At 71.2% G+C, this 57,671-nt stretch carries 46 protein-coding genes, 1 pseudogene and 1 riboswitch (2 of these 48 cut by a window edge); of the genes and pseudogenes, 19 read left to right on the top strand and 28 right to left on the bottom strand.

Features of this window, described 5'->3' with window-relative positions; all coding sequences use genetic code 11:
• From ACWDR4_RS22490 to ACWDR4_RS22475, 4 genes are all read right to left on the bottom strand, one after another.
• A protein-coding gene (locus ACWDR4_RS22490) for an XRE family transcriptional regulator (RefSeq protein ID WP_450410907.1) crosses the window boundary here: on the bottom strand, positions 1 to 507 show its beginning. 795 nt of this gene lie to the left of the window's left edge; 507 of the gene's 1,302 nt are visible here — the first part of the coding sequence; the start codon lies at positions 505 to 507; the stop codon falls past the left edge of the window.
• 415 nt (positions 508 to 922) lie between these two features.
• Complete coding sequence (locus ACWDR4_RS22485) at positions 923 to 1,426, bottom strand: helix-turn-helix domain-containing protein (RefSeq protein ID WP_450410906.1); 504 nt, start codon at positions 1,424 to 1,426, stop codon at positions 923 to 925.
• Between the two features lie 222 nt (positions 1,427 to 1,648).
• Positions 1,649 to 2,134, bottom strand: a complete 486-nt coding sequence (locus ACWDR4_RS22480; RefSeq protein ID WP_450410959.1) for a DUF3017 domain-containing protein — start codon at positions 2,132 to 2,134, stop codon at positions 1,649 to 1,651.
• A gap of 109 nt (positions 2,135 to 2,243) precedes the next feature.
• Complete coding sequence (locus ACWDR4_RS22475; protein WP_450410904.1) at positions 2,244 to 3,098, bottom strand: bifunctional methylenetetrahydrofolate dehydrogenase/methenyltetrahydrofolate cyclohydrolase; 855 nt, start codon at positions 3,096 to 3,098, stop codon at positions 2,244 to 2,246.
• A gap of 258 nt (positions 3,099 to 3,356) precedes the next feature.
• Between ACWDR4_RS22475 and ACWDR4_RS22470 the strand changes: the two genes are divergently transcribed.
• The gene (locus tag ACWDR4_RS22470; protein ID WP_450410903.1) at positions 3,357 to 3,980 is read left to right on the top strand and encodes a hypothetical protein; all 624 of its coding nucleotides are present in this window, start codon (positions 3,357 to 3,359) and stop codon (positions 3,978 to 3,980) included.
• Between the two features lie 166 nt (positions 3,981 to 4,146).
• Positions 4,147 to 4,737: pseudogene (locus ACWDR4_RS22465) on the top strand (FHA domain-containing protein); the annotation flags it as partial.
• A gap of 125 nt (positions 4,738 to 4,862) precedes the next feature.
• Here the strand turns inward: ACWDR4_RS22465 and ACWDR4_RS22460 are convergent.
• Entirely contained in the window at positions 4,863 to 5,336 is a 474-nt protein-coding gene (locus ACWDR4_RS22460) for an RNA-guided endonuclease TnpB family protein (RefSeq protein WP_450410901.1), read from the bottom strand.
• Positions 5,264 to 6,025: a hypothetical protein gene (locus tag ACWDR4_RS22455; RefSeq protein WP_450410899.1), complete on the bottom strand. Its 762-nt coding sequence runs from the start codon at positions 6,023 to 6,025 to the stop codon at positions 5,264 to 5,266. The genes ACWDR4_RS22460 and ACWDR4_RS22455 overlap by 73 nt, the downstream gene beginning before the upstream one ends.
• A gap of 161 nt (positions 6,026 to 6,186) precedes the next feature.
• Between ACWDR4_RS22455 and ACWDR4_RS22450 the strand changes: the two genes are divergently transcribed.
• Positions 6,187 to 6,444: a peptidase inhibitor family I36 protein gene (locus ACWDR4_RS22450; RefSeq protein ID WP_450410898.1), complete on the top strand. Its 258-nt coding sequence runs from the start codon at positions 6,187 to 6,189 to the stop codon at positions 6,442 to 6,444.
• Positions 6,445 to 6,512: 68 nt separating this feature from the next.
• Here the strand turns inward: ACWDR4_RS22450 and ACWDR4_RS22445 are convergent, their stop codons facing one another.
• Both ACWDR4_RS22445 and ACWDR4_RS22440 read right to left on the bottom strand, forming a co-directional pair.
• Positions 6,513 to 8,654, bottom strand: coding sequence for an FG-GAP-like repeat-containing protein (locus ACWDR4_RS22445; RefSeq protein WP_450410897.1), 2,142 nt, complete (start codon positions 8,652 to 8,654; stop codon positions 6,513 to 6,515).
• Between the two features lie 101 nt (positions 8,655 to 8,755).
• Positions 8,756 to 9,229, bottom strand: coding sequence for a hypothetical protein (locus tag ACWDR4_RS22440; RefSeq protein ID WP_450410895.1), 474 nt, complete (start codon positions 9,227 to 9,229; stop codon positions 8,756 to 8,758).
• A 239-nt stretch (positions 9,230 to 9,468) separates the two neighbouring features.
• Here ACWDR4_RS22440 and ACWDR4_RS22435 point away from each other — a divergent pair, with 239 nt between their 5' ends.
• A complete protein-coding gene (locus ACWDR4_RS22435; protein WP_450410894.1) occupies positions 9,469 to 10,209 on the top strand; it encodes an FHA domain-containing protein in 741 nt (246 codons plus the stop codon).
• Positions 10,206 to 11,651: a protein kinase domain-containing protein gene (locus tag ACWDR4_RS22430; RefSeq protein ID WP_450410892.1), complete on the top strand. Its 1,446-nt coding sequence runs from the start codon at positions 10,206 to 10,208 to the stop codon at positions 11,649 to 11,651. The genes ACWDR4_RS22435 and ACWDR4_RS22430 overlap by 4 nt, the downstream gene beginning before the upstream one ends.
• A 2-nt stretch (positions 11,652 to 11,653) precedes the next feature.
• Here ACWDR4_RS22430 and ACWDR4_RS22425 read toward each other — a convergent pair whose 3' ends face one another.
• From ACWDR4_RS22425 to purN, 3 genes are all read right to left on the bottom strand, one after another.
• Positions 11,654 to 15,181, bottom strand: a complete 3,528-nt coding sequence (locus tag ACWDR4_RS22425) for an ALF repeat-containing protein (RefSeq protein ID WP_450410890.1) — start codon at positions 15,179 to 15,181, stop codon at positions 11,654 to 11,656.
• 205 nt (positions 15,182 to 15,386) lie between these two features.
• Positions 15,387 to 16,958 (bottom strand): bifunctional phosphoribosylaminoimidazolecarboxamide formyltransferase/IMP cyclohydrolase, encoded by a 1,572-nt coding sequence (purH, locus tag ACWDR4_RS22420; RefSeq protein ID WP_450410957.1) that lies wholly within the window; start codon positions 16,956 to 16,958, stop codon positions 15,387 to 15,389.
• A gap of 17 nt (positions 16,959 to 16,975) precedes the next feature.
• Positions 16,976 to 17,605, bottom strand: coding sequence for a phosphoribosylglycinamide formyltransferase (gene purN / locus ACWDR4_RS22415; RefSeq protein ID WP_450410889.1), 630 nt, complete (start codon positions 17,603 to 17,605; stop codon positions 16,976 to 16,978).
• 315 nt (positions 17,606 to 17,920) lie between these two features.
• On the opposite strand from purN, the gene ACWDR4_RS22410 reads away from it, so the two are divergent.
• Positions 17,921 to 18,724, top strand: coding sequence for a hypothetical protein (locus ACWDR4_RS22410; protein WP_450410887.1), 804 nt, complete (start codon positions 17,921 to 17,923; stop codon positions 18,722 to 18,724).
• Between the two features lie 36 nt (positions 18,725 to 18,760).
• Here the strand turns inward: ACWDR4_RS22410 and ACWDR4_RS22405 are convergent, their stop codons facing one another.
• Positions 18,761 to 20,494: a cell division protein PerM gene (locus tag ACWDR4_RS22405; protein ID WP_450410886.1), complete on the bottom strand. Its 1,734-nt coding sequence runs from the start codon at positions 20,492 to 20,494 to the stop codon at positions 18,761 to 18,763.
• Between the two features lie 97 nt (positions 20,495 to 20,591).
• Here ACWDR4_RS22405 and ACWDR4_RS22400 point away from each other — a divergent pair, with 97 nt between their 5' ends.
• Positions 20,592 to 21,614: a helix-turn-helix domain-containing protein gene (locus ACWDR4_RS22400; RefSeq protein ID WP_450410885.1), complete on the top strand. Its 1,023-nt coding sequence runs from the start codon at positions 20,592 to 20,594 to the stop codon at positions 21,612 to 21,614.
• A gap of 557 nt (positions 21,615 to 22,171) precedes the next feature.
• Here the strand turns inward: ACWDR4_RS22400 and sucD are convergent.
• The 6 genes from sucD to ACWDR4_RS22370 form a co-directional block, all read right to left on the bottom strand.
• Entirely contained in the window at positions 22,172 to 23,056 is an 885-nt protein-coding gene (gene sucD, locus ACWDR4_RS22395) for a succinate--CoA ligase subunit alpha (protein WP_450410883.1), read from the bottom strand.
• Between the two features lie 21 nt (positions 23,057 to 23,077).
• A complete protein-coding gene (gene sucC / locus ACWDR4_RS22390; RefSeq protein ID WP_450410882.1) occupies positions 23,078 to 24,256 on the bottom strand; it encodes an ADP-forming succinate--CoA ligase subunit beta in 1,179 nt (392 codons plus the stop codon).
• A 720-nt stretch (positions 24,257 to 24,976) separates the two neighbouring features.
• Positions 24,977 to 25,831, bottom strand: coding sequence for a hypothetical protein (locus tag ACWDR4_RS22385; protein ID WP_450410880.1), 855 nt, complete (start codon positions 25,829 to 25,831; stop codon positions 24,977 to 24,979).
• A 131-nt stretch (positions 25,832 to 25,962) separates the two neighbouring features.
• Positions 25,963 to 27,138, bottom strand: coding sequence for a VWA domain-containing protein (locus ACWDR4_RS22380; protein WP_450410879.1), 1,176 nt, complete (start codon positions 27,136 to 27,138; stop codon positions 25,963 to 25,965).
• Entirely contained in the window at positions 27,135 to 29,906 is a 2,772-nt protein-coding gene (locus ACWDR4_RS22375; RefSeq protein WP_450410877.1) for a DUF5682 family protein, read from the bottom strand. Before ACWDR4_RS22375 ends, ACWDR4_RS22380 begins: the two co-directional genes overlap by 4 nt.
• A gap of 148 nt (positions 29,907 to 30,054) precedes the next feature.
• A complete protein-coding gene (locus ACWDR4_RS22370; RefSeq protein ID WP_450410876.1) occupies positions 30,055 to 31,224 on the bottom strand; it encodes an ATP-binding protein in 1,170 nt (389 codons plus the stop codon).
• 167 nt (positions 31,225 to 31,391) lie between these two features.
• Here ACWDR4_RS22370 and ACWDR4_RS22365 point away from each other — a divergent pair, with 167 nt between their 5' ends.
• Positions 31,392 to 32,744 carry an SWIM zinc finger family protein gene (locus ACWDR4_RS22365; RefSeq protein WP_450410874.1) on the top strand — a complete coding sequence of 451 codons (1,353 nt, stop codon included), beginning with the start codon at positions 31,392 to 31,394 and terminating at the stop codon, positions 32,742 to 32,744.
• A gap of 405 nt (positions 32,745 to 33,149) precedes the next feature.
• Entirely contained in the window at positions 33,150 to 34,853 is a 1,704-nt protein-coding gene (locus ACWDR4_RS22360) for a DUF5691 domain-containing protein (protein ID WP_450410872.1), read from the top strand.
• A gap of 86 nt (positions 34,854 to 34,939) precedes the next feature.
• Here the strand turns inward: ACWDR4_RS22360 and ACWDR4_RS22355 are convergent, their stop codons facing one another.
• Positions 34,940 to 35,344 carry a cobalamin B12-binding domain-containing protein gene (locus tag ACWDR4_RS22355; RefSeq protein WP_450410955.1) on the bottom strand — a complete coding sequence of 135 codons (405 nt, stop codon included), beginning with the start codon at positions 35,342 to 35,344 and terminating at the stop codon, positions 34,940 to 34,942.
• A gap of 412 nt (positions 35,345 to 35,756) precedes the next feature.
• Between ACWDR4_RS22355 and ACWDR4_RS22350 the strand changes: the two genes are divergently transcribed.
• On the top strand, positions 35,757 to 36,641 hold the full coding sequence (locus ACWDR4_RS22350) for an esterase/lipase family protein (RefSeq protein ID WP_450410870.1): 885 nt from the start codon (positions 35,757 to 35,759) through the stop codon (positions 36,639 to 36,641).
• Positions 36,642 to 36,857: 216 nt separating this feature from the next.
• Positions 36,858 to 38,414, top strand: coding sequence for a peptidoglycan DD-metalloendopeptidase family protein (locus ACWDR4_RS22345; RefSeq protein WP_450410869.1), 1,557 nt, complete (start codon positions 36,858 to 36,860; stop codon positions 38,412 to 38,414).
• Positions 38,415 to 38,529: 115 nt separating this feature from the next.
• On the opposite strand, the gene pcrA is transcribed toward ACWDR4_RS22345, so the two are convergent.
• Positions 38,530 to 41,085 carry a DNA helicase PcrA gene (gene pcrA / locus ACWDR4_RS22340; RefSeq protein WP_450410867.1) on the bottom strand — a complete coding sequence of 852 codons (2,556 nt, stop codon included), beginning with the start codon at positions 41,083 to 41,085 and terminating at the stop codon, positions 38,530 to 38,532.
• Between the two features lie 275 nt (positions 41,086 to 41,360).
• Positions 41,361 to 41,535, top strand: a riboswitch (cyclic di-AMP (ydaO/yuaA leader).
• Positions 41,536 to 41,543: 8 nt separating this feature from the next.
• Here pcrA and ACWDR4_RS22335 point away from each other — a divergent pair.
• Complete coding sequence (locus ACWDR4_RS22335; protein WP_450410865.1) at positions 41,544 to 42,749, top strand: NlpC/P60 family protein; 1,206 nt, start codon at positions 41,544 to 41,546, stop codon at positions 42,747 to 42,749.
• 22 nt (positions 42,750 to 42,771) lie between these two features.
• On the opposite strand, the gene ACWDR4_RS22330 is transcribed toward ACWDR4_RS22335, so the two are convergent.
• Positions 42,772 to 43,125 (bottom strand): hypothetical protein, encoded by a 354-nt coding sequence (locus ACWDR4_RS22330; protein ID WP_235475414.1) that lies wholly within the window; start codon positions 43,123 to 43,125, stop codon positions 42,772 to 42,774.
• Positions 43,126 to 43,609: 484 nt separating this feature from the next.
• Between ACWDR4_RS22330 and ACWDR4_RS22325 the strand changes: the two genes are divergently transcribed.
• Complete coding sequence (locus ACWDR4_RS22325) at positions 43,610 to 44,728, top strand: NlpC/P60 family protein (protein ID WP_450410863.1); 1,119 nt, start codon at positions 43,610 to 43,612, stop codon at positions 44,726 to 44,728.
• Here ACWDR4_RS22325 and ACWDR4_RS22320 read toward each other — a convergent pair whose 3' ends face one another.
• Positions 44,729 to 45,547, bottom strand: a complete 819-nt coding sequence (locus ACWDR4_RS22320) for a LuxR C-terminal-related transcriptional regulator (protein ID WP_450410861.1) — start codon at positions 45,545 to 45,547, stop codon at positions 44,729 to 44,731.
• A complete protein-coding gene (locus tag ACWDR4_RS22315; RefSeq protein ID WP_450410859.1) occupies positions 45,544 to 46,836 on the bottom strand; it encodes an ATP-binding protein in 1,293 nt (430 codons plus the stop codon). The genes ACWDR4_RS22320 and ACWDR4_RS22315 overlap by 4 nt, the downstream gene beginning before the upstream one ends.
• A gap of 179 nt (positions 46,837 to 47,015) precedes the next feature.
• On the opposite strand from ACWDR4_RS22315, the gene ACWDR4_RS22310 reads away from it, so the two are divergent.
• Together ACWDR4_RS22310 and ACWDR4_RS22305 are read left to right on the top strand one after the other, a co-directional pair.
• Positions 47,016 to 48,464 carry a PspC domain-containing protein gene (locus tag ACWDR4_RS22310; protein ID WP_450410857.1) on the top strand — a complete coding sequence of 483 codons (1,449 nt, stop codon included), beginning with the start codon at positions 47,016 to 47,018 and terminating at the stop codon, positions 48,462 to 48,464.
• Complete coding sequence (locus tag ACWDR4_RS22305) at positions 48,451 to 48,723, top strand: hypothetical protein (protein WP_450410856.1); 273 nt, start codon at positions 48,451 to 48,453, stop codon at positions 48,721 to 48,723. Before ACWDR4_RS22310 ends, ACWDR4_RS22305 begins: the two co-directional genes overlap by 14 nt.
• A 43-nt stretch (positions 48,724 to 48,766) precedes the next feature.
• On the opposite strand, the gene ACWDR4_RS22300 is transcribed toward ACWDR4_RS22305, so the two are convergent.
• Entirely contained in the window at positions 48,767 to 49,297 is a 531-nt protein-coding gene (locus ACWDR4_RS22300; protein WP_450410855.1) for a DoxX family protein, read from the bottom strand.
• Between the two features lie 180 nt (positions 49,298 to 49,477).
• Positions 49,478 to 50,755, bottom strand: coding sequence for a hypothetical protein (locus tag ACWDR4_RS22295; protein WP_450410854.1), 1,278 nt, complete (start codon positions 50,753 to 50,755; stop codon positions 49,478 to 49,480).
• A gap of 224 nt (positions 50,756 to 50,979) precedes the next feature.
• On the opposite strand from ACWDR4_RS22295, the gene ACWDR4_RS22290 reads away from it, so the two are divergent.
• Positions 50,980 to 51,861, top strand: coding sequence for a DUF4429 domain-containing protein (locus tag ACWDR4_RS22290; protein WP_450410853.1), 882 nt, complete (start codon positions 50,980 to 50,982; stop codon positions 51,859 to 51,861).
• 77 nt (positions 51,862 to 51,938) lie between these two features.
• Here ACWDR4_RS22290 and ACWDR4_RS22285 read toward each other — a convergent pair whose 3' ends face one another.
• Entirely contained in the window at positions 51,939 to 52,733 is a 795-nt protein-coding gene (locus ACWDR4_RS22285) for a class II aldolase/adducin family protein (protein ID WP_369030636.1), read from the bottom strand.
• 254 nt (positions 52,734 to 52,987) lie between these two features.
• On the opposite strand from ACWDR4_RS22285, the gene ACWDR4_RS22280 reads away from it, so the two are divergent.
• Positions 52,988 to 53,455, top strand: coding sequence for a pyridoxamine 5'-phosphate oxidase family protein (locus ACWDR4_RS22280; protein WP_450410851.1), 468 nt, complete (start codon positions 52,988 to 52,990; stop codon positions 53,453 to 53,455).
• A 28-nt stretch (positions 53,456 to 53,483) separates the two neighbouring features.
• Here ACWDR4_RS22280 and guaA read toward each other — a convergent pair whose 3' ends face one another.
• Positions 53,484 to 55,055: a glutamine-hydrolyzing GMP synthase gene (guaA, locus tag ACWDR4_RS22275; RefSeq protein WP_450410849.1), complete on the bottom strand. Its 1,572-nt coding sequence runs from the start codon at positions 55,053 to 55,055 to the stop codon at positions 53,484 to 53,486.
• Between the two features lie 342 nt (positions 55,056 to 55,397).
• On the opposite strand from guaA, the gene ACWDR4_RS22270 reads away from it, so the two are divergent.
• Together ACWDR4_RS22270 and ACWDR4_RS22265 are read left to right on the top strand one after the other, a co-directional pair.
• Positions 55,398 to 55,742: a chorismate mutase gene (locus ACWDR4_RS22270; protein WP_450410953.1), complete on the top strand. Its 345-nt coding sequence runs from the start codon at positions 55,398 to 55,400 to the stop codon at positions 55,740 to 55,742.
• A gap of 741 nt (positions 55,743 to 56,483) precedes the next feature.
• A complete protein-coding gene (locus tag ACWDR4_RS22265; RefSeq protein WP_450410848.1) occupies positions 56,484 to 57,527 on the top strand; it encodes an LAETG motif-containing sortase-dependent surface protein in 1,044 nt (347 codons plus the stop codon).
• 121 nt (positions 57,528 to 57,648) lie between these two features.
• Here ACWDR4_RS22265 and ACWDR4_RS22260 read toward each other — a convergent pair whose 3' ends face one another.
• Positions 57,649 to 57,671, bottom strand: the final stretch of a protein-coding gene (locus ACWDR4_RS22260; protein ID WP_450410847.1) for a GMC oxidoreductase. It continues 1,825 nt past the right edge of the window; 23 of the gene's 1,848 nt are visible here — the last part of the coding sequence; its start codon lies off the right edge, out of view; it ends in the stop codon at positions 57,649 to 57,651.

The raw sequence follows: 57,671 nt of genomic DNA, 5'->3' as shown, positions 1-57,671 counted from the left end.
GGAGACACCGCCCCGCGCCGCGCCCGCCCGTACGTCGCCCACCGAGTCCCGGGTCTCCGGGGTCGGCTGCGGCGGCACGGTCGGGGAGACGCCGGCGGGTCCGGCGATTCCCGGAGTCACCGTGGCGCTCCGGGCGGCCCGCCCGTTCTTGCCGCTCCCGTTCTTCGTGTCGGCGGCAGGCGCCCCGAACTCCCCCAGCGCGGCGCGCGCCTGGGAGATCCGGATCGCCTCCATGGTCATGTCGTGGCGCATCTCCGAGCGGCTCCACGCGCGCTCGGCCAATTCCCACATCGTGGTCAGATGAACGGGATTGGTGTTGGTGACCTCGGCCAGGGCGACGATCGCGCCCTTGGGCGCGAGAAGCCGGCCGCTGAGATAACGCTCCCAGGACGTCTTGCTGTAGCCCGTGCGGTCGGCCACCGCCGCGATGTTCAGGCCGCTCCGGTCCACAAGCCTGCGCAGCTGGCTCGCGAACTCCTTGACCTGCGGATCGAGATCATCCGGCAAGGCCCTCCAACGAGGCATGGTTCCCCCCTCATTCCCCCCGGTCGTGCTGGCTGTTCTCCCGTGCGTAGTGCCGTGGATCCCTCGCCGAGTCCGTACTTGACTGTCTTGGCTACCCAAACGGATGCACCCATTCAGGATCTCGGTTCCCGGGGTGGGGGCGCACGGGAGCATTGTCGGGCCTGGAGGTGCACCGTTGCACGCCCCTGGCTTGCGGTCCAGTGTTCCACCGGTAGCCCTCCCGGCCGGCCGAACCCCTGGATGGTGCACGGGACGCCCCGGACCGTCCCGATTGCCCACATTAGCCGTGTCGCGTTGCGCGCCGGTTGCAATTCCTCGAACTTATCGACACATCGCCACACAGAAAGCACAAGAACGGTCACAGTGGACGCACGGCTGTCACATTCCCTCAGCGGCATCACCCAAAAGCGACAGCGCCGACCACCGCGAGCAACCCGAGCGCCAGTACGAGGAGTACGGCGACGAGCAGCACCCTCCGGGAGGAGTCCCCGGAAGCCCCCGTCGATGCCTCCGCATCCCCGGCGGACTCGGGCTCCACCCACCACGGAAGCGTGGGCACCTCCTCCTCGTACACCCCGTCGTACGCACCGCCCCCACCCTGGTCCTGCTGCTGCGGAGCCGGTGGCCGGGGCCAGGCCTGGACCGCCAACTCCCAGCGGACGCCGAAGCGTTCGGCGTCCGTCGGGGTGAGGCCCGCGACCCGGCACAGCGCGGCTATCGCCTGCCGAGGCGGCGGCTGGGTCGCGTTGAGGTACCGCTGCCAGGAGGACTTGCTGTACGCGGTGCGCGCGCCGAGCGCGGCCAGACTGAGCCCGGTGCGGTCCTTGAGAACCCGCACCTGCTCCACGAAGTGCCGTACCTCCGGCGGCAGATCGTCCGGCAGCGGCTGCCAGGCGCTCATCACTCACCTCCACGATGTCGGACGACGCGGGACGGGCGAGTGGTTCCACCTGCGGCGGGGCCCGGACACCTCGGCGGAACGATGGCTTCCGTGCCGCAGCGCACCGACAGACGCCGAACCGGGCCCCCCGTGCCGGAGGGAACGCGGACGCCGGCCCGTCCACACCCGGGAGAGAGGGGACGGGCCGACGGCCTACCGGACCCACCGGACCCACCGGAGCCGCTACTCGGCCACCGTGAAGTGCAGGATGTCCTGGAGGAACGGGGTCTTCAGCAACGGGTCGGGCTGGATCATCAACGCCAGCAGGACGATCGCCAGGCCGAGAAAGCCGTAGGTGACGATGTCCGTGAAGCGGGAGCGGACAGCGAGCATGCCGACATCGGGCATCACCCAGCGCAGCACCGCACCGGCCAGCAGCGCGGCTCCGATCAGCACCGTCCCGACCCGGAACACGTCCAGCGCGGTCAGCAGCAGTCCGAGTCCGACCGCGCTCAGCACGGCGAGGATCGGCCACTGCCGAGCGGGCGCCGGAGCACCGCCGGGAGCAGCCCGGCCGCCCCCCTCGGGCCGCGCGGTGTCCCGCGTGAAGAGAGGGAAACGACGCGTCGTACGCCGAGGACGCCCCGCGGCGTCCGGCGCACTGACGGGGTCCACGGCACCGACCGAGTTCACAGCACCGTCCGACTCGCCGACACCGGACTGGGGCACCTCAGTCTCACCGGACGCCGTACCGGACGGCCCACCGGAAGCCGTACCGGACGGCTCACGAGCCACCTCGCCGGACGCCGTCGCGGGCTCCGCCCGCCTGTCCTCCGCCTCAGCCGACACTGCGCTCCGCCGCCTCGACCACGTTGACGAGCAGCTGGGCACGGGTCATCGGGCCGACTCCGCCGGGGTTCGGGGAGATCCAGCCGGCGACCTCGGCGACGCCCGGGTGGACGTCGCCCACGATCTTGCCCTCGGCGGTGCGCGAGACGCCGACGTCGAGGACCGCGGCGCCCGGCTTCACGTCCTCGGGGCGGACCAGGTGGGCCGAGCCGGCCGCGGCGACGATGATGTCGGCGCGGCGGAGGTGGGCGGCCAGGTCACGCGTACCCGTGTGGCACTGCGTCACCGTCGCGTTCTCGCTGCGCCGGGTGAGAAGGAGCGGCATCGGGCGGCCGATCGTCACGCCCCTGCCGACCACCACGACCTCCGCGCCCTTGATCTCCACGCCGTGCGCGCGGAGGAGGGTGAGGATGCCGTTGGGGGTGCAGGGCAGCGGCGCCGGCTCGTTCAGGACGAGGCGGCCGAGGTTCATCGGGTGGAGGCCGTCCGCGTCCTTGTCGGGGTCCATCAGTTCGAGGACGCGGTTCTCGTCGATGCCCCGGGGGAGGGGCAGCTGGACGATGTAACCGGTACAGGCGGGGTCCTCGTTCAGCTCGCGGACCGCCGCCTCGATCTCCTCCTGCGTGGCCGTGTCGGGCAGTTCGCGCTGGATGGAGGCGATGCCCACCTGCGCGCAGTCACGGTGCTTTCCGGCGACGTACTTCTGGCTGCCGGGGTCCTCACCCACCAGGATCGTGCCGAGGCCGGGCGTCACACCCTTCTCCTTCAGCGCCGCCACGCGGGCGGTCAGATCGGACTTGATCGCGGCTGCGGTGGCCTTGCCATCGAGAATCTGGGCGCTCATACCCACATCCTCGCGGATGACCGCCTCCCGGTTCCAATCCGGGTGCCCTACGACCTGATACGCATGATCGCGGATGTTGCACTTGCACAACACATGCACTATGCGGCTGGACAAGTATGAGCGAACTAAAGAACGATAAAAAGCTGAGCAGCACAGTGCCGCGGGCAGGGCCGGGGGGCGTACCGCATCTGCATGACCTTCCTCCGTTCGGTGCCTCGCGTCGTCCCCGCACTTGACGCATACGGAGGAAGACCCGCCATGAGTTTCGGCGACCCGAACAACCCCTACGGCGCGCCCCAGCAGCAGCCCCAGCAGCCGGCGCCCGGTTACGGCTACCCCCAGCAGACCCCGCCCCAGCAGCCCGGTTACGGCTACCCGGCGGCCCCGCCGCTCGGCCAGCAGGGGTACGGACAGCCCGGCTACGGCGGCTACCCCGGCGGCCCGCTCACGATGCCGGGCAATGTGAAGGCCGCGCGCGTGATGCTCTTCGTCATCGCGGGCTTCCAGGTGATCGGCGCCATCCTCGTCGCGCTGTCCGCGGTCGCGATCAGCGCCGCGAAGAACGACGAGGAACTGAAGGACAACGTCGACTTCCAGCAGCTCGCCGACTACTCCGCCGGCGCCCTGTGGGCCGTCACCGCGATCGTCCTCGCGTGGGGCGTCTTCGCGATCGTCCTGGGTGCGAAGTTCAGCAGCGGCGGCAGCGGCATCCGCATCACCACCATGGTGTTCGCGATCATCACCGCCGTCCTCGGCATCTACCCGTTCATCGTCGTCGGCCTGGTGCACACCGTCCTGGCGATACTCGTCGCGGTGTTCGTCGGCAAGTCCGAGGGCGCGGCCTGGTTCAACCGGTCGAAGTACCCGGCGGCACACCAGTAAGCACCCCAGTAGGCACCGCACCGTTGCTCACCGGTAAGCAGCGGTCGTCGGCGAGTTCACGCCATTCACCGTCAAGGGCCGTGTCTCACCCGCACAGGGGAGGCACGGCCCTGGTGCGTCGCCCTACCCTGGCTCCGGATAGCTGCGAGGCCCGGGGAGACGCACCTTGTACAGCATCATCGTGGTACCTCGGCCGACCACGGAGGACGAGCGACGAGACACCCGATTCCGGCTCGCGCCCGGCGAACGTCTCACGTTCGGCCGGTCCGCGACCGACAACGGCCTGGAGATCCCGCACGAGGGTGTCTCCCGCGCCGCCGGTGAGATCACCGCGCAGGGCGCCTTCTGGATACTCAGCAACCACAGCCGGTCCCAGACGTACGTCGTCGAGAACCCGGAGGGCGCGGGCGAGCACATCAAGGTGGGCCCGGGGCGGCTGGACGCGCCGGTCCCCTTCGAGTTCTCCCGGATCGTGCTCCCGGCGGCCGGCGATCTGCTCCCGATCGAGGTGTGGGCGCCACGCCACGACTACCGCGACCCGTGCGCCGGCCCGACCGGCGCGACGACCGCCCCCGCCTTCTCGGTCGACCGGACGAAGCGCTACTTCGCGGTCCTGGCCGCCCTCTGCGAGCCCCGCCTGCGCGGCGCCCCGCACGCGCCGCTGCCGACGGTCGACCAGGTCGTCGACCGGCTGCGCCCCAACTGGCCCGCCGCGTCCCGCACTTCCGTGCAGTGGAACATCGACTACCTGGCCGTCAACTCCTCGGCCGTAAACGACCGAGCTTGTGCACTCGGTTGCGTTCACACCTCGTCGCGCTCCCGACTACCCCCTACGACGGGACGGTCACGGGTCGCATCTCCCTGATACTGCTCCGACCTTGTTCAGGAAGGGGCGGTGTCGGGGACGGGCCTGTTGACAAAGGCCCACACCGAGCGTGCGCGGTTGCGCACGTTGACCCCGGCGACGTGGTCGGCGGGCCCAGTGAGGCCACACCGACGACAACGAAAATGGTCCCGGTCGGACCGGTTGGCCCGCTCGGTGTGCCCACAGCGCGGACAGCGCTGCGAGGTATAGGCCGGATCGATCTCCAGGAACGGCACGTCGGCCTGTTGGGCCTTGTACTTGAGGTGTTGTCCGAGTTGGTGGAAGGGCCATGAGGAGAGCGTGCTCCGCTGGTCGCGTCGAAGCCGTACCCGGTCCCGGATGCCGTCGAGTTCTTCGACGGTGATCCCACGACCGGTGCGTTTCGCGACGGACACGATCTCCTTGGAAATTCGGTGGTTCACATGGGTGGCATGCCGATGCTCCCGCCCCGCACGCCTGGCCAGCAGGCGCTTCGCGGAGCGAGTGCCCACGGCTTGGAGTGGGCCCGCTTGACCGCGTGCCAGCGGCGGTAGCGGGTCAGGCGGCGGCCTTGGTGGTTGGTGCCGTCGGAGGTGGTGGCGAGGTTGACGATGCCCCGGTCGACCCCGATGAAGTCCACCGGCTCGAACACTTCCGGGTCGGGGAGGTCACACGTCGCGATCAGGTACCACTTGCCGTTACGGCACACCAGATCCGACTCGCCCTGACGGTGCTCGGCCAGCATCTTGAGGTGATCGGCCGAACCGGTATACCGCACGCCCTTCATCCGCCCGCCCGTCGTCCAGATCGAGACCGTACGGGCATCCGTCTGCCAGGACAGACAGCGGTCGTCGAACGGCTGCGCCGCCGTGGGCCGGAAGGCGACCGGGCTGTCCATCGCCGTGCGGTACCGCTTCGACGAGGACCGTTCCAGACGCCCGGCCTTCGCCTGTGCCGTGAGGGCGGTGTAGGCGTCGGCGACCTTCTTCACCACCCGCACCGCGGGCTGTGCGGAGAGCCCGAAGCGGGCCTTGACCTCGGCGTACAGCAGCTTCTGCAACCCGTTGCGATCCTTCACGCCGCGCTTGAAGCCCACCTGGGCGACGTGGTCGGCGGCCCGGTTGCAGGCGCGCAGTGTCGCCTCAAGCGCCGCCGCCTGTACGGGTGTCGGCAACAGCTTCACCTGCACCACCAGCTTCATGAGACCCGACGATACGACCGCAACTCACACGTCCACACGAATCCCGGACGCGTGCACGCGAACCAGTGACCAACCGGACATGCGTTCGCCTTACCCGGCTCCGCCGGGCGGCGATACCGGGCGCTCCGCGCCGCAGGACCGGGAGTCGATTCCTCCCCGGCGTGAACACCGGGGCATCCTCGACAGAATCTGGTGAGACGGGCTTCTCGGGTCCAGACAACGAGTTCTCCGGAAACACCGGGTCGTGCACCTACGTCGGCGACAACTGGAACGACAAGATCCGGTCCGCCCGCACCGAGAACACCGCGGTCAGGGTCGAGCTGTGGGAGCACGCCAACTGCACCGGCTGGTCGATCACCATCGACGACAGCGGCTACGGCAACATCGGCCCGTGGGTCAGCGCGTACCGCGTCACGTAGGACGAGCGTACGACCGTGGCCTCCGGCCCCCTCGGGGGAGAGCCGGAGGCCATTCCGTTCCCGTCCCGTCAGGCGGGGTAGCGCTCGATCACGCCGACGCGGGAGAAGGTCCAGGACGAGCCGGTGGAGTTCCAACCGCCGGTGTACGCGCCGAAGGTGCCGTCGCTCAGGGCGGGCAGGGTCCACATCCGGACGATGCCGGTGTCGTAGCCGTGCAGGAAGCCGAGGTCGTCCCGGCCGTCGCCGTCGTAGTCACCGGCGGCGAGCTTCATGCTGCCGCGGATGACCTTGCCTGCGGCGAGCCTCGCGGAGGCCTTGTGGGTGGCGGGGAGGCCGTCGGTGTTGCTCAGCCAGGTGTGCACCCCGTCGGTCTCGTCGCTGTACTCGTACCAGGCGGCCAGGTCGTCGCGGCCGTCGCCGTCGAAGTCGCCGGAGTAGACGGTGGTCCGGTCGCGGGCGCCCCAGGTCTCGCTCTCCCAGCTCCTGACGCCGGAGGCGAAACCGCCGTCGGCGGTGGCGCGGAAGGTCCAGATGCGAGCGAGACCGCTGTCGTAGTTGTAGAAGGCGCTGATGTCGTCGCGGCCGTCGCCGTTGTGGTCGCCGGTCACCAGCTGGGCGTAGCCGGCCGTCCAGCCGCCTGCCGCGATGGTCAGGGAGGCGGTGGGCGCGCCGAAGCCACCGGCCGGGGTGGACTTGAAGGTGAAGAGGCGGTCCTGTCCGGCGGCGTAGTCGTACCAGGCGGCGATGTCGTCCCAGCCGTCGCCGTCGAAGTCGCCGCTGACGAAGGTGGCCCGGGAGAAGGTCCAGTCGCCGGCCGCCGACTTCCAGGTGCGGAACGGCGTGGCGTACGCACCGTCGCCCTTCGCGAGCCAGGTCCAGATGCCCACGGTGCCGTCGGAGTATCCGTAGACGCCGGCCACGTCGGCGAGGCCGTCGCCGTTGTAGTCGCCGGTCAGCACCTTCGCGTTGGACGCGGTCCAGGTGTCGGTGGTGGTGATCCAGCCGTTCCCCGGTGCCTGGAAGACGCCGTCCGCGTTCGTGAGGAAGCGGTTGATGGCGTCGCGGCCGTCCGCGAAGTCGTACCAGACAGCGAAGTCGGAGCGGCCGTCGCCGTTGATGTCGCCCCGGACGACGGTGTTGCTGGACCACAGGCCGTCGCCGGAGGCGGTCCGCACGACCAGGTTGCCGCGGTCCTGGAGGACGACGGTACCGCCGGACGCGGAGGTCTTTGACTCCCACAGGGTGGCTCCGGCGGCCGACTTCACGACGAGGTTGCCGGACGTGGTGAGGGTGGCGGTGGCACCGGGGTTGCCGGCCGTCTTCGACGACCACAGGGTCCTGCCGGCGTTGGAGGCGACGGTCAGATCGCCGTCGGTGCCCATGGTGACCCTGGCCGACGTCGACAGCAGCGAGTCGCCGGAGCGCAGGGTCTGCCCGGCGGCCAGGCTCGCGCCCGCCGGCGCGCCGTCCGTGCGGGCCGCGACCGCGCCGGTGCGGGTCTCGGTGCTGCCGAGGCAACCGCCCTGCCAGGAACGGGAGTTGACGGCCACCAGCTCGTACGAGCCACTGCTCGTCGCACGCAGTACGGGACCGCCGGTGTCGCCCTTGCAGACGGAGTCGTCGGCGGTCCTGCCGGTCATGGCGAGGGTGCCGTCGGCTGCCACGTCCAGGGTGTAGCTCGCCTGGTGGAGCTTGTCCGGCACCCACTCCGTCTTTGTGCGGCCGTAGCCGAGGACGGTGAGCGCGTCACCGGCGGCGGGCGCGGCGGCAGCGAGCTTCACGGGGGTGATGCCGGCCGCCGGGGCGGCGAGACGGGCGAACGCCAGGTCGCGGCCGGCCCGCGGCACGATCTGGGTGATCTCGGCGACGTGGCCGCCGGTGGCGTTCAGGTCGGTGCGGCCGATGGTGGCGACGGTCTTCAGCGCGGGCTTCCCGGCCGCCGGGGCGGTGCCGGACTGCGGGTCCGTGGCGAAGCAGGAGGCGGCGGTGACGACCCACTCCGGGGCGATCAGGGCGCCGGAGCAGGCACGGGCTCCGTCGCCGATGTCCAGGTGGGCGGTGAAGGCGTGGGTGCCTTCGGGGGTCGGCGTGCCGACGACGCCGTGTGCGGCGGACGTGGACAGCAGGGCGCCGGCGGCCACGGTGACGCAGGCCGTGAGCAGGGCTGCGCCGCGGGTGGCGGCGCGCGGAGGTCTGTCGTACGAGGACATGGCTGAGTGAGGTCCCTCTCGGTGGAACGGGCGACGGACACGGCTGTTCGGCGTCCGGGAGGGTGAACTCCCGGCCATGACGGCCTACTTGGTGGCTCGTCCTACTTGGTGGCTCTGAGTTCCACGAGCATGTGGTCGCGTGCCTCCGGGTCGGTGGTCTCGCCGACCGGGGTCCAGGTGTTGGGCGTCACGTCGTACGAGGTCTCGGTGCCGTCCACCGTCAGGTCGGCGACGATCTTGTAGGCGTTGCCCTTGATGCCGTAGACCTTGGGCAGTTCCAGGGCCAGTCGGCCGGAGGAACCCTTGACGGAGAAGCAGACCGGGTAGTCGCGGTCGCGCGCCCAGACCTCGATCAGGCCGGTGGGTCCGCACTCGGCGAGCAGGATGTTGCCGTCGCCGGTGGTCAGCCGGATGCCGTGCTCGGCGTAGATCCTGTCGGCGTCGGGATACGTGAAGTCCTCGACGGCGACCGGCGGCAGGTCGTCGGCGGCGGCCACGGGGGCGCCGGTGAGCAGCAGAACGGTGGCGGCGGTTGCGGCGACAGCTGCGGCGGCTGACACGAGCAGGCGTCTCATGGACGGTCCTCCGGTCTCTGGTGAAGCGATCGGCCAGATGCGGCGATTCGGCCACTCGGGTATCGAGGGCACATAACTGCTATCAGCGGAACTTCGCCTTTCGTCCCTCGAAAGTTCGAGGATGAGCCCGGACTCGCCATGTCGCCGACAACCCTCGTGAGTTCCCCGCCCCATCACTTACCCTCCCCTTGACTGGACCGGGGAGGTGGCTTTCATGGCATCGGGGGAGGGGCAATCCCATGTACAGCGTCATCGTCGTGCCTCCGGCATGCGTACAGCCGGACGGCCAGATCAGGATCGCCACAGGTGAGAGGCTGACGTTCGGCCGGGAGGAGACGAACGGCGGCCTCACGATCGCGCACGAGGGGGTGCCCCGGGTCGCCGGGGAGATCTCGGCGCAGGGCAGCTTCTGGCTGCTGAGCAACCTCAGCGAGGACCAGACCTACGTCGTGGAGAACCCGGAGGGCGCGGGCGAGCACGTCAAGGTCGTCCCCGGCAGGGTCGACGCCCCCGTGCCCTTCGAGTTCTCCCGGGTCGTCCTGCCCGCTGCGGGCGACCTGCTCACCTTCGACGTCTGGGCGCCGCGCCACGTCTTCCGCAGCGTCGCCCGGCAGGGGCTGTCCGGAGTTCTGACCGCGCCGGCTTTCACTCTCGACCGCACCAAGCGGTACTTCGCCGTCCTGGCCGCCCTGTGCGAGTCCCGCCTGCGCGGCGAACCGCACGCCCCGCTGCCGGCGGTCGAGGAGCTGGTGGAGCGATTACGGCCGGTGTGGCCGGCGGTGAGCCGGTCGGCCGTCTACTGGAACATCGACTACCTCGCTCTCAAGCTGCGGCTGCGCCCGGGGCCGGACACCGCGGAACCGGGCCGACGCGTCAACGGCAAGAAGGAGACCCTGGTCTCCCTCGCTCTCCGCTTCGACCTGGTCCGTGAGGACGACCTCGTCGTGCTCGCCGCGCCCTCGAGCGGGATGTGCCGATGAGCGGGCAGCCGCACGCCGTCCCCGTCCCGAAGGGCTACCGCGCCGGGGACTGGGAGGTCCGCGAGCCGCTCGCGTCGGGCGCGTTCGCCACCGTGTACGCGGGACGCCGTACCGCCGGTGAACCTCGTACCGCCGCCCTGAAGTTCCTCCCCACCGGCACCCGGACCCCCCGCCAGCTCCAGCATCTGCGCGAACTGGCCGAGCGGGAGGTCGAGTTCCTCGGGCGGCTGCGGCAACCGCGGCTGATCCGGATGTACGAGACGTTCACCGTCGACGACCCGGAGCGTCCCGAACTCGACGGCGCCACCGTTCTCGTACTCGAACAGGCCGAGGCGTCCCTCGACGCCGTGGACATACGAGACCCCGGCCCGCTGCTCGCGCAGATCTGCGAGGGGCTGGCCCAGTTGCACCGCGCGGGCTGGGTGCACGGTGACCTGAAACCGGCCAATGTCCTGCTGATGAAGGACGGTTCGGTACGGCTGGCCGACTTCAGCATGGCCTCCGAGATGGAGGGCACGCACGCCTACGCCCCCGCCTTCGCGACCCCCGACTACACGCCGCCCGAGCTGCTGTGGCCGGAGGTGGACGAGCGGGGCACACGTGTTCGCCCGTCCGGCGACGTCTGGGCTTTCGGAGTCCTCGCCCACACTGTCCTGACCGGCACCTTTCCTCTGCCGGGCGGCACTCCGGAGGTCCGCGGCGACGCCGCGACGCGGTACGCGCGGGGCACGGAGGAGCTGCGGCTGTCGCCCGAACTCCCCGACGGCTGGGCGGAGATCGTCCGGGACTGTCTGGCCCGTACGCACGCCGAGCGCATCGGCACCGACGCCCTGTCGCGCCGCGTGGAGGCCGCGGCCGGGGTCGCGCGCTCACGCCGCTCGCGCAGACCGCGCCGCCCCTTCCGGCGCCGCCACCCCGTCCTGGCCGGGGCACTCGCCACCGTCCTCGTGCTCACGACCGGGCTGGGGGTCGCGGCCGGCGTCGCCCACCGGCAGGCGACCGCGTACGACGGAACGCCGGTGTACGAGGCCTTGGCCGTACCCACCACGGCATCGTCCGGCTACGGCTACGACCGTTGCCCGGCAGGCAGCGTCTGCTTCTTCAGCGAGCACTACGGCAACGGGCAGATGTGTCACTGGCAGAACAGCGACCCGGACTGGCAGAAGGGCACCAAGACCTGCTTCTGGGCCGCGCACAGCCCCGTCCGCTCGATCTTCAACAACATCGGGGACAGCCGCGACCTCGACGGCGTCGTGTACTACCGCGGCAGCGACTACGACCCCGCGGGCTTCGACCGCCGCCGCGCCGGGCAGCGCACTGGCTGCACCGGCGCGAACGTCCAGGGGAACCTGGCGGGTACGTACGCCCCGCTGTCACACAGGCTGGTCGGCAGCTGCAACTACAGCCCGTCGCTGTGGGGGGCACTGCGCTCGCTCTTCTGAGGCTACGGGTACGTGACTTCGACGGTCTGGCTTCCCTGCACCGTGAAGTTCTGGGCGGCTCCGTAGCGGGTGGCCTCGGTCAGCGACTCGAAGGAGATTCCCATCAGATCTTCCTGCGGATCGAAGTTGTAGGCCTTGTGATAGTCCAACCTAAGGTCACCAGAGAGGTGGACGCTACCGTCCGCCTGCACCGTGGCGGTCAGCTCGCCCTGGGCACGGTAGTCGACCCCTCGCAGCGCGAAGAACAAGTCCAGCTCGCCCTCGGGGAAGGATGTCGAGAGCCAGAGCGAGTCCACGCGGATCGGGCACCGAGTCCCGGCAGGACCGACGCACTGCTGGGCGGCCTGCTCGGCCCAGCCGGCGTATTCCTGGTTCAAGGTCCCCTGCAAGTGCGGGCTGGCGAAGATCCAGAACAGCTGGTATTGGTCGAGTTCGTAGGTGCCTCCCTCCGCACTGTCCCAGTACCTGAACAGGTCACAGGAGAGTTCAAGGAGAGGGTTGCAGACCCATGATTCGATCTCGGAGATCATGTCCTCGTAGGTGTCGTCCCCTGCGATCAGCCTCTCCAGATTTGAGGCCGAATCGAAGTCCGGTTGCTGGTCCTCGTCGCTGAACGGCTCCTCCTCGCCTTCGCCACCGACGTCGTACCCCTCTTCGTTCTGCTGTTCCTGCTTGAGCAGATCGACGTAGCTCCGGATCGCCTCCAGTGCGGCGGCGGCTGCCGCCTTGGCGTCCCTCCCCGCGGCCAGCGCGTCGGCCCGGGCCGACGCAGCGGACTCGTACGCGCTGGAGGCGTAGGCCCGCGCCGTGGTCGCGGACCGGCGGGCGGTGGCGGCGTCCCGGCCGGCCTGCTGAGCCGCGGTCGCGGCCGTCTTGGCGGCCTCGCGGGCCCGGGTGGCCGAGTCGGCGGCCTGCCGGGCGGACGCGCCGGCCTCGTCGGCGGAGTCGGCGGCGTCCTCGGCGTACCCCCCGGCCTGCTGGGCCGACGCCCGAGCCTGGTCGGCGTACTCCGCTGCCTTGTCGGCGGCGTCGTTGGCGACGGCCGCCGCTTCGGAGGCGCGGGCGGCGTCCTCCATGGCGGTGGCGGCGGTCTTCGCGGCATCGGCGAGGACCCGGTGGACTCCCGAGACGTGCGTGGCGGTGTCGTGGTCCTTCTTCGCCGCCTTGTACTGGCCCACCGCCACGAAGTCACGCAGCATCCGGTCGGTCCCGGCCAGGGCGACCTCGGCGGTCGCCTTCGCGTTGGCCCCACCGCTGTGCAGGATCGTCAGGGCGGCGACCCGGTCGTCCTCGGCGCGGGCGGTGTGCTGGCCGGTCTCGATGAACGCGTGCAGGACAAGGGCCGAGCCGTCGTCGATGGCGGCTCCGGCGTGCTGCCGCACGGCCGTGCCGCCCGCGTCGGAGATCTTCAGGACCTCGACGCGAAGCCGCTCGCTCTGGGCCTCGTACTGGCCGGTCCGGAGGAACGCGACCACGTCGGCGTGGGTGCCCTGGAGTGCGGTCAGCGCCTCGTCGCGGATCTCCGTCGGCCCGGTGTCCTTCAGGTGGGCGACCCGGGCGCGGTCGTCGGCGTCCTCGGCGAGAGCGCGGCCGTTCCGCACCCATTCCATGACGTCGGCCTCGGAGCCGGACAGCACGTCCGCCGCGGCCTCCTTGGTCCAGGAGCCGCCCGTGGACAGCAGGTTCAGGGCCGCGCGGCGTCCCTTCGCCACGGCGTCCGCGGGGGCGGTAGCGGGGTCGGCGGCCTCGGTCAGGAGCGCTCGCGTCTCGGCGTCGACGCGCTCGGCCTCGACCTGCTTGTTCTCCAGATCGGCCTGCCGCGCGTCGGTCTGCTTCTTGACGGCCTCGGCGTTCATGACCGCCAGTGCCTTCCGGTTGGCCAGTTCCTGGGCCTCGGTCTCGCGGGCCGTCCGCTCGACGGCGGTCGCCTGGTCGACGGCGGCCTCGGCCTCGTCGGCGGCGGCCCGCGCGGCGAGGGCGTGGGCGGCGGACTTGTTGGCGTAGTCGATGGCCTGGCCCGCGTACTTCGCCGCCTCGTCGGCGGCGGCAGCGGCGTTTCTCGCGTGCTGGGCCGCGCGGGTGGCGGCGGTCTCTGCCGTCCGGGCCGCCGCGGCCGCCTCGCCGGCCAGCGTTTCGGCGCGGTCGGCTGCGCTGCTCGCGGTGGCGGCGGCACGCCGGGCGACGGCCGCGGCCTCCTCGGCGCGGCGCGCCTCCTGGTCCGAGACGTTCGAGTAGCCCGCCGCCTCGGCTGCCGCGCTCGCGGCGGTCGCGGCGTTCATGGCAGCGCTCTTGGCGGACTTGACGGCGGTGAGTGTCCCGGCGAGGGCCACGATCACGCTCTTCAGCGCCTGGGCGGACGTTTCCGCCGCCGCGGCCGCGTCACGGGCCTGCTCGGCGGCGGCACGGGCGCCGGCCGCCTGGCCGGCGTCCTTGGAGGCGGCCGTGGCGGCGCGGTAGGCGCGGGACGCGGCATTGCCCGCGGCGGCTGCGGCGGACGCGGCAGCGGACGACGCGATGGCTGCCGTACGGGCGGCCGACACCGCGGTGTTGGCCGCGTTGACGGCGGTCTGCGCGGCTTCGGCGGCGCCCTTGGCGGCCTCCGCGGCGCGGCCGGCGGCGGCCGAGGCCTTCGCGGCGTCGCTCTGGGCGGCGGCGGTCTCGGCGGCGGCTTTCTGTGCGGCCTGCTTGGCCAGCTCGGCGGCGGCGACGGCGCGGGCCGAGGCCTCCTCGGCGGCGTCGGTCTCCCTGGTGGCGGTCTCACCCGCCTTCTTCGCCAGCTTGGCCAGTTCGGCGACCGACATCGCCTCCTCGTCCCGCTGCCGGGCCAGGTGCTGGCCGTTCACGATGAACTCGTGGACGTCGGCGGCCGTGCCGTCCAGGGCGTCGGCGGCGGCCTGCCGGACCACCGGACCGCCGGTGCCGGCGATCATCAGCGTCTCCACCCGCTCGTCCTCCGCGCGAGCGGTGATCTGCTTGTCCAGCAGGAAGCCGGTCAGGGCCTGGGTGGAGCCGTCGGCGAGCGCCGCGTTGCCCTTGCTGGTCACCGAGCGGCCCGCGCCGTTCATGACCGTGAGGACGGCCACCCGTTGGTCCTCCTCGAAGGCCGTCTGCCAGCCGTTCTTCAGGTAGGCGTCGAGTTCTTCGGGGGGCAACGACAGGGCTGTGCTCAGACTCTCGCGTACGGCGGGACCGGAGCCGTTCATCAGCTTCAGGGCCCGCAGCCGGTTGTCCTGCTCCAGCGCGATGCGGTGCCCGTTCGCCAGGAAATCGGCTATCCGCTCGTCCGTGCCGAGCAGTGCCTCCCCCGCTGCGGTCCGCACCGAGCTGTCGCCCTGTCGCCACAGCTCGACGACACGGCCGCGGTCGGTGAGCGGCGTCGTCCCGGCGGCGGCCGTCGCGGCGGGCGTGGGTCCGAGCAGTCCCGCGCCCAGTACGACGGCCAGGACACCGACGAGACAGGAGCGCACTCCGCGGCCCCCCGTGGCGGCCCGTGACCTGACGCGCAGTCTGCTGTCGCGCTTGCGTCTCATGTGTGTCCCCCAGTTCAGGTGTCCGGTCCCGGTTGCTGCTGGCACATGGTCCAGGGCGGAGACGGGAGAGGGACCCTGCAAAGTCCCAGGGCGGACACGGGAACAGCAGGCCGGACGCGTAACGCGACGCGCACGGAAAACGGGCCCGCAGGTCGCCTACCTGCAAGCCCGTTCACATCACCGCTGTACGGCTCAGTCGTACGGCTCAGTGGAAGAAGTGCCGCGTCCCCGTGAAGTACATCGTGACGCCCGCCTTCTTCGCGGCCTCGATGCTGAGTTCGTCCCGCATCGAACCGCCGGGCTGGACCACGGCCTTGACGCCGGCGTCGATCAGGACCTCCAGGCCGTCCGGGAACGGGAAGAACGCGTCCGAGGCCGCGTACGCGCCCCGGGCCCGCTCCTCGCCCGCCCGCTCGACCGCCAGCTTCGCCGAGTCGACGCGGTTGACCTGGCCCATGCCGACGCCGACGGAGGCGCCGTCCTTGGCGAGGAGGATCGCGTTGGACTTGACGGCCCGGCACGCCTTCCAGGCGAAGGCGAGGTCGGCCAGTTCGGACGCGCTCAGCGCCTCGCCCGTCGCCAGGGTCCAGTTGGCCGGGTCGTCGCCGTCGGCCTGGAGCCGGTCGGTCACCTGGAGGAGCACACCGCCGTCGACGGGCTTGACCTCGACGGGGTTGGCGGGCGCGCCGGCCGCCTTGAGCACCCGGATGTTCTTCTTCTTGGCGAGCGCTTCGAGGGCACCCTCCTCGTAGTCCGGCGCGACGATGACCTCGGTGAAGATCTCGGCGACCTGCTCCGCCAGCTCCTTGCTCACCGGCCGGTTGACGGCGATCACGCCACCGAACGCCGACAGCGGGTCGCACGCGTGTGCCTTGCGGTGCGCCTCGGCGACGTCCGAACCGACCGCGATCCCGCACGGGTTGGCATGCTTGATGATCGCGACACAGGGCTCGGCGTGGTCGTACGCGGCACGGCGGGCGGCATCCGTGTCCGTGTAGTTGTTGTACGACATCTCCTTGCCGTGCAGCTGCTCGGCCTTGGCCAGGCCGCCACCCGTCCCGTCGACGTACAGGGCGGCGGGCTGGTGCGGGTTCTCGCCGTAGCGCAGGGTGTTCTCGCGCTCCCAGGTGGCGCCGAGGAAGTCGGGGAACTGCGACTCGTCGACGGGCGCGTAGGCGCTCGCGAACCAGCTCGCCACCGCCACGTCGTACGACGCCGTGTGCTGGAAGGCCTCGGCCGCGAGCCGCTTGCGGGTGGTGAGGTCGAAGCCGCCGGTCTGTACGGCGCTCAGGACGTCGGCGTAGCGCGCCGGGCTGGTGACCACGGCCACCGACGGGTGGTTCTTGGCCGCCGCGCGGACCATCGACGGGCCGCCGATGTCGATCTGCTCCACGCACTCGTCGGGCGAGGCGCCGGAGGCGACCGTCTCGCGGAACGGGTAGAGGTTGACGACGACCAGGTCGAAGGGCTCGACGCCCAGTTCGGCGAGCTGCTCGCGGTGGCTCTCCAGCCGCAGGTCGGCGAGGATGCCCGCGTGCACCTTGGGGTGCAGGGTCTTGACCCGGCCGTCCAGGCACTCGGGGAAGCCGGTCAGCTCCTCGACCTTGGTGACGGGGACGCCCGCGGCGGCGATACGCCCGGCCGTCGATCCCGTGGACACGAGTTCCACGCCCGCCTCGTGCAGGCCACGGGCCAGCTCTTCCAGGCCGGTCTTGTCGTAGACGCTGACGAGCGCCCGGCGAAGGGCCCGCTTGTCGCTCTCGGCCGTGACAGTGATGTCGGCGATGTCGGCGGTCACTGGATAACTACCTTTCGTCCCTCAATGCGATAGCCGTTGCGGGCGAGCCGCCCCACGACATCGACGAGCAGCCTTCGCTCGACTTCCTTGATGCGCTCGTGCAGAGCGCTCTCGTCGTCCTCGTCCCGGATCTCCACCACGCCCTGAGCGATGATCGGTCCGGTGTCGACGCCGTCGTCGACGAAGTGGACGGTGCAGCCGGTGACCCTGGCGCCGTACGCGAGCGCGTCGCGAACGCCGTGGGCCCCCGGAAAACTGGGCAGCAGGGCGGGATGCGTGTTGACGAACCGCCCGCCGAACAGGGCCAGGAACTCCTTGCCCACGATCTTCATGAACCCGGCGGACACGACCAGATCGGGTTCGTACGCGGCCACCGCAGCGGCGAGCGCCGCGTCCCACTCGGCCCGGGTGCCGTGGTCCTTCACCCGGCACACGAAGGTCGGCAGCCCGGCCCGCTCCGCGCGCGCGAGCCCCTCGATACCGTCCCGGTCGGCCCCGACGGCGACGATCTCGGCCCCGTAGGCCGCGGCGCCGGTGGCCGCGACGGCGTCGAGGAGCGCCTGAAGATTCGTACCGGATCCGGAGACCAGCACGACAAGGCGCTTGGCGGCCTGGGGCTCGGCCACGGCGGGGCCCTTTCTCGGGGGAACGGTTTGTGCGGGCGGCTCGTGTGTTCATACGAATGCTTCGCGCCCCCGGATACGGGGAAGCCTACGAAGCGGCCGACCGCCAGCAACGATACCGGCACTCCGGACAGCCCCCACGGGACGGGGGCGTGGCCGGAAGGTAGCGTCTGGGAGGGGCCGGCCCGGGAACGCGCTCGTCATACGGTGCGTTCACTGGGTGACGGCTCACGCCGAAGAAGCCCTGGCTCCAACCGAAGCCGTAACCAACGACGCTGTGACCAACGGTGTAATCAACAAGGGGAAGACGCTCACTTGATGTCGGACCGCAGCCTGCGACTCCTCACGCTCACCCCGCAGTCGGTGCTGCTGCGGGAGCGCCCCGCGTCGCCGCCCGACGCGCCCTCGGGCAAGAAGAACGGCGACCAGGGCGACACCGGTGCGACCGGCGACGGGCAGGAGAGCGCGGCCCAGGACGACAACCCGTTCGCCCCGCCGCCTGAGGGCACCCCGGACAAGCCCTGGCAGCCCCGGCGTCCGGCGGGCGACGACTCGTCCGGCGACAGCGAACACGGGCAGTCCCCGTGGGGCAACCAGTGGAGCGACCGGCAGCCCGGCCGTTCCCCGGGCGGCTTCGGCGACCGCTCCGGCCGCCAGGGCGGACAGGGCGGCCCCGAGGGACCGGGCGACGGCCCGGGCACCAACCCGCGCTGGGACCCGACGGACCCGGCCCAGCGCCGCGCGCGGTACGCACTGCTGTGCGGCATGTGGGCCTTCTTCTTCGCCCTCTTCAGCTGGCCGTACGTGGCACTGCTGCTCGGCGCGCTCGCCCTGCACTGGGGCATCAGCGCCCTGCGCACCAAGCCCCGCACCCCCAACCCGGACACCCCGGCACCGCCGCCGGGCGCGCCCGGCAGTGGCCGGCAGCAGCGGACGGCCGCGATCAGCGGGCTGGTCACGGCGTCCCTGGCGCTCGCCATGGTCGCCGTGACGTTCAGCCTCCAGTTCGTCTACCGCGACTACTACACGTGCACGAACGACGCCCTCACGAACACCGCGCAGAAGGCGTGCGACGACCTGCTCCCGAAGGAACTGCGGGACGTGTTCGGCACGAACAGCTAGCCACGGCGACGGCTGCGGATACAGCTACAGCTACAGCTACGACTGCGTCTCTTCCGAATCCTCCGGCTCCTCCGGCTCCTCCGGCGGCGGTGTCGCCGACGCCTCCTTGAGCGCCGCCCAGCGGGCCTCGCGGGACGCGGTGTCGTACCAGGGCGAGAGCGACGACGCGGGCGACGGCAGGTCGGCGAGGAGGAAGTCGTAGGCGGCCTCCGCCTCGTACGGGTCGTACGGGTCGCTCGCCTCGTAGGCGTCGTCGGTGGCGGTGGCGGTGGTGGCGGCCGTCTCGTGCGGCTTCTTCGTCCCGGCGGGCGCCGCCGAGTGCCTCAGCTTGAGCGTGCCGATGTCGGTGCCGGAGCCGGGTCCCGTGCTGGCGCCGGTCCCGTTTCCGGTGGCCTTCGGGCGCCGCGTGCGCAGCCGCCACGCCCGCAGGCCCACGGCTGTCGGTACGGCGACCGGCGCCGTCCACGCCAGCGTGGCCGCGCCCGTCTGCCACCACACCGGCCCGATGTACGCGAGGGCGTCGCTGCCGAGCGGTCCGCCCGCCAGAGCGGCCAGCGCGGCGAGCGCGCCCGCGCACAGGAGGGCGCCAAGGGCGGCATTCGCGACGGTACGCCGGCCCGACCAGGGTGTTCTCCCCGCCCCGGGGCTTGCCGCCCGCGCCGTGAACCAGGCCACTGTCAGTCCCGCCGCCACCGGCACCCCGGCGACCGCCCAGGTCAGCGGGGTTCCCGGACCGGCGTCCGGCACCGCCGACAGCAGCGGGAAGGGCGGCAGCAGCGGGGCCGGATCGGAGCCCAGCGGCCCCGTGACCCGGCCCGCGCCGAGTACGAACCCGGGCCCGAGGGCATAGGCCGCGCCCCACAGAGCCGCGTTCGGAACCAGGGCGAGACAGAGCAGCAGTACGGCGATCCGGCCCGACCACGCCTCCGTCAGCTGGAGGAAGGAGGCCCGGGCGGCCCCGCCGTGCCCCACCAGCGACACCGCGACGAGCAGCGCCCCGCCCCCGACGAGCACGGCGGCACCGGCCCCGGCGGCCCGCAGGACGGCCAGGACACGGCCCCGCACCTCCGGGTCCAGGACGCGTCGGCGTACCCACCTGGGCAGCAGATACAGCACCCGTGGCGAGAGGGGCGCGCGCGGGCGGCCGTACGCCGACCACACCCCGGCGCCCGCCGCCGCCATGGCGAGCAGCGGCACGGATACGGCCGTCCAGGCCCAGTCGGGACGCAGCCCGCCCCCGGCCGCGTACAGCGCGACGCCCCCGCCGACGGCCAGATACCCGGCGACGACGCCGAGCCAGGCGGTGCGGGCGGGGACGGGGGGCGCGTCCCCCGTCGTGCCCTCCTCCTCCGGGCCCTCGGCCGCGTCGCGGGCGGCGCGGTGCAGCAGCCAGACCGGGAGGGCGAGCAGCAGGAGGGGGGTGACGCCGACGGGGGCGGGGGCGCCGGTGAGGCTGTCCGCGCGGACCAGTTCGGCGCCGTGGGCGAGCAGCCAGAGGGCGGCGGCGATGTGCAGGGCGCCGTCGGGTCCGCTGTCCGGGTAGGGCGAGCTGATCCACAGCACCATGACGAGCACGGCGAACGAACCGAGCCCGAGCCCGGCCGCGACCGCGCCACCGAGCAGACCCGCGCCCAGTCCGGGGGAACGGTCGCGCAGCCGGTCACGCACCCGGTCCCGGACCCGGATGCGCGGGCGCGGGCGCGGGGACAGGGGCAGGCGCAGAGGCGGGAAGGGAAGCCGACGGCCGGTCGTAGGGGTCACGAGCGCCATGCTCCCAACGACACGCGCTTTCCGGCTGTAACAGGCGAACTTACGACGTGTCACTCAATATACGTTTTATGTACTTTTACGGCCGAAGGGGTGTCCGGTGACGCAGAGCCCCACCATCCCGCTGCCCCCGCCCGGCGAGCGCCGACGCCTGCGCGAGTCCCAGTCGCTGACGCAGGCCCAGGTCGCCGAACGGGTGGGCGTCAGCCGCGAGACGGTACGCGCGTGGGAGACCGGCCGTACGACACCACGCGGACGCAGGGCACAGACGTACGCAAGCTTGCTGGCGGCGGCACCGACGCACACGGCAGCGCAAGAAGTGGCCGTCCTGACACCCGATCAGGCCTTCGACGCGCTCTACGCGTTCTGCGCCCCCGCCCTCGTACGCCAGACCTATCTCCTCACCGGACGCCGGGAGTTGGCGCGGGAGTCCGTCGAACGGGCGTTCCAGCTGGCCTGGCACCGCTGGCCCGAGGTGGCGGTGGACCCGGACCCGGCGGGCTGGATCCGCGCCACGGCGTACGACTTGGCCCTCTCCCCCTGGCACCGCTTCCGCGCCCGCCACCGCCACCCGGAGGCCCCGCCCGCCGACCCGACCGACCGCGCGCTGCTCTCCGTACTCCTGAAACTCCCCCCGCCGTACCGCCGCACCCTGCTCCTGTACGACGGCGTGGGCCTCGGCCTGCCGGAGACCGCGGCGGAGACGGAAGCAAGCACCCCGGCAACGGCGAACCGCCTCCTCCACGCCCGCGAGACGGTAGCGGCGCACATCTCGTCACTCACGGACCCGACCGACCTCTCGACCCGCCTGTCGGGCCTGGCGACCCACGCCCGCCTACGCGCCGCCCGCCCGTCAACAGTCCGCGCGGCCGGCGAACGCCGAGCCCGCAACTGGACCCACGCGGCCATCGCCTTCACCATCGCCCTGATCGGCGCCACCACGTTCACCCTCCACACGGCCCCGACCCACTACGAGCCGAAGGTGGCCCCCGGCGCAACAGTCCAGGGAATCCCCCCGATCCCGGCCCCGGGCCCCCTGTCCCGAACGGAACTGACCCTCCGCAAGAAGCTGAAGGGCGAGGCGGAGAACGGCCCGGAGAGGGTGACACCGGAGGCGAGATGACCGACGGCCACGGCAGCAGCCACCGGGCCGAGGGCCACCACCCTCCCGGCCATGGCCACCATCCCGGCCACGGGCACGGCACCGCCCCCGCTCCGCCCTCCCGGCTGACTGACTGACTGGCTGTGGGTAGGTCGTTGGCCGCACCCGCCCCGCCTGGCTGCGGGCAACGACCTGCGCGGCTGCCCGCAATCCCGCCCGGCTGGCTTCGGGCAGCCACTCTGCACCCACCCACCCCGCCTGGCTGCGGCTCTCCCCACCACCCGCCCGACAGCCGACAACCCCGCCCACCGGCCCGGCTACGTGCAGTCGTTGCGCACCCACCCACCCCGCCCGGCATGGACCGCCCCGCCCGCCCGGCCATGGGCAGCCACCCGCCCGGCCATGGCCAGCCGCCCGCCCGGCTGTGGGCAGTCGTTCCGCTGGGGCGGAACGGGTGGGCACAGCCACCGACTCCGGGTAACCCGGCAGCCCACGGCACCTGCGCCAACGCCAGTGGGCCCGCCCCCGGCAAAGGGAACGGGCCCACAAAGGTTCAGCTCAGTACCGTCGACGAAAGGTCAGCCGGCGAGGAGTTCGCGGGCCAGCTTCGCCGTCTCGGTCGGCGTCTTGCCGACCTTGACGCCGGCGGCCTCAAGGGCCTCCTTCTTCGCGGCAGCCGTGCCGGAGGAGCCGGAGACGATGGCACCGGCGTGGCCCATGGTCTTGCCCTCGGGCGCGGTGAACCCGGCCACGTAACCGACGACCGGCTTCGTCACGTTCTTCGCGATGAAGTCCGCAGCGCGCTCCTCGGCGTCTCCACCGATCTCACCGATCATCACGATCAGGTCGGTGTCGGGGTCGGCCTCGAAGGCCGCCAGAGCGTCGATGTGGGTGGTGCCGATGACCGGGTCGCCACCGATGCCCACGGCCGACGAGAAGCCGATGTCCCGCAGCTCGTACATCATCTGGTACGTCAGCGTGCCCGACTTCGAGACCAGGCCGATACGGCCCGGCTTCGTGATGTCGCCCGGGATGATGCCGGCGTTCGACTGACCCGGGGTGATGAGACCAGGACAGTTCGGGCCGATGATCCGGGTCTTGTTGCCCTTCGACTTCGCGTACGCCCAGAAGGCGGCGGAGTCGTGCACGGCGATGCCCTCGGTGATGACGACCGCGAGCGGGATCTCCGCGTCGATCGCCTCGACGACCGCGGCCTTGGCGAAGGCCGGCGGTACGAAGAGGACCGATACGTTCGCGCCCGTCTTCTCGATCGCCTCGGCGACCGTGCCGAAGACCGGGATCTCGGTGCCGTCGATGTCGACGGACGTGCCCGCCTTGCGCGGGTTCACGCCGCCGACGATGTTGGAGCCGTCCGCCAGCATGAGCTTGGTGTGCTTCATGCCCGTGGCACCGGTCATGCCCTGGACGATGATCTTGCTGTCTTTGTCGAGGAAGATAGCCATGGCTGTGTCTGTCCCTCTTCCTTACTTCGCAGCCGCGAGCTCGGCGGCCTTGTCGGCCGCGCCGTCCATGGTGTCCACACGCTGGACCAGCGGGTGGTTGGCGTCGGAGAGGATCTTGCGACCCAGCTCGGCGTTGTTGCCGTCCAGGCGGACGACGAGGGGCTTGGAGACTTCCTCGCCCTTGTCCGCGAGCAGCTGCAGCGCCTGCACGATGCCGTTGGCGACCTCGTCGCACGCGGTGATGCCGCCGAAGACGTTGACGAAGACCGACTTGACGTCGGGGTCGCCGAGGATGATCTCCAGGCCGTTCGCCATGACGGCGGCGGAAGCACCACCACCGATGTCGAGGAAGTTGGCCGGCTTCACGCCACCGTGGTTCTCACCGGCGTACGCGACCACGTCGAGGGTGCTCATGACGAGACCCGCGCCGTTGCCGATGATGCCGACCTCACCGTCGAGCTTGACGTAGTTGAGGTTCTTGGCCTTGGCGGCGGCCTCCAGCGGGTTGGCCGCGTCCTTGTCCTCGAGCGCGGCGTGGTCCGGCTGGCGGAACTCCGCGTTCTCGTCCAGGGAGACCTTGCCGTCGAGGGCGATGACCTTGCCGGAGGCGACCTTGGCGAGGGGGTTGACCTCGACGAGGAGGGCGTCCTCCTTGATGAAGGTGTCCCACAGGGTCACGAGGATCTCGGCGACCTGGTCGGCGACCTCGGCCGGGAACTTCGCCTGCGCGACGATCTCACGGGCCTTCTCGATGCTCACGCCTTCGTTGGCGTCGACCGGGACCTTCGCGAGGGCCTCGGGGTTCTCCTCCGCGACGACCTCGATCTCCACGCCGCCCTGGACGGACGCCATGGCGAGGAAGGTGCGGTTGGTGCGGTCGAGGAGGTACGAGACGTAGTACTCCTCGACGATCTCGGGCGCGGTCTCGGCGATCATCACCTTGTGGACCGTGTGGCCCTTGATGTCCATGCCGAGGATGTCCGTCGCGCGGGCGACGGCCTCGTCCGGGGTGGCGGCGAGCTTCACGCCGCCGGCCTTTCCACGCCCACCGACCTTCACCTGCGCCTTGATGACGGACTTGCCGCCCAGGCGCTCGGTCGCCGCGCGCGCCGCCTCAGGCGTGTCGATGACTTCACCGGCCAGCACCGGTACACCGTGCTTGGCGAAGAGGTCCCTCGCCTGGTACTCGAACAGGTCCACGCGCGTCCGTCCCTATCAGTGATCTCGCGGTTCGTTGGATGCGTGGGCGTGCCGCGAAGGGCAACGTGACGTCCGCTGTGTCACAAGGGTGGCGCACACGGTGTCCGAGCGCGCGGCATGTCCGTCTCGCAGGTTATCGCCGCACCCCGCAGGTCCCTAAATCAGGAATCACACCTGAGCGGTGATACCTGTCACAGAGTGCCATTCACGGCCGCCCGCCGACCCTCGTGAGGGCGCCCGGGAGGGTCTTTGATGCGGTTACGGGTGCAAAGGTGAGGCCTCACCGGGCTGGGGTAGGCCCGGTGAGGCCTCTGGAAGGCCCGCCAACGGCTTTGACGGTCCTCCGGCAAGCGGTCCCCACCCCTTTGGGAGCCGCTCACCGCCGTCCGCCGGGCCCGCCCCGCCCGGACCGATGGCATTCGGCCGTACGAGGCTGTTCCTGGCGGAGTCCGAAAGATCCGCACGTCAGGCGTGCGGAAGTCGGGCGTGCAGGGGTCAGGTGTGCGGAGGTCAGGTGTACTGAGGTCGTGCGTGCGGACACCGGCTGCGCTGAGATCGCTTGCGCTGGAGTCGGTTGCGCGAAGGCCGGGTGCCGCGAAAGTCGGGGTCACCGGACTGGCACTCCGTGCAGTCGCCGCAGTCACCGCAGTAACCGCAGGCTCCGTTCACGCACGGCGCGGATTCACGCGCACGGCGACGGAACGGAGGAGGAGCCCGGCCCTAACCGGGGAAGACAGGAACGGCCCGGTACCTGTCCCGGACCTCGGCACCGGCGGCGACCGGGGAAACCCCCGGCACGAGCCGCACCGGCGCCCGCTGGCTCAACGCGACGGCATACGCGTCGCCGTGCCCACCACCATGCCGGGAGCCGCCGGCATCGACGACCGCCCGCTCACCTAGCGCCCCGTTGGGCATCCCGCCCGGCAGACCACCGGGCGCCTGCCGCACAGTCACCCGCGAGACGCGTACGCCGCCCTGCGCGACACTGCCGCTGTCCACGACCGACCGAACGGCGAACCGGGGCCCGTAGGCAACTCCGCCCTGGTGCGTCCGGAGAACGGTGGTCGGCAGGGTCTTCTCCGGCAACGAGGGAGAAGAGGGAGAAGTGGGGGAGGCCGGCGACGCAGGAGAAACTGGCGCGGCAGGAGAAGAGGGGACGGTGGGCGAGGCGGGCACACCCGGAAGCACGGGAAGGTCCGGGAGGTCCGGAAGCACAGGCAACGTCGGCACTTCCGCCGATACCTCCGCCAGCTCCTCGGTGACGGTCTCCACCAGTCCACCAACCGGCTGTACGACCTTGTCGACGGTGTCCTCAACAGCGGACGGCACAACCGGCTCGACCGGCTCGACCGGCTCGGTCAACGAATCCGTCACGCGCAGAACCTGATCCTGGACCTGCCGCTGGACCTGTCCCGGAACCGGCGGCGCACCCTCCGCCGCATGCGCCCGCTCCCCGCAGAGGAACCCGAACACGAACAACCCGCCCACCAGCACCGCCACTTGCAGCGCACGCCGCCCCGCCGCCGTACGCGTCACGCGCAGTACGGCAATGGACAGGGCGGCTGGCCAGTTCAAGAGGAGAGGTCTCCCGGGCGGCGGCAAGACGGGGTGGGCGCCGATCCTCGCACGCCCCTCCCGAGGTCGCGCAAGTCCCCCGTTACCGATGCGCACTCATGTCCCTTTTGCCGACCGAAGCCGCCCCCGCCTCACTCGGTGTCGGGTATCGGCAGCGGGCGCTTCTCGATCGCCGCGGCCATGATGTCGGGGAACAGATCGGGCGTACAGGCGAACGCCGGTGCGCCCAGCGCCGCGAGTGCCGCCGCGTGCTCCCTGTCGTACGCGGGCGCCCCCTCGTCCGACAGCGCGAGCAGCGTCACGAACTGCACCCCGGACGCCTTCATCGCGGCGACCCGCTTCAGCATCTCGTCGCGGATGCCGCCCTCGTAGAGGTCGCTGATCAGTACGACGACCGTCTCGGCGGGCCGGGTGATCTGCGACTGGCAGTACGCGAGCGCCCTGTTGATGTCCGTACCGCCGCCGAGCTGCGTACCGAACAGCACGTCCACCGGATCGTCGAGCTGGTCGGTGAGGTCGACGACCGCCGTGTCGAAGACGACGAGGCGTGTGTCGATCGACCGCATGGACGCCAGCACCGCCCCGAACACCGACGCGTACACCACCGACGCCGCCATCGACCCGGACTGGTCGATGCAGAGGACGACCTCCTTCTTCACCGACTGGGAGGCCCGCCCGTAGCCGATGAGCCGCTCCGGCACGATCGTGCCGTACTCCGGGAGGTAGTGCTTGAGGTTGGCCGCGATCGTGCGGTTCCAGTCGATGTCGTGATGGCGCGGCCTGCTGATCCGGGCGCTGCGGTCCAGCGCCCCGCTGAGCGTGGCCCGGGTCCGCGTGGCGAGCCGCTTCTCGAGGTCCTCAACGACCTTGCGTACAACGGCTCGTGCCGTCTCCTTCGTCGTTTCCGGCATCGCCTTGTTGAGGGAGAGCAGCGTGCCGACGAGGTGGACGTCCGCCTCGACCGCCTCCAGCATCTCGGGCTCCAGCAGGAGCGTGGAGAGCCCGAGCCGGTCGATGGCGTCCCGCTGCATGACCTGGACGACGGACGACGGGAAGTACGTCCGGATGTCGCCGAGCCAGCGCGCGACCGACGGCGCGGACGCCCCGAGCCCCGCCGAACGGTCCCGCCCCGCCCGCCCCTTGGCCCCGTCCCCTCTGCCGTACAGCGCGGTGAGCGCCCCGTCCATGGCGGCGTCCTGCCCGGAGAGCGCGCACCCGGTACCGTCCGCCGCGTCGCCCCCGAGCACGAGCCGCCATCGCCGCAGCCGCTCCTGTGCCGGATCCACCGACTCGGTCACCGTCGTCATGTCCCCACCCCCACAAGGTCGTTGTCGTCGAGCCCCCCGGCCCCCACACCCGCCACCGCCACGGCCCCCAGCAGCAGCCGCAGCACCGGCAACACGGCATCCGCTCTCCGGGCGTCGAGGTCAGGCGCGAAGCCCGGCACACCGGCAGCACCGGCAACCGCGCTCCCCCGCTGGCCCGGACCACGCCGGACCAGTTCCCCCAGCGTTCTGCGCACCCCGGGCTCGTACGCCGAGAAGGTGCGCCTCAGCAACGGCAGCACATCGGTGAACGCCTCCGCCGGCACCCCGGTCAGCCAGGCGTCGACCAGCCCGAGCAGCCGTCCGTCGTGCACTAGCAGCATCCCGCCCCCGGAGCCGCCCCCGACGAACCCCTCGATCCACGAGGCCGCGTCCCCCGGCGCCGTCCCCGGCGACAGCACGAGCCCCATGAGCACGGCCGCCTCGTCCTGCGCCAACTCCCCGTCGTCCAACAGCAACCGCACGGCCCGCCCACGCACAACCCCGGCCACACTGTCCCGCCCGGACAGAACCCTGAGCACGGAGTGCCAGCGCTGCCGCAACTGGCTGCCGTGTCCCGGCGCGGGAAAGTCCGCCGCAGGGTTCGCACGGCCATCCGCGGGGCCGCTCTCTGGAGCAGCGGTTGAGGGTTCCGCGGGGGCGTCAGAAGAAGCCGACGTGGCCCCGGGAGCACCCGCAAGAGCCCCCTCGGAGGCGCTAACGGAGACAACGCCGTCAGCGGCCCCCGGAGTCTCGGCACTACCCGGAACAGCGGCCGAAGGGGGCACAGACCTACCGGAAGGAGCCGACGTAGCCGCCGGACCGCTCGCGGCACTCTCCTCGGAAGCACCCGCAGGGGTCTCCCCAACGGCACCCACCGAGACGACGCCCGCAGCCCCCGCCGACTCCGTACCGGCCGGAGCCGGGCTCGCCGCCTCGCCGAGCAACCCCACCGCCCCGTGCACCGCGTCAACATGGCGTCGCATCTCCTCCGCCGCGTCCGTGTCGAGCGCGGCGCAGGCCGGGGGCAGGCCGACGAAGACGCGTTCGGCGAGGCCCGCCGCGACCTCGGCCAGCGCCCGGGTGTCCGTGCCGCGTACGTCGCCGTAGCGCAGGGAGCGGACCAGCGCGGGCAGGGCCTGGGCGAGGTGGCCCACGTCCGCGTCGAGGGCCGCGCGGTCGGCGAGGACGCGCATCACCACGGGGAGCGCGTCGGCCAGTTCGGCGAGCAGACAGCGCTCGGCGAGTGCGGTGACGTCGGCCAGCGAACCCGCGCCGACTGCGTCGGCCTCCACCCTGGCGCTCGCCGCCGAGAGCACGGTCGTCCCCCACACGCCGGCCTCGGCGACCCGTACCGCCAGCTCCGGCTCCCACCGCAGCCGCCAGGTCTCCCGGAACGTACCGGTGCTGCCGCGCGACGCCGCGGGTTCGCCCCAGCCGATGCCGAGCAGCCGCAGCCGGTGCAACAGCCGACTGCGCGCGGCGTCGGTCTCCTTGCGCAGGTCGAGTTCCAACTCCCGTTCCAGCGCCTCCGGTTTGAGCCGCAGCCGACGCTGAAGCCGTGTCAGGTCACGCTGCAACGGCACGGCGGGCGCCGACTCGGGCACCTCCCCGAGCACGTCCCCGACAACGAGCCGGTCCTGCACCAGGGCCAGCGGTACGTCCGACCCCTCGCACATCACCGCCCGCACGGCGTCGGTCGTCTCGGTCAGCCCAGGCAGCGGGCGGCCCCGCATCGCGGCGAGCGTCTCCGCCAGCCGCACCGCCTCGATGACATGCGCCGAGGAGACCATCCTGTCCTCGTCGCGCAGCAGCCCGGCCACCTTGGTCATCCACCGCTCGACCGGCCGGTCCCGCGCCCCGAACAGATGCCCGTACCAACCGGGCGAGTCGATGCCCGCCCCGTACCCGCTGGCCCGCGCGAGCCTGCGATGCGTCCACGGCACCCAGGTCACGTCCACCTTGACCTTGGGCAGCCCCTTCAGCAGCGCCCGGTCGGCGGCGACGGCCCCCTTCCGCCGCAGCGCGGGCACATGCCAGGCCCCGCACACCACGGCCACCGCCGCGTCCCCGAACTCCCGCTGCGCCGCCCGCACCTGGAGCCGCATGTACGCCTCCCGCACCGGATCCCGGTCGTGGCCCCCGGTCCCGTACACCTCCCGCAGCGCACCCATGGCCTCTTCGAGCACCTCGAAGGGAGCGAACGCGCCGCCCTCCCCCACCCCCCGGTGCTCGACGACGTCCTCCCACCAGCGCTCCGGATCGTCGTAACCGCCGACCCGCGCGAGCACGGCAAGCGGATCGACCCGCACCTCGGCATCGACATCAGCATCGGAGTCGGAGTCGGAGTCGGAGGCAGGATCGCCGCCTCCGTCCCCCTCCTCTCCCCCCTCCTTCTCTTCCTCGCTCCCCCACGCCAGCGTGTGCGTGGCGGGAAGGTCGATGAAGCGGGCGGGGACCCCGTGTTCCAGGGCCCAGCGGATCGCCACCCACTCCGGGGAGAACTCGGCCAGCGGCCAGAACGCCGAGCAGCCGGGTTCGTCCACGGCGTGGGCCAGCAGGGCGACCGGCGGGCGCATGTCCTCGTCGGCGGCCAGCGGGATCAGGGCGTCGGCCTCGGGCGGCCCCTCGATCAGTACGACCGCCGGCCGCGCCGCCGCCAACGCGGCCCGCACCGCCCGCGCCGACCCGGGCCCGTGATGCCGCACACCGAGCAGCAGCGGCCCGCCGCCGGACCTCCCACCACGGCCCTCCCCCTCGACGTCCGTCACACCAGCCCCCTCTTGGGCCACAGCGTGTCGTCGTCATCGGACACCCTGCTCACCACACCGACCTCGACGGACACCGAACCGCCTCCTACCGACATCCCGAACACCCGCCCCCGCACACCCGCACAAGCACCCGCACCCGCCATGCAGCTCACGCGCTCACCTCCCGGCACGCCCGGTAGAAGTCCTTCCAGCCGTCGCGTTCGCGGACCACCGCCTCCAGGTACTCCTGCCAGACGACCCGGTCGGCCGCCGGATCGCGGACGACGGCGCCGAGGATGCCCGCGGCGACGTCGGAGGCCCGCAGGACGCCGTCGCCGAAGTGGGCAGCCAGGGCCAGGCCGTTGGTGACGACCGAGATCGCCTCGGCGGTGGACAGCGTGCCGCTGGGCGACTTCAGCTTCGTACGGCCGTCCGATGTGATGCCGTCGCGCAGCTCACGGAAGACGGTCACGACGCGGCGGATCTCCTCGAACCCCTCCGGCACGGCCGGCAGGTCGAGCGAGCGGCCGATCTGGTCGACCCGGCGCGAGACGATGTCGACCTCGGCGTCGGCGCTCTCGGGCAGCGGCAGCACGACCGTGTTGAAGCGGCGGCGCAGGGCGCTGGACAGTTCGTTGACCCCGCGGTCGCGGTCGTTGGCCGTCGCGATCAGGTTGAACCCGCGGACCGCCTGCACCTCCTGCCCCAACTCCGGTATCGGCAGGTTCTTTTCCGACAGGATCGTGATCAGCGTGTCCTGTACGTCGGCCGGGATGCGGGTCAGCTCCTCGACTCGGGCCGTCATCCCCTCCGCCATCGCCCGCATGACGGGGCTGGGCACGAGGGCGGCGCGGCTCGGGCCGTGCGCGAGCAGTTCCGCGTAGTTCCAGCCGTACCGGATCGCCTCCTCCGGTGTGCCGGCCGTGCCCTGGACCAGCAGCGTCGAGTCGCCGCTGACCGCCGCCGCCAGATGCTCGGACACCCAGGTCTTCGCCGTACCGGGCACGCCGAGCAGGAGCAGGGCACGATCGGTCGCGAGGGTCGTGACGGCGACCTCGACGATGCGGCGCGGGCCCACGTACTTCGGCGTGATCACGGTGCCGTCCGGCAGCGTGCCGCCTTGCAGATACGTCGCCACGGCCCACGGCGACAACTTCCAGCGGGCCGGGCGCGGACGGTCGTCCTGCGCTGCCAGCGCCGCGAGTTCGGCGGCGAAGGCGTCCTCGGCGTGCGGGCGCAGCTCTTCCGTCTTGTTCGCGTGGTCGATCGCGTGATTGTTCGCGTGAGCGGACTGGTCTTGGCTCGGGTCGACAGATGTCGGTTCAGCGGAAACAGGCATGGCTCGGTCCCCCTCCAGCTCGGCCGGTCTTGGCCCGTTCGGATCTGGTGACCACACTGCACCACGCCACTGACAACGCGTTCTGACCTGCGAAAACGCCATTTCGAGGGCTGAGTGGTGATCGCTGTGAGGACCGATTGTCAGTGCCGGGACCTACCTTCGATGTCATGACTCAGCAGGGGGTGCGCTGGACGGCGGATCAGGTGCTGGCACTGGCGCCTGACGTCTCGTCACGCAAAGCGGGAAGCAAACTCGGCGCGGCCGGACCGTGGTCCGAGGCCGGCAGTTCTGACGAGGGGACGGTGTGGGGACTGTGCAAGGGCAGTGGCAGCAAGCCGTATCAGACGGTCGTCGACATCGCGGACGCCACCGGGCCCGCGTACAAGTGCAGTTGTCCGAGCCGCAAGTTCCCGTGCAAGCACGCCCTCGGGCTGCTGCTGCTCTGGGCGGGCGGGGACGGCGCGGTGCCGCGAGGGGAGGCGCCGGGCTGGGCGGAGGAGTGGCTGGCGGGACGGCGGAAGCGTGCGGGAGAGAAGCGGGCGGCGGAGGCAGGTGGTCCCGGGTCCGCCGATCCGGAGGCGGCGCGGCGCAGGGCGGAGCGCCGGGCCGAGCGGATCACGGCGGGGGCGACGGAGCTTGAGCAGCGCCTCGCCGACCTGCTGCGCGGCGGCCTGGCCACGGCGGAGCAGGCGGGGTACGGGCTGTGGGAGGAGACGGCGGCCCGCATGATCGACGCGCAAGCACCCGGACTGGCCGCGCGGGTGCGGGAGTTGGGGGCGATTCCGGCGTCCGGTCCGGGCTGGCCGGTGCGACTGCTGGAGGAGTGCGCGCTGCTCCACCTACTCGACCGGGGCTGGCTGCGCCGGGACGAGCTGCCGGAGGGGCTGGCGGCGACGGTGCGGTCCCGGATCGGCCTGCCCGGATCGGCGGACGGCCCACCGGTGCGCGACCAGTGGCTGGTCCTCGCCCAGTACGAGACGGCGGACGCCCGTCTGACGACCCGCAGGATCTGGCTGCACGGCAAGGAGTCGGGCCGTACCGCCCTGCTCCTCTCGTTCGGGGCGGCCGGCCGCGCCCCCGAACTGGCGCTGCCGGTCGGGCTGGCGTTCGAGGCGGAAGTGTCCGCGTATCCCGGCGCCGGGCAACTGCGGTCGGCCCTGGGCGAGCGGTTCACCCCGCCCGCCCCGACGGACGTACGACCACCAGGCACGACGACCACGCGCGCGGCGGAGCGATACGGGGAGGCGCTCCGGGACGACCCCTGGCTGGACTCCGTCCCGGTGACACTGGACCGGGTCATACCCGTCCCGGACGGAACCTCCTGGCAACTGGCGGACGCCGACACGGACTTGGCCCTGCCCCTGGCCCCCTCCGCCGTCGCCCACCCCGGCCTGTGGCGCCTGGTCGCCCTCTCGGGCGGCACCCCCGTGACGGTCTTCGGCGAGTGCGGCCACCGGGGTTTCACTCCCCTGACGGCCTGGCCACAGGGGACAGCGGGACAGGCGGTCCCCCTGTGCTGAAGCGACGCGCCACTCCACGGTCCCCGACGGACACGACACTCCACGACTCCCGGCGAACCCACCGCCCTCTCAGACGCCCCGCCACCTACATCGGCGAATGCGGTCACCCGGGCCCCACTCCCCTCGCCGCAGGGGACGCCAGGCCAGGCAGTCCCGCTGCACTGAGCCGACGCACCACTCCACAGTTCCCGACGGACACGACTCCCAGCGAACCCACCGCCCTCTCAGGCGCCCCCGCCACCTCCATCGGCGAGCGCGGTCACCAGGGTTTCGCTCCCCCGACGGCCTGGCCGCAGAGGACGCCAGGACAGCCGGTCCCCCTGTGCTGAACAGGCGCGACCTTCCACGACTCCCCACACCCACCACTCCACGCCCCACGACTCCCGACCGACGAAAGGGAACCTCATGAACGGCAGCAAGGCCTCCGCCCCCGGGGACACGCCTTCCGCGGGCACACCCGTGGCGGGCGGCGCCTGGGAGGAGCTGGTCACCGCGGCGCTGCTCGGCACGGAGCGGCGTACGCCCCCGGGCTGTCCGCCGGGCGGGCAGGCGCCGGTCGTGCTGCTCGACGCGGCGGCCGTGGAGACCGTACGGCGGCGGGCGGGGCTGCGGCCGGCCCGGGCCGCGACGCGTCCGGCGCCCGCTGTGGCGGACCCGCGCCCGCCGCTGCCTCCGGCGGCGGCCCGCAGGCTGGCGATGCTGCTGGCCGACCGGCCCGGCACCCCGGGCGGCAGCGGTCGCCGGGGCACGGCGCCGGATCTGATGGAGCTGCTGCCCCAGTGGCTCGCGGCGGCGAACACGCACGGTTTCGCCGCCCCTCCACAGGCGCTGCCCGCGCTGCTCGACGCGGCCAGGGGGCGTACGGATCTGCGTCCGGCGGCGCTGGCTTTCGCGGGCCCGCGCGCGCTGTGGCTCGCCCGGCTGAACACGGACTGGCGGTTCGCCCTGCGCTCGGCCCCGGGCGGGGGCACGGCCCTGCCCGGCGCCGACGAGACCGAGCGGATCCAACAGCTGTGGCAGGATGGCCTGTTCGCCGAGCGCGTCTCCCTCCTCGCGGCGATACGCGCGCGGGAGCCCGCTGCCGCCCGGGAGCTACTGGAGACGACCTGGCCGACGGAGCGCGCCGAGGACCGGCTGATGTTCCTCGACTCGCTCCGCACGGGACTGTCCGCCGAGGACGAGCCGTTCCTGGAGCGGGCGTTGGCCGACCGCAGCCACAACGTCCGGGCGACGGCCGCCGAGTTGCTGTCCGCGCTGCCGGACTCGGCGCTCGCCGCACGGATGGCGGTCCGGGCGGGAGCGTGCGTGGCCGTCGACCACACGGACAGCGCCGACCACGCCAACCACACCGACAGCGCGACCGGCAAGGGTGGCGGTACGACGGGCAGGCCCGCGCTCGTCGTCGAGGCGCCGCACGAGTGCGACGCGGGCATGGAGCGCGACGGCGTCGTGGCCAAGGCCCCCGCGGGACGCGGCGAACGGTCCTGGTGGCTCGGCCAGTTGGTGGAGGCCGCCCCGCTCGGATCCTGGTCGGCGCGGCTCGGCGGGCGTACGCCGGAGGAGATCCTGGCGCTGCCGGTGGCCGACGACTGGCGGGGCGAGCTGCACGCCGCGTGGTGCCGGGCGGCGGTGCGACAGCGGAACGCCGACTGGTCCCGGGCGCTCCTCGGCGCGCCCTCGACACCCGAGGCCGGCGGGCCCGGCGCGGTGTCCCTGGCGGAGCGGGCGAAGCTGCTCGCGACACTGGACTCCGCCGAACGGGCGGAGTGGGTCGCGGGGTTCATCGCGACACACGGCCTGTCGGAGGCGTTCCAGCTGCTCGGGGTGTGCGCGGTGCCCTGGGCTCCGCCGCTCGGGCGGGCCGTGGTCGACGCGCTCAACATCGCGCGGGACGCGGGGAGTTACCCCTGGAGCTTCAGCGGGGTGATGGGCCTGGCGGAACGCTGCCTGGACTCCTCCGAGGCCGGCCGTCTCGACGGTCTGCTGGCGATCCCGGACGAGGGGGAGGACGCGTCACCGGGCGCGGGAAGCTACTGGGCGGAGGCGTTCCAACGCCTCGTGGGCACGTTGCGCCTGCGCGCGGCCATGGCGGAAGAACTGGGGAACTGAGGGCCACTCAAGCAAGCCCGGAGGGCACCTGGCAATCGGACCGAGACGGGCGGGTGGGCAGGAAATGTCTGAACAGCAACCCACCCTCACCCCCGAGCCGACTCCCGCACCCACTCCACCACCGAAGCCGTGGTCGCCCCAGGCGTGAAAATCTCCGCGACCCCCTTCTCCTTCAGGGCGGCGATGTCCGCCTCGGGAATGATCCCGCCGCCGAAGACCTTGATGTCGGCCGCGTCCCGCTCCCGCAGAAGGTCGATCACGGCCGCGAAGAGCGTGTTGTGGGCCCCGGAGAGGACGGACAGCCCGATCGCGTCGGCGTCCTCCTGGATCGCGGTGTCGACGATCTGCTCGGGGGTCTGGTGGAGACCGGTGTAGATGACCTCCATACCGGCGTCCCGCAGCGCCCGCGCGATCACCTTGGCGCCGCGGTCGTGCCCGTCGAGCCCCGGTTTCGCCACCACCACTCGGATCGGACCGCCGGCCACACCCATCACTGCCTCCATGAAGCGCATGAAGTGAACGAACGTTACGTCCAGCATCCCGCAACCCGCAGTTTCACGACGATCGGCGAGGGGGAAATCACACGGTGGGACACGTTCGCCGCGCACCGCTCCCTCACCGGAGCGGAGCAAGGGGAGCCGCATCGAGGTCGTCGCACCACCGCGCCGCGAGCCGCGCGCCGTGGCGGTGCGGTGGCTCGGAGATGGCACGAAGGGCGGAAAGGGCACGACAGCGGGGAGCTTCGTCGCCATACGGCAGGGAGGCTCTCCACCCCTTGGCGTCATACACGCCGCACGCCCCTCGTACACCACCGACGCCACCACCGGCCGCCCTCGTCGCGACCCCCCACTAGGGCACACGGGGGACAGAGAAGTCCTCCCGCGTGCCGACAGGAGGTCGGCCATGAAGGTCATCCGGGCAGTACAGCCGCTGCTGCCGCTCTGCGAGCGCGTCCTGCCGAGCAGGCTGGCGGGGTTCTCCCTCGCTCTCCTCAAGGCGACCGCCCTGGAGATCGCGATCCTGGCGGGACATCTGCTCCTCTACCCGTCGGGCATCACCCAGGAACGCCGGGCCACGGCCACAGACCCCGCCACCCCCGCCACGCCCCCCGGGACCCCCACCACCACCCAGCTGCCGACGGAACCGAAACCCCCGGTCGTCCTCCTGCACGGCTTCATCGACAACCGCTCCGTCTTCGTCCTGCTGCGCCGTTCCCTCGCCCAGCACGGCCGACAGCAGGTCGAGTCGCTGAACTACTCCCCGCTGACCTGCGACATCCGCACCGCGGCCGAGCTCCTCGGCCGGCACATAGAGGAGATATGCCGGCGCACGGGCCACCCCCAGGTGGACATCGTCGGGCACAGCCTCGGCGGCCTGATCGCCCGCTACTACGTACAGCGGCTCGGCGGCGACTTCCGCGTCCGTACGCTCGTCACCCTCGGCACCCCGCACTCCGGCACCCGGGTCGCCCCGCTGGCCGACGCGCACCCGATCGTCCGGCAGATGCGCCCCGGCTCGCAGGTCATCGAGGAACTGCGCCTGCCCGCGCCCGGCTGCCGTACGCGCTTCGTCAGTTTCTGGAGCGACCTGGACCAGCTGATGGACCCGCCGGAGACGGCCTGCGTCGACCACCCGGACCTGCTGGCGCAGAACGTCCAGGTCACCGGTGTCGGCCACCTCGCCCTGCCCGTGCACCCCGCCGTCGCGACCGGAATAAGGCAGGCCCTCGACGAGAGCGACGCCCCCGTCGCCACCGGAGCGCGGACCGGCGGACTGACCGTGGCGTGACCCCGCGCACGGGCGGCTGAGCACCACCAAGATTCGAACAATCCTCGAACGCCAGGCCAAACCCGTGCCCGCACTCCCCCGAAACACGGCCGAATGCCCGTTTCCCGCAGGCACGAAACCTGCGGAAGATTGTCGCGCCCGCATACCGCCGGGTACAGTCGCCGCACTGCTCTGCCAGCTCTACCAGCCCCTGTTGTCGAGGCGAAAGAGAAGTTGGTGAACGAACGTCACCCGTCGGGGACCATGACCACCCCGGCTCCGGCTTCCGATGCCGCGACAGCGCATTACGCGTCGTACGGCACCCAGGAAGTCCCTTTCGGTGACTTCACCACGTACGACCCCACCTTCGCCAACGGTTTTGACGCGGGTATGGGCACGGGTACCGGTACCGGCACTTTCGACACGGACCCGCTCTTCGGCAACATGCCGGCCGACGACACCACCGGTTCGTACGACAACTCCCAGTGGTCCACCGGCAGTCACCACACCCTGAACTACGACCCGTACGCGGCCCAGCACCACGCCGCCTACGACACCGGGGCGTACGACGCCACCACCTGGGCCCCCGGCTACCAGCAGCTCGCCGACATCCCCGCGCAGTCGCCGCCCCCGGGCGCCGACACCAGCGGTCAGTGGGACGCGAACGCCTGGCTGCAGCCCGAGCAGACCGGCCCGGCCGACCAGACCCAGCACTGGGAATGGGGCACGCAGGCCTTCGACACCGGTGTGTACGACGCCACGCAGTGGAACTCGGACAGCGGCCAGGGCAGCACACCCGCCTCATCCGGCGAGTACGACCACGAGCGTGAGCACGAGTACGACCAGCAGGCCACCGCGATGTTCGAGCAGATCGCGGACGTGCCGGACGTACAGGAGTACGACCAGCACGCCCTCGCCCACGACGAGTCCGACCTCGTCGCCGACGGCGAACCGCCCGCCGAGGCCCCGCTGCTCGACGGCCAGGAAGAGACCGTCCCGAGCACGGCCCCCACCGGCGGGCGCGCGGCGTCCCGTACGGCGGCTCGCAACGCGGGCCGGTCCCGCCGTCGTACCCCGGCCAAACGTTCCGCTCTGCTGACCGTCGCCGTTCCGTCCGCCTGTGTGATGGGGGTCGCGGGCATCGCCGCCGCCTCCGTGGGCGGCATGAGCGGTGACGACGAGCAGAACACGACGGCGTCGGCGTCGGACGGCGTCGCTGTGAAGGCGTCCACCGCGAACAACAAGCTGGACTCCCAGCTGGAGAGCCTCTCCGCGGGCGCCGACGACTTCGCCGACCGGGCCAGCCGGACGCAGGAACGTATCGACCTCAAGGCCCAGCAGCTCGCCGACAAGAAGGCAGCGGCGGCGGAAGCGGCCCGCAAGGAGCGCCTGCGCCCCAAGTACGCCCTGCCCGTCGCGCAGAAGGGCCTCAGCGCCTACTTCGGCCAGGCCGGCATCAACTGGATGTCCGTGCACACCGGGATCGACTTCCCGGTCTCGTACGGCACGACGGTGATGGCCGCGACCGACGGCACCGTCCGCACGCAGTGGAACAGCGCGTACGGCAACATGATGATCGTGACCGACAAGGACGGCACGGAGACGTGGTACTGCCACCTCTCCAGCTACCAGGTCCCGTCCGGTACGACGGTCAAGGCCGGCGACCCCATCGCGTACTCCGGAAACTCCGGCAACTCGACCGGCCCACACCTGCACTTCGAGGTCCGCCCGGCAGGCGGCTCAGCGATCGACCCCCTCCCATGGCTCCGCAGCCACGGCCTGGACCCGACGTAGCAGGACCACTGCCGTATCGCGCCCTGTAAGGGGCGCCCCGATAGGGGCGCGGGGAACTGCGCGACCAGCCCCCACCGGCCCGCAGATCCATCACCACCGCACCCCGCGCGGAGCGCTAAAGCTTCTCAACAGGCGCGTACCGCAACAGCAACCGCTTCGGCTTGTCCTCCCCGAAGTCGACCGTCGCCTCCGCGTTCGAGCCGGTCCCCTTCACACCCACCACGGTCCCCAGACCGAACTGGTCGTGCGTGACCCGGTCCCCCACCGCCAGCGCGACAACCGGCTTCTCGGCGCCACCCCGACGCGTGGCGAAGCCGGACGCACCCGAGGCTGCGGAGCGCGAGCGCGAGGACGACAGCGAGGACGCCACCCCGGAGACCGGACCCGAGGACGACGCCGGAGCCATCCCGCCCGTGCGCTTCCACTCCAGATGGGTCGCCGGGATCTCCTCCAGGAAACGCGAGGGCGGGTTGTACGAGGGCTGCCCCCACGCGCTGCGCAGCGACGACCGGGTCAGATACAGCCGTTCACGCGCGCGCGTGATGCCGACGTACGCGAGCCGCCGCTCCTCCTCCAGTTCCTTCACCTGGCCGAGGGCACGCATGTGCGGGAAGACGCCGTCCTCCATGCCGGTCAGGAACACCACGGGAAACTCAAGGCCCTTGGCGGTGTGCAGGGTCATCAGGGTGATGACACCGGAGCCGTCGTCGTCCTCGTCGGGGATCTGGTCGGAGTCGGCGACCAGCGCGACCCGCTCCAGGAAGGCGGCGAGCCCGGCCGGGGCCGCCGCCTCGCCCTCGGCGGGCTGTTCGGCGTCCGCCGCCGCGTCTTCGGCCGCTGAGGCCGCTCCAGCCGCTCCTGACTCCTGCTCGAACTCCAGGGCCACCGCGGCGAGTTCCTGGAGGTTCTCGATCCGGGTCTCGTCCTGCGGGTCGGTGGACGCCTGCAACTCGGCGAGATAGCCCGTGCGTTCGAGCACCGCTTCGAGGACGGTCGCCGGGCCCGCGCCGGACTCGACGATCGTACGGAGGTCCTCCATCAGCGTGTTGAACTTCTTGACCGCGTTGGTCGAACGCGACGCCATCCCGTACGCCTCGTCCACCCGCCGCAGCGCCGCCGGGAAGCTGATCCTCTCGCGCTGCGAGAGCGCGTCGATCATCGCCTCGGCACGCTCCCCGATGCCCCGCTTCGGGACGTTGAGGATCCGCCGCATCGGCACCGAGTCCTCCGGATTGGCGAGGACACGCAGGTAGGCCAGGACGTCCCGGACCTCCTTGCGCTCGTAGAAGCGGACACCGCCGACGACCTTGTAGGGCAGGCCGACGCGGATGAAGATCTCCTCGAAGACACGGGACTGGGCGTTCGTCCGGTAGAAGACGGCGACGTCGCCCGCCTTCGCGTCGCCCGCGTCCGTCAGGCGGTCTATCTCCTCGGCGACGAACTGTGCCTCGTCGTGCTCGGTGTCGGCGACGTAGCCGGTGATCTGCGCGCCCGCGCCCGCGTTGGTCCACAGGTTCTTGGGGCGGCGGGACTCGTTGCGCTCGATGACCGCGTTGGCGGCGCTCAGGATCGTCTGCGTGGAACGGTAGTTCTGTTCGAGCAGGATCGTCGTCGCGTCCGCGTAGTCCTCCTCGAACTGGAGGATGTTGCGGATCGTCGCGCCCCGGAAGGCGTAGATCGACTGGTCGGCGTCACCCACGACACACAGCTCGGCGGGGCGCAGATCGTGCTCGCTGGGCGGTACGTCCACCGGGTGCTCGGCGGTGCCCACGAGTTCCCGTACAAGCGCGTACTGGGCGTGGTTGGTGTCCTGGTACTCGTCGACGAGGACGTGCCGGAAGCGGCGGCGGTAGTGCTCGGCGACGTCCGGGAAGGCGCGCAGCAGGTTGACCGTCGTCATGATCAGGTCGTCGAAGTCGAGCGCGTTGGCCTCGCGCAGCCGCGACTGGTACATCGCGTACGCCTGGGCGAGGGTCTTCTCGAAACCGTCGCTCGCCTGGGCGGCGAAGTCCTCCTCGTCGATCAGCTCGTTCTTCAGGTTGGAGATCTTCGCGCTGAACGACTTGGGCGGGAAGCGCTTGGGGTCCAGGTCCAGGTCGCGGCAGACGAGCGCCATCAGCCGCTTGCTGTCGGCCGCGTCGTAGATCGAGAACGAGGACGTGAAGCCGAGCCGCTTGCTCTCCCGGCGGAGGATCCGCACGCACGCGCTGTGGAACGTCATCACCCACATCGCGTTCGCGCGCGGGCCGACGAGCTGCTCGACGCGCTCCCTCATCTCGCCGGCGGCCTTGTTGGTGAAGGTGATCGCGAGGATCTGGCCGGGGTGGACGCCCCGCTCGCCGAGCAGATACGCGATGCGGTGGGTGAGCACGCGCGTCTTGCCGGAGCCGGCGCCCGCCACGATGAGCAGGGGGGTGTCGGCGTGCACGACGGCCGCGCGCTGGTTCTCGTTCAGCCCGTCCAGGAGCGCGGCCGGGTCCACCACGGGGCGCGGGGCGCCGTCGCGGTAGTACGCGTCCCGGTCCGGCGGCGCGTCGAACTGCCCGCCGAACAGGTCGTCCAGAACGGGCTCCGGCGCATGCTCGTCCTCGGGCGGCGGCGGGGGCTCCTCCTCGTGGGCTCGAGGGCCCTGGAGGTCCGCCAGGAAGCTGTCGTCAAAGAGGCTGCTCATCGCTCTCCGAGTCTAGGCTCCCCCACTGACAACCGGCCGCCACCCCGAAAACATCCGCCGGGCTGTCCGGACAGCAGATCCCGGACCGGTATGAACACATCAAGTGCGGACCAAGCGGCACACACTCCTCCAGATCGACTCCGGGGAGCAATGTTTAGGGTTGAGGTCACAAAAACGTATCGGGCATAGCGGTCATCAACCTTCACAGGGGCCACACGAATTGGTTAGCGTGCCCTGCAGGCCGCTCGACCCCCACCGGCGAACATCGCCGGGCCGCGCGGCCTCCGCCGAGTCCGATCGTGCCGCCCTGTGCGGCAGGAGCCGGGGACCCACCGAAAACTTGGGGTGAATCGGTCCGACTGCCGTCCAGGGCAAGGACCGTAGGGCAACCCTTCCGAACCACCCGCCCGAACCCGACAGCTAACCCGGTAGGCGGAACGTGGAAGGAGTCGCCTCTCTTGGCGTCGTCGCACCGCAAGTCGCGTCCTACGGGAACGCGCGTAGCAGGCATACGGACCCCCGCCTTCGCCACGGCGGCCCTGACCTCCGTCGCGCTGCTGTCCCAGACCGCCAACGCCGCGCCCACGGAGCCCACCACTCCCCCGGCGCCCTCGGCCGACGACAAGCCGAGCATGGAGGAGGTCGAGGCGAAGGTCGGCGACCTCTACCGCCAGGCCGAGTCGGCCACCGACAAGTACAACTCCGCCAAGGAGAAGACCTCCAAGCAGCGCAAGCGCGTCGACACCCTGATGGACGACGTGGCCCAGCGCACCCAGAAGCTCAACGACGCGCGCGAGGAACTCGGTTCCTTCGCCGCGGCCCAGTACCGCACCGGGTCGGCCGCCCCCGACACGGCGACGTTCCTCCTCGCGGACGACCCGCAGGACTACTTCGACCAGAACCAGCTGATGGACCGGCTGACCGCCCGCCAGAAGGACGCGGTCGACGAGTACATCACGGAGCAGGCCGAGACGACGCAGAAGCGCCAGGAGGCCACCGCGAGCCTCGAATCGCTCACGGAGTCCCAGGACAACCTGCGGACGACCAAGACCACCGTCCAGACGAAGCTCGCGCAGGCCCGCCAGCTCCTCTCCCGCCTCACCGCCGAGGAGAAGCTACGGCTCGCGGCGATCGAGCGGGAGAAGCAGGCGGAGGCCCGCCGCCAGGCGCAGGAACTCGCCCGTCAGCAGCAGGCGGCGGAGCAGCAGCGCCAGCAGGAAGCGGCGGCAGCCGCGGCGGCCCAGCAGTCGACGGGCGGCACCGCCTCGGACACGTCGACGGCACCGGCCACCGACTCCTCGTACGCCACCAAGGCCGAGAAGGCCCTCACCTTCGCACGCGCACAGATCGGCAAGCCGTACGTCTGGGGCGCGACCGGCCCGGACTCGTACGACTGCTCGAGCCTCACCCAGGCCGCCTGGAAGGCCGCCGGAGTCACCCTCCCGCGCACCACCTACGACCAGGTGAACGCGGGCACGACGGTCTCCCTCTCCGACATCCAACCCGGTGACCTGGTCTTCTTCTACGACGACATCAGCCACGTCGGCCTCTACATCGGCAACGGCATGATGATCCACGCCCCGAAGCCGGGTGCGTACGTCCGCGAGGAATCGATCTTCTACGACGGTGAGTCGGCGATCCACAGCGTGGTGCGCCCGGCCTGACGGGCAGGTCGGGCAGGTCTCATCAGGTCCAGAGCACGGCGATGAAGATGTTCGCCGTGGTGAACAGGCCCACCAGGCCGAACAGCCGCTTGTCCACGGTCTCGTCGTCCCGCTTCACATAGACGAGGCCGAGGATCACGATCAGCAGCGCCAGCTTCACGCCGATCTTGACGTTGTTCACCGTCTGGTCGTCGGCCTGGTTGAGGCCCACCAGGGCGACGCCGGTGACCAGCATGGTGAACGCACCGTGCAGCATCGCCGGCACGAAGCGGGCCGTGCCCTGCCCCATCGCCTTCATCTGGGTGAGAAACCCGCCAAGAAGCGAGGCGATGCCGATGATGTGCAGGCCGACGAAGAGATGGATGAGTACGTCCATGGGCCCGGAGCCTAATCAGAGGCCCCCGAGCCGCATGACACCGGGCCGTGAAGGGCGTTCGCAAGGCATCCAGCGCGCCTCGCGCGACACTCGGAGACCTCGCATATATGCACCCCATAGCACTGTGTAATCACCATGTGCCTCCCAAACCTCCTCATCGGTCAGCCGTCTGCGTGAAGTCGGCGGCGGCGGAGCGCGATCACGGTCGTATGCGGTCACCCGGTGGTCGGCTCACGCCAGTTCCGTACATGGCGTTACCCCCACGTCACACTCCGGTTTAGCGTCCTCCACCAGGTGACCGGCTCCCCACCGCCGCCCGGGCCAGGGGCGGCAGTCGGACACCACCGCCGAGAAAGTCCGGCGGCGGACCGCTCCCCCTGTGCGGGCCGCCGTCGGACGCGCAACCGCCCTCCTGGGTCCGCTTCCCAGGCAGCCTTCCGGCGGTCGACGTAGTGGCGGTCGTACGAAAGGACGTGACGCCCCGGTGGCAGCGCACCGCAAGCCCCGACAGCGCTCGCTCAACGGCAGTACGGCCCGCACCGCCGCCACGATCGCCCTCGCGGGCGCGGCGACGGCGACCGGCTTCGACGGCATCGGGTACGCCGAGCCACAGCTGACCCAGGCCCAGGTCGAGGCCAAGGTGAACAAGCTGTACGAGGAGGCGGAGGTCGCCACCGAGAAGTACAACGGAGCGAAGGAGAGGGCCGAGCGGGCGGAGCGGCGGCTGGGGAACCTGCGGGACGAGGCGGCCCGCAAGGAGGACCGGCTCAACTCGGCGCGGGAGGCGCTGGGTTCGATGGCCGCGGCTCAGTACCGCTCCGGCGGACTCGACCCCGCGCTGCAACTCGCCCTCTCCGACGACCCCGACGGCTATCTCGCCGGCGCCGCGTTCGCCGAACGGGCGGGCAGCAGACAGGCGTCGGACGTGACCCGTGTACGCAGGCAGCTGCGGGAGATCGAGCAGCTGCGCGGGGCCGCCCACGTCGAGCTGACGACCCTCAAGTCACGCCAGGCCGAGCTGAACCGCCACAAGAAGACGGTGACCGGAAAGCTGGGCGAGGCCCGCAGGCTGCTGTCCCGCCTCAGCACGGAGGAACGTGCCCGGCTCGCGGCGGCGGACGGCGGCAACGGCGGCAGCTGGAGCGGGGGGCATGCTTCACGGTCGTCGGGGAGTGCGCGGGACGGGCTGGGGGCGGCCGGCGCCGTCGACGCCGCTGGGGCGTCCGGGGCCTCCGGAGTCGCCGAGGCACCCAACTCGCGTGCGGCGGCGGCCGTTTCCTACGCCCACCAGAAGCTCGGCAGCCCCTATGTGTGGGGCGCCACCGGCCCGGACGCCTTCGACTGCTCGGGCCTCATGCAGGCCGCGTACCGCTCCGCGGGCATCTCCCTGCCCCGCACCACCTACGCCCAGATCAACGCCGGCCAACGTGTCTCACGGTCCGAACTCCTCCCTGGCGACCTGGTGTTCTTCTACTCGGGCATCAGTCATGTGGGCATGTATGTGGGCGGCGGCCAGATGATCCACGCCCCGAACCCCTCTGCGCCGGTACGGGTGGCACCCCTGGACGAGATGCCGTTCGCGGGGGCCACGAGGGTGGCTTGACTACACAAGCCGCCGGGCCGTGGCCCACCGGGTCAGCTCGTGCCGGTTCGACAGCTGGAGCTTCCTGAGGACCGCCGACACATGCGACTCCACCGTCTTCACGGAGATGAAGAGCTGCTTGGCGATCTCCTTGTACGCATAGCCCCGGGCGATCAGCCGCAGTACCTCCCGCTCGCGCTGGGTGAGGCGGTCGAGGTCCTCGTCCACCGGCGGGGCGTCCGTGGACGCGAACGCGTCCAGGACGAACCCGGCGAGCCGCGGCGAGAACACCGCGTCGCCGTCCTGGACGCGGAAGACCGAGTCGACGAGGTCCGTGCCGGTGATCGTCTTCGTGACGTATCCCCGCGCACCGCCACGGATCACGCCGATGACGTCCTCCGCCGCATCCGAGACGGACAGCGCCAGGAAACGGACCGGCTGCTCGGGGTCGGCCATCAACGGGGCGCAGCGGCGCAGGACTTCGACCCCGCCGCCGCCCGGCAGATGGACGTCGAGCAGGACCACCTCGGGCCGGGTGGCGGTGATGACGGTGACCGCCTGGTCGACGTCGGCGGCCTCACCGACCACCTCGACGCCGGTCCGCTCGGTCTGCCCGATCTCGGCCTGAACCCCCGTACGGAACATACGGTGGTCGTCGACGAGAACCACCCGCACCCGCCGCCCCACCGCGTCACCACTGCCGCTGCCGCTGCCGGCAGGCTCACCGGCCTGGGCGCCCTCGGCGGGTGCGGTGGTGGGTTCTGCAGCCGCTGTCGGTTCGGCCGACTCCGCCGAACCGGCCGGACCGGTCCGCCTGTTCTCCCCCTGTGCCTCGCTCATGACGTACTCTCCGCCCTCTCCATCTCCAACTCGACCTCCGTGCCGCCACCCGGTACCGCGCGCAGCCGCGCCGTACCGCCGTTGCGCTCCATACGGCCGATGATCGATTCTCTGACGCCCATGCGGTCGGCGGGTATGGAGTCGAGGTCGAAGCCGGGTCCGCGGTCCCGGACGGACACGAAGACCGTCCTGCCCTCGACCTCGGCGTAGACCTGTACCGCGCCGCCCTCGCCACCGTACTTGGCGGCGTTCACCATCGCTTCCCGCGCGGCCTGCATCTGTGCGCCGGTTCTGTCGTCGAGCGGACAGTCGCCGACGACCACGACCTCTATGGGAACACCGTGCTTGTCCTCCACCTCCGCCGCGCTGCGCCGCACCGCCTCGGCGAGGGTGTCGGGTTCGTCGGCCTCTTCCTTTCCGGTGCCCTCGGGTTTGTAGAGCCAGTTGCGCAGTTCGCGCTCCTGGGCGCGGGCGAGACGGCGCACCTCGTTCGCGCTCTCCGCGTTGCGCTGGATCAGGGTCAGGGTGTGCAGCACCGAGTCGTGCACATGCGCGGCGACCTCCGCACGCTCCTGGGCGCGAATGCGCATCAGGCGCTCCTCGGAGAGGTCCTGGGTCATCCGGACGAGATACGGACCGGCCAGCAGCGCTGTCCCGACCAGCACCGCGAGCGCTGCCTGGAGGACCGAGCCGAGGTGGGCGGCGGAGCCTTGCAGGACGAAGATCCCGGACACGCCCGCCGTGACCAGCATGACGCCGGCCGCGGCACGGACGAGGGTGAGCGTGCGCCGGCGGCTGCCGACCTCCATCCAGCGGGCCCGCCGTGCGTTGTCCGCCTGGCGCCAGACCAGGGCGACACCCGCGGCGACGAGCACGGTCGGGAACAGATAGGCCTTGGCGCCCCCGCCGAGATTCACATTGCCGACGAACACCATGGCCACGACGACCATGAGGAGCAGGGCGACGATCTGCCCCTTGTCCGGCTTGCGGGCGACGAGTCTGCGGCGGCCGTCGGGCGACGTCTCCGCACTGACGAGGGACGGGGGCCGCTGGGCGTCGACGCCGCCGACACCGAGCGGCACGAAGAACCAGAAGGCCGCATACAGCAGCGCACCGAGTCCGTCCGCCATGAACAGGCCGACGAACATGAGGCGCAGCCAGATCACCGGCAGCCCGAGATGCCCGGCGAGCCCTCGCGCCACGCCTCCGAGCCAGCGTCCGTCGCTGCTGCGGTAGAGCTTGCGCGGGGGCCGCGGTTCGACGAGTGGCAACGCTGCGGCTTCCGGCATGCCATCGATGTTCACACGAGCGGCGGGCCCGGGCATCAGGGTCGGTCCCCGAGACACCCCTGATCTTCGGGCCCGCCTGCCCTCGAACGCTTCCCCCGCCCCTCCTCAGGGCCGATATCAGGGTTCGCCCAGGGTCATCCCGACTGCCGCCGAGCTGCCTCAAGCGCCAACATGGACGCATGACAGATCACGCACACGCCGCGACGGGTCCGGGACCCGGCTCCGGCCCGCGCCCTTCCTCGGGCGCCGGGCCGCAGGATGCCGCACCCGCCGCGGCAACCCCACCGCCCGCGGAGAAAGGGGAACCGCGCGCGCCCGAGCACACGGACGCGACTGCGGCAGCCACAGCCGACGAGCAGCTGCCGGGCAGGTTCCGGCGCGACCGGCGGCAGAAGATGCTGGGCGGGGTGTGCGCGGGGCTGGGGCGGACCTGTGACATGGATCCGGTGATCTTCCGGATCACGCTCGCGGTGCTCTCCGCGACCGGCGGCATCGGCCTCATCTTCTACGGCTTCGCCTGGCTGTTCGTACCGTACGAGGACGAGGAGGAGAACGAGGTCCGCAAGCTGCTCACCAGCCGAGTGGACGGCCAGGCGCTGGCGGCCGTGCTCTTCGCGCTGGTCGGCTGCGGTGTGTTCCTGACGATGCTGAAGAACGGCGGGGTGCTGTCCTTCGCCGTCATACTGTCCATCCTTCTCGCGGGTGCCGGCTACTGGTCGCGCAACCGCGGCGCCCCCGACCCCGACCCACTGGCCGCCCAGGCCGTCGCAGACGCCCCGCCGGAGGCCAAGGCGCCCCCGGGCCCTTCCGCCTACCCCTCGTGGTGGCGCGACCCCATCGTCAAGGACGGCACACACGTCGGCGGGACCGGCTATCTGTGGGGCCCCCCGGGCACCCTCGACCGGGACATCGCGGTGCCGGGCAACATCACTCACGGCAACTACGGCGGCCGGACCGCGGACATACGGGCGGCCTGGTCCAGCCCACCGAAACCGCGGGGCCCGCGCTGGATCGGCGGCTGGATCCTCCTGCTCGCCCTCCTCGCCGGATTCCTCGGCACGGCCGCGAAATGGGACGAGGAGGCACTCGCCACCAGCCTGCAGACCGGCCTGGCCTGCGCGCTCACGGTGTTCGGCGTCGGCATAGCCGTCAGCGCGTTCCTCGGCCGTACCGGAGCCGGCTCGGTCTTCCTGGCGATCATCACAGCGGCCCTGCTGGCAGGCTCGGCCGCACTGCCCAAGGACGTCAGCGCCCACTGGGCGCACAGGGAGTGGACCCCGACCGCGGTGGCGAACGTACAACCGAGGTACGACGTCGGCACGGGCGAAGCCACCCTGGACCTGACCGGGCTGCGCCTCGCCAAGGGGCAGACGGTGACGACAGCGGTCGAGGTGGGCGTGGGCCGGATCGAGGTGATCGTGCCGAAGAACGCGACGGTGAAGGCGGACATCGAGGTGGGGATAGGTGACATCCAGTTGCCCGGCGACGGCAAACAGGACGTGGACGTGGCACCGGGCAAGCACAAGCAAGTCACGCTGGCACCGGCGGGCGGCGCCAACGTGGGCACGGTCGTCCTCGACCTCGGGGTCGGCCTGGGACAGGCGGAGGTGACCCGTGCTACGTCATGAGTTCCAGCCCGGAAAGCTGATCGCCGGCATCTTCGTCACCATCGCCGGCATCACCTATGTCGGCGACGCGGGCGACGCCTGGGAGACACCGTGGTTCGCGGTGATCCCCCTCCTGGTCTTCGGCCTCGCCCTGGCAGGCGCCGTGGCCCTCCTGACCGGAGCGATACGCCGCCGCAGGAAGACCCGCCGCACGCCGACACCCCCGGCCGACACACCGGAGGCGGCAGCCCCCTCAAGCCACCCGGAGATACCGAACTGAGCGTCGGCCAATGACCGGCCAACCACTCACCTCACCACCGCGGCTACCGATATCCCTCGGACCGCTGCCGCCGTCGCCCCCGCAGGGCGGCATCCACAGAGAAGACGGACGCACCGGCGAGAACCAGCGGGAGCCAGGCCATCAGATAAGGGAGGTCGTTGCCGAAGTAGTACGGGTCGGAGGCCCAGCTCACGGTCAGCCAGAGGCTGAGCGAGATCAACGCGCCGCCGACCGCCGCCAGCCGCGCCAGCAGCCCGAGCAGCGTGCCGATACCGACGGCCAGCTCGCCGAAGGCGATGGCGTAGCCGAAGCCGGCGGGGTTCTTGAGGGCGAGGTCCACCAGGGCCGGGATGGCGGAGGAGTCCCGGACCGTACGCATCAGATCACCGACCGAACCCGATCCGGAGTCGGCGAAGAAGGAGCTGTCAGTGAGTTTGTCCAGACCGGCATAGATGAAGGTGACGCCCAGGAAGACGCGCAGGGGCAGCAGGGCGTAACGAGTGGCCGTGTCCCGCCAGTCCCGCTCGCCGTCCAGATAAGGAGAGTGCGTGTCCGTTCGAGTGCTGTGAGTCATCGCTCTTAGCCGCCTCTCGCCCGCCATACGTTGACCCCTCAACAGACGATACGTACGCCGACGTGACCTCGCTCACTTCCAGTACGCCAAATTTCAGCCTTTGGCCGGGAAGCAGCGGCGACCGAGCGCCAGGCCTGCGCAACCACCACCAGGAGGCAGACCCTCAGACCGTCACATCGATCAGTCCGTCACATCGATCACGCACCGGTTCGTCTCCACGCCCGCCGCGGTGACCACCTGGACCTCCACCCGCCCCGGCTCCACGTCCGCGGGTACCGGCACCGTCAGCACCTCGTCGCGAGGGTTGCTGAAGCCGCCGGGCACCGGGACCAGGGGGACATGGACGTGAACCGGGCCGATGCGGACGACCATGCGGGAGAGCCGGTCAGCGGTGCCCGCGCCCGGGGGCACGAAGCCGGCGCCGCGGATCTCGATGTCGTCGCCGGTGCGGATCGGGGCGTCCAGGTCGCCCGCCTCCCGGGACCGGACGACCGAAAGGATCACCGGCCGGCCGCCCTCCGCGTACTTGCCGGCCACATAGGTCGCCGCCGACACCAGCACCACCACCGCCAGCCCCCACGGCAGGTCCGGCAACTGATCCGGACGCCGAGCCAGCCGTACGACCGCGAAGAGGAGAGCGACCGTGCCGATCATCACGTACTGGATGTCCGCGAAGGTGCCGCGGCCCGAGTCGTCCGTCAGGAGGTCGGCCGCGCGGGGACGGTCCGCCCGTACCTTCTGGAGGCGCTGGCCGAGGACACGCAGGCCGACCACCCTGCGCACGAGCACCGCGATCGCGCACACGACCGCGAGGACGGTCACGACGCCCGCGCCCCGGGCGAGTTCGAGGCCGGCGATCAGCGCGTCGCGCTCCTCGTGGCTGGAGGCCGCCGCCAGCCGGCCGACCAGCACGAGCACGGCGTACGCCACGAACAGCACCCAGACCGCCGCCACGACACGTGACGTCGAGAGGCGGTTGTCCTCGCCGATCAGGGGTGCCAGTGCCCCGCCCCGCGCCCGGTGGAGCCAGGACGCGGCGGTCAGCGCGCCGCCGACCAGGACGGCGGCCACCAGCCCGGCCGTCCGGGCGGACGTCCAGCCCACCCCGATCGCGGTGAGCGCCTGCACGAGCAGCAGAACGCCGATCAGCGCCCACACCGTGAACGCCGTACGGCGCCACAGGCGGGCGAGCCACACCTCGCCCTCGGCCCGGCCGCGCTCGGCGACGACCGCCGCGGACTGGGTCAGTTCGTCCGAGACCCACTGGCGGGAGGCCGAGGCCGAATGGGCCACCGCCGCCGGCAGCCCCTGTCCGGCCGCGAACCCGTCCCGCATGAGCAGGAACTCGGCGACCGCACGCCGGTGTCCCGTACGTGCCCCGTGCGGGCAGTCCCCGCAGGTGCAGCCGCCCCCGTGTTCCCCGGGCAGCACACCTTGTCTCGCCTCCTGCACCGCCACGCCCGACGCCTGCCTTCCCGCACCCGAAGCCCGAACCACACACGCGCGGATCGCCAACCGAACCGCACACCCGAACCGCTCAACCGACCGCCGTACAACTCCCCCGCGACGAGAGCGAATTGTGCCCTACGCAACACCCTCCGCGTACGGCAGGTCGGCCCCGGCAAGGGAAAAGGCGAGTGAAACCGCGACCCCCGTGTTGACCCGGCTGCGAGAATTTGCGTATGGCCGAGATCATCCAGCGCGACGGGACCTGGGCCTTCGACGGCAGCACGGTCAGGATCACGCCGGGGCTCCACCGTTCCGTGCCGCTGTTCCGGCAGACGTACGGCGAGGTCGCCGTGCCTCTGGAGGCGGTTTCTGGCATCGTCTACGAACCCGAACGCAAGCGTGGGCGGCTGCGATTGCGGCTGCGCGAGGGCGCCGACCCATTGCTCCAGGCGACGGGCGGACGGCTGCCGGACGCGGCGGACCCGTACCGGCTGACGGTGGACATCGACCGGTCCGGAGTCGCCGAGTACATCGCCGAGGAGATCCGGCACGCCCTGCTCCTCGACCAGGTGCCCAAGGAACCGGCGAAGGCGTATCTGCTTCCGGGTCCGCCCGTGCCGGTGTCGGTGCGGTCCAGCGACGGCATGGTGTCGTTCGACGGTACGCAGATCCGGATCGACTGGGCCGACACCTCCGACCGGGTCAAGCGGGCCACCGGGCCACGCATCGTCTCCGTCCACGATCTCGTCCAGGTCGACTGGCTGCCCAACTCCGGCTACGCGGACGGCTTCATGCGCTTCGTGACCCGCGAGACGGTGTTCTCCAAGCTGCCGCCCGAGAAGGACCCGTACGCCCTCGACCTGTGGGGCAGCGCCCGCCGCGACCTGCTCACGGCGCTCGTCGCGACGGCGGTCACCGCCCGGCTGCCGCACCCCTCCACCCGGGCGGTCGACTATGTGGAACGCCCCCGGCTCACGCCCGCGGTCCCGCCGCAGTCCGACCATCACGACGTACTCCTGCGCAGGCTCCGGGAGTTGGGCGAGCTGCACCGCGAGGGCGTGCTGACGGACGAGGAGTTCACGACGACCAAGGCGGCCGTCCTCCGGGGTTTCTGACTCGCCCGGCTCATCCGGCTCATCCGGCTCATCCGGAGTCTCCGGTCCGGCCCGCCCACCGGCATCCCCGGTCGCCGTCAGCTCAGCAGATCCGGCTCGCTCCTGCTGATGTCCCGCCACAGTGGCTGGTAGTTGATCCACGCGACCAGGTCTCCGCCCAGCTGCTCCCGTGTCGAGACCGCCTGTTTGTGGTCGATGAGGATGGGCCGGCCGGCCGCCCTCGCGGTCAGCTGGACCTGGCTCGACCGTTCCATCGACAGGAACCACCAGGCCGCGGCGTCCACCGAGTCGCCCACCGTGAGCAGCCCGTGGTTGCGCAGCACGAGGGCCTTGCGGGTGCCCAGCGCGGACGCGATCCGCCGGCCCTCGTCGGCGTCCACGGCGACGCCCGTGTAGGCGTCGTACAGGGCGTGGTCCTCGTAGAAGGCGCAGCTCTCCTGGGTGATCGGGTCGAGGAGGTCGCCGAGGGCGGAGAGGGCGCGGCCGTGCACCGAGTGGCAGTGGGCGACGGCGACGACGTCCGGGCGGGCGGCGTGCACCTGGGCGTGCACGGTGAAGGCCGCCTGGTTGATGTGGTAGCGGCCCTCGATGACCTGGCCGTCCTGGTTGGCCATGACCAGGTCGCTGACGGTGACGTGCTTGAAGGGCATCCCGAACGGGTTCACCCAGAAGCAGTTGCTGTACTCCGGGTCGCGCGCCGTGATGTGCCCCGAGACGCCGTCCTCGAAGCCGAGCCGCCCGAACAGCCTGAGCGCACCGGCCAGCCGTTCCTTGCGGTGCCTGCGCTCGTCGTCGAGCGACTCGTACATCGGGGGCATCGCGAACTGCAACTGGTCGGTGGGCAGCGGCAGGGGCGGAGTGGGCCCGTGCATAGGTCCTCCAGCACTGGGTTCCTTTACGGAGCGGAAGTTACCGTCGGTCCGCGCAGGAGAACAGGGATGGTTGAGAAGAGATAAAAGAGATACCGGAGACAGGGTCCCGAGACCCACCCGAGACACGGACGAGCCCCGGACAGCGACGAATACGAGACACCCACGGGATGCCTGCGGGATGACAGCAAGATACCTACGGGACACCAGCGAATACACGTCACAGGATGTCGGGTATCCGCGTCAGACTCGGTCCCATGAACTGGGCAGTGTTCACCACCACGGAACCCGAACTGGCCGAAACCGTCGAGGAGCGCTTCCGCGCCTTCACCCATCACACCCTCGCCACCCTCCGCCAGGACGGCTCGCCGCGCACCTCCGGTCTCGAAGTCCGCTTCCTGAACGGTGAGTTGTGGCTGGCGATGATGCCGGACTCGCTCAAAGCACGGGATCTGCGCCGCGATCCCCGCTTCGCCCTCCAGGCGAACCCCGGGGCGGGGACGGACATGGGCGGGGGCGATGTCAGGGTGAGCGGGCGGGCGTACGAGGTGGAGGATCCGGCCGCCAAGGCCGCGTACGCCGAAGAGGTGGAACCGCCGGAGCCGTTCCACCTCTTCCGCACCGAGCTGACGGAGGTCGTACGGACCTACGTCGAGGACGAGAAGTATCTGGTCGTCCAGGTCTGGACGCCCGGAGAGCCGGTGCGGACTCTCAAGCGGACCTAGACGGTCAGAGGGTTGCTCCGCCGCAGGATTACTCCCACTCGATGGTGCCCGGCGGCTTGCTCGTCACGTCGAGGACGACTCGGTTGACGTCGGCGACCTCGTTCGTGATGCGGGTCGAGATCTTCGCCAGGACCTCGTACGGGAGGCGGGACCAGTCGGCGGTCATCGCGTCCTCGGAGGAGACCGGGCGCAGGACGATCGGGTGGCCGTACGTGCGGCCGTCGCCCTGGACGCCCACGCTGCGGACGTCCGCGAGGAGGACCACCGGGCACTGCCAGATGTCGCGGTCGAGGCCGGCGGCCGTCAGTTCCTCGCGGGCGATGGCGTCGGCCTCGCGGAGGAGGTCGAGGCGGTCCTTGGTGACCTCGCCGACGATCCGGATGCCGAGGCCGGGGCCGGGGAAGGGCTGGCGCTGGACGATCTCGTCCGGGAGCCCCAGCTCCTGGCCGACCATCCGGACCTCGTCCTTGAAGAGCTTGCGGAGAGGTTCGATCAGCTGGAATTCGAGGTCTTCCGGCAGGCCGCCCACGTTGTGGTGGGACTTGATGTTGGCGGTGCCGGTGCCGCCACCGGACTCGACCACATCGGGGTAGAGGGTGCCCTGCACCAGGAAGGCGACCTCGGGGCCCTCGTCCGCGATGATCTCGGCCTGTGCCTGTTCGAAGACGCGGATGAACTCGCGCCCGATGATCTTCCGCTTCTCCTCGGGGTCGGAAACCCCGGCGAGCGCGTTCAGGAACCGCTCCTCGGCGTCGACGACCTTCAGCGTGACGCCGGTCGAGGCCACGAAGTCCTTCTCGACCTGCTCGGTCTCGCCCTTGCGCATCAGGCCGTGGTCGACGTACACGCAGGTCAGCTGGGAGCCGATGGCCTTCTGTACGAGGGCTGCGGCGACCGCCGAGTCCACACCGCCGGAGAGCCCGCAGACGGCGCGCTTGTCGCCGACCTGCTCGCGGATCAGCGCCACCTGCTCGTCGATGACGTTGCCGGTGGTCCAGGACGGGGTCAGGCCCGCGCCCCGGTAGAGGAAGTGTTCGAGGACCTGCTGGCCGTGCGTGGAGTGCATGACCTCGGGGTGGTACTGGACCCCGTACAGCTTCTTCTCGTCGTTCTCGAAGGCGGCGACCGGGACGACGTCCGTGGACGCGGTGACCGAGAAGCCCTCGGGGGCTGCGGAGCAGGCGTCGCCATGCGACATCCACACCGACTGGTCGGCCGGGGTGCCCTCGAAGAGGGTCGAGGACGGCTTGCTGACGGCGAGCTGCGTACGGCCGTACTCGCGGGCTCCGGTGTTGTCGACCGTGCCGCCGAGGGTGGTCGCCATCAGCTGGAAGCCGTAGCACATGCCGAAGACGGGGACGCCGGCCTCGAAGAGGGCGCGGTCGACGGTCGGGGCGCCCTCCGCGTACACGGAGGAGGGGCCGCCGGAGAGGATGATCGCCGCCGGGTTCTTGGCGAGCATCTCCTCGACCGGCATGGTGCTCGGCACGATCTCGCTGTAGACCCGGGCCTCGCGGACTCGGCGGGCGATGAGCTGGGCGTACTGCGCACCGAAATCGACGACCAGGACGGTGTCGGGGGCGGGGGTCGCTGCTGACACGGGGGCCTTCCGGCGGTTGGGCGGGGGTCTGTGCGGGTGATTCTACCGGGGTGGAGGTTGGACACCTTGCCGTCACTGGGGGCTGCACCCCCAGACCCCCGCTACGGCCCTGAACCGGCCTTGTCCTCAAACGCCGGACGGGCTGGATGGTGCCGCCCGGCGCTGAAAGATCAAGCCCCGGCTTGGAAGGGCACCCTTCTCAGTGCATACTGACCCCCATGCTCACGCACCCGACCTTCCTCTTTACCTATGGCAACCGGCCCGCCGGCTGCCATGGTCGTGCTGCTTGAGCAACTGACAAGCGACTTCCCAGGCGCCCCGGGCCGACAAGGCCCGGGGCGTCTGGCGTTTCCGGGTCCTGCCGATCCGGGGCACACCGTCCCGTCCGACAAGGAGCCCCGAATGACCACCACCGACACCGCCGACACAGCCAGCACCGCCGACACCGCCGATGTGATCGCCGACGCCCGTGCACGCATCGACGCCCTCGACGACCGGATCATCGGTCTCGTCCAGGAACGGATGGCCGTGTCCGCGGTCGTCCAGGAGGCGCGCATCTCCTCCGGCGGGCGGCGCGTGAACCTGTCCCGGGAGATGGAGATCCTCAGCCACTACCGGGACGCGCTGGGCAGGCCCGGCACCTCCCTCGCGATGACCTTGCTGGAGCTGTGCCGGGGCCGGATCTGAGGCCGTATGCGAGGTCCTATTCGAGGTCGGATGTGAGTTCGGGCGCTGTCTCACCCGTCCGGCGCGTGACCGTCGTCCGCGGTCTTCGTTGGTACCGGTGTCCGTGCCAGCCAGGGGCGGGCCCGCACAAACCACGCGTGGCTCCAGGGTTGTGACCGGACGGCAGGGGACAGCAGCCCGGTCACCCCCGAGAACGGTCGGCTCCGGGGACGCCCGGAGTCGGCCGACAAAGCTCAAGGTCAAGACGGAGACAGCCAAGTCCAAGGTCAAGGCCAAGTCCAAGGTCAAAAAGCACAAGGCCGGGTCAAAAGGTTGCGTACTCGACGGCCTTCGAGCACGATGCAAGAGCGACCCCAAGTCCCGTAGCAGGCAACCGTATTGACGTGTAACCCCTGACTGCCATTGGTCCAGACCGGGCGTGCGCCCCCCGTACGCCGGGGCGCCGACCAGTGGCCACAGACCAACAACGCGGCGCAACCCCCCGGCGCCGCTCCCCCCAGGCACCGGCGCTGCCCTGACGCCGGTGCTGACGGAGAAGGGCCCCGCGGCTCCGTCCCGCGGGGCCCTTTGCCATCGCCACGCCCGGCACCGAAGACGACACACCACCTCACATGTGACCCAGCGCACATAAATTTCCTGTGAGTGAAGAGCAACCATTCACAGCCGCCGCATGTCACACGTTCAGAACCAGGGGTCACATCCGTGCCCCGCACCTGGACGTTCCGAGGTCGTGAGGTCTTCATGAAGCTTCGCCGAGCCATGGCCGCAGCAGCGGTGACGGCTGTCATAGCCCCGCTGGCGCTGCTGTCCGCGCCCGTCGCGTTCGCCGACGAGTCGACCTCGGCCACGCCGAGCGAGCCGCCGGCCGTCACGGAGACCCCCTCGCAGACCCCGAGCTACAGCACGTCGGCGACGCCCTCGGACACCGCGCCCTCCGACACCGGCCTGCCGTCCGACGCGCCGTCCTCCACCGCCTCGGTGAGCGCGAGCCCGAGCCCGAGCGACTCCACCTCGGCCTCCCCGTCCGACTCCGCCTCCCCCTCGGTCTCCGCCGAGCCGAGCGAGGAGCCGACGGACCCGGACGTCCCGTTCTGCGAGGACCTCGACGAGGACTACAGCAACGCCCAGGTGTCCGCCGACATCAAGGGGCTGCCGGGCAAGATCGTCGCGGGCGACGGCTTCCACGCCTTCAAGCTGGTCGTCACCAACGACTCGACGACCGACCTCAAGGGCGTCGCCTTCTACGCCGAGGTCGAGAACTACGAGCTGGACGAGGCGAAGTTCCTCAGCCCGTACGTCGACCTGGAGTTCAAGAACCCCGAGACCGGCACCTGGGACCGCATCGGCGACGACGAGTGGGCCGGTGACTACTTCTTCTACGTCGAGAAGCTGAAGGCGAAGGCGAGCCAGTCCGTCGACCTGCGCGTCAGCATCGACAAGCAGGCCCCCGCGGGCGACGCGTACTCCTTCGGCTCCGGCGCCTACATCGACAATGTCGACGGCCAGGACTGCATCGCCGAGGGCTGGGCACAGTACGACTTCCAGGTCCTGAAGGCCGGTTCCTCGAACACCGACCCGGGTTCGGCCACGCCGAGCGACAGCGGCTCCAAGGACTCGGTCCAGAAGCCCCAGGGCAACGTCTCCGACCTGCCGAGCGGCAACCTCGCCGACACCGGCTCCAGCTCCGCCCTGCCGATGATCGGCCTCGTCGGCGGAGTCGCCGTCGTCGCCGGTGCGGGCGCGGTGTTCGCGATGCGTCGTCGGAAGGCGGGCACGGAGGCGTAGTCCGGCCTCCACAAGGACAAGGGAAGGACCTGCACTCGGAGGGGGGTGCGGGTCCTTCTCTTTTGCTCCACAGAGTTCCCTTTGCTCTACAGAGCCCTCTTCGCTCTGCGGCCTCTTCGCGCTACAGAGCCTTCTTCAGGGCCT

The organism is Streptomyces sp. NPDC000878 (assembly GCF_053599695.1).
This window is presented reverse-complemented; position numbering and strand designations above follow the sequence as displayed.

Coding starts and splice junctions, on each gene's coding strand:
- ACWDR4_RS22485 (WP_450410906.1), bottom strand. CDS start 1,426: ATGAGCGCCTGGCAGCCGCTGCCGGACGATCTGCCGCCGGAGGTACGG.
- ACWDR4_RS22475 (WP_450410904.1), bottom strand. CDS start 3,098: ATGAGCGCCCAGATTCTCGATGGCAAGGCCACCGCAGCCGCGATCAAG.
- ACWDR4_RS22470 (WP_450410903.1), top strand. CDS start 3,357: ATGAGTTTCGGCGACCCGAACAACCCCTACGGCGCGCCCCAGCAGCAG.
- ACWDR4_RS22455 (WP_450410899.1), bottom strand. CDS start 6,025: ATGAAGCTGGTGGTGCAGGTGAAGCTGTTGCCGACACCCGTACAGGCG.
- ACWDR4_RS22445 (WP_450410897.1), bottom strand. CDS start 8,654: ATGTCCTCGTACGACAGACCTCCGCGCGCCGCCACCCGCGGCGCAGCC.
- ACWDR4_RS22440 (WP_450410895.1), bottom strand. CDS start 9,229: ATGAGACGCCTGCTCGTGTCAGCCGCCGCAGCTGTCGCCGCAACCGCC.
- ACWDR4_RS22435 (WP_450410894.1), top strand. CDS start 9,469: ATGTACAGCGTCATCGTCGTGCCTCCGGCATGCGTACAGCCGGACGGC.
- ACWDR4_RS22430 (WP_450410892.1), top strand. CDS start 10,206: ATGAGCGGGCAGCCGCACGCCGTCCCCGTCCCGAAGGGCTACCGCGCC.
- ACWDR4_RS22425 (WP_450410890.1), bottom strand. CDS start 15,181: ATGAGACGCAAGCGCGACAGCAGACTGCGCGTCAGGTCACGGGCCGCC.
- ACWDR4_RS22410 (WP_450410887.1), top strand. CDS start 17,921: ATGTCGGACCGCAGCCTGCGACTCCTCACGCTCACCCCGCAGTCGGTG.
- ACWDR4_RS22405 (WP_450410886.1), bottom strand. CDS start 20,494: ATGGCGCTCGTGACCCCTACGACCGGCCGTCGGCTTCCCTTCCCGCCT.
- sucD (WP_450410883.1), bottom strand. CDS start 23,056: ATGGCTATCTTCCTCGACAAAGACAGCAAGATCATCGTCCAGGGCATG.
- ACWDR4_RS22380 (WP_450410879.1), bottom strand. CDS start 27,138: ATGACGACGGTGACCGAGTCGGTGGATCCGGCACAGGAGCGGCTGCGG.
- ACWDR4_RS22370 (WP_450410876.1), bottom strand. CDS start 31,224: ATGCCTGTTTCCGCTGAACCGACATCTGTCGACCCGAGCCAAGACCAG.
- ACWDR4_RS22365 (WP_450410874.1), top strand. CDS start 31,392: ATGACTCAGCAGGGGGTGCGCTGGACGGCGGATCAGGTGCTGGCACTG.
- ACWDR4_RS22360 (WP_450410872.1), top strand. CDS start 33,150: ATGAACGGCAGCAAGGCCTCCGCCCCCGGGGACACGCCTTCCGCGGGC.
- ACWDR4_RS22355 (WP_450410955.1), bottom strand. CDS start 35,344: ATGGGTGTGGCCGGCGGTCCGATCCGAGTGGTGGTGGCGAAACCGGGG.
- ACWDR4_RS22350 (WP_450410870.1), top strand. CDS start 35,757: ATGAAGGTCATCCGGGCAGTACAGCCGCTGCTGCCGCTCTGCGAGCGC.
- pcrA (WP_450410867.1), bottom strand. CDS start 41,085: ATGAGCAGCCTCTTTGACGACAGCTTCCTGGCGGACCTCCAGGGCCCT.
- ACWDR4_RS22330 (WP_235475414.1), bottom strand. CDS start 43,125: ATGGACGTACTCATCCATCTCTTCGTCGGCCTGCACATCATCGGCATC.
- ACWDR4_RS22320 (WP_450410861.1), bottom strand. CDS start 45,547: ATGAGCGAGGCACAGGGGGAGAACAGGCGGACCGGTCCGGCCGGTTCG.
- ACWDR4_RS22315 (WP_450410859.1), bottom strand. CDS start 46,836: ATGCCGGAAGCCGCAGCGTTGCCACTCGTCGAACCGCGGCCCCCGCGC.
- ACWDR4_RS22310 (WP_450410857.1), top strand. CDS start 47,016: ATGACAGATCACGCACACGCCGCGACGGGTCCGGGACCCGGCTCCGGC.
- ACWDR4_RS22300 (WP_450410855.1), bottom strand. CDS start 49,297: ATGACTCACAGCACTCGAACGGACACGCACTCTCCTTATCTGGACGGC.
- ACWDR4_RS22290 (WP_450410853.1), top strand. CDS start 50,980: ATGGCCGAGATCATCCAGCGCGACGGGACCTGGGCCTTCGACGGCAGC.
- ACWDR4_RS22285 (WP_369030636.1), bottom strand. CDS start 52,733: ATGCACGGGCCCACTCCGCCCCTGCCGCTGCCCACCGACCAGTTGCAG.
- ACWDR4_RS22280 (WP_450410851.1), top strand. CDS start 52,988: ATGAACTGGGCAGTGTTCACCACCACGGAACCCGAACTGGCCGAAACC.
- ACWDR4_RS22265 (WP_450410848.1), top strand. CDS start 56,484: ATGAAGCTTCGCCGAGCCATGGCCGCAGCAGCGGTGACGGCTGTCATA.